The sequence below is a fragment of the Agrococcus beijingensis genome, assembly GCF_030758955.1.
In the GTDB taxonomy this organism is placed as follows: Bacteria; Actinomycetota; Actinomycetes; order Actinomycetales; family Microbacteriaceae; genus Agrococcus; species Agrococcus beijingensis.
Window position 1 is genome coordinate 610,587 of the sequence record NZ_CP132360.1, and the last position, 57,671, is coordinate 668,257.

General features: G+C 71.9%; 47 protein-coding genes and 3 tRNA genes (1 of these 50 only partly in view). 31 read left to right on the forward strand and 19 right to left on the reverse strand.

The features are described 5' to 3' along the window. On the forward strand, nt 1–565 hold a 565-nt coding region (locus tag Q9250_RS02850; RefSeq protein WP_306233063.1), incomplete at its 5' end, for a DUF4190 domain-containing protein. An 88-nt stretch (nt 566–653) separates the two neighbouring features. After that, on the forward strand, nt 654–1,646 hold the full coding sequence (locus Q9250_RS02855; protein ID WP_306233064.1) for an MARVEL domain-containing protein: 993 nt from the start codon (nt 654–656) through the stop codon (nt 1,644–1,646). A gap of 59 nt (nt 1,647–1,705) precedes the next feature. Here Q9250_RS02855 and Q9250_RS02860 read toward each other — a convergent pair whose 3' ends face one another. Next, nucleotides 1,706–2,866: a class I SAM-dependent methyltransferase gene (locus tag Q9250_RS02860; protein WP_306233065.1), complete on the reverse strand. Its 1,161-nt coding sequence runs from the start codon at nt 2,864–2,866 to the stop codon at nt 1,706–1,708. Between the two features lie 157 nt (nt 2,867–3,023). Between Q9250_RS02860 and groES the strand changes: the two genes are divergently transcribed. The 3 genes from groES to Q9250_RS02875 all read left to right on the forward strand — a co-directional run bounded on the left by groES (nt 3,024) and on the right by Q9250_RS02875 (nt 5,748). Continuing rightward, nucleotides 3,024–3,320, forward strand: a complete 297-nt coding sequence (gene groES / locus Q9250_RS02865) for a co-chaperone GroES (protein WP_306233066.1) — start codon at nt 3,024–3,026, stop codon at nt 3,318–3,320. 65 nt (nt 3,321–3,385) lie between these two features. After that, nucleotides 3,386–4,294 carry an EamA family transporter RarD gene (gene rarD / locus Q9250_RS02870; protein WP_306233067.1) on the forward strand — a complete coding sequence of 303 codons (909 nt, stop codon included), beginning with the start codon at nt 3,386–3,388 and terminating at the stop codon, nt 4,292–4,294. A gap of 185 nt (nt 4,295–4,479) precedes the next feature. Beyond that, nucleotides 4,480–5,748 (forward strand): ABC transporter substrate-binding protein, encoded by a 1,269-nt coding sequence (locus Q9250_RS02875; RefSeq protein ID WP_306233068.1) that lies wholly within the window; start codon nt 4,480–4,482, stop codon nt 5,746–5,748. 141 nt (nt 5,749–5,889) lie between these two features. Here Q9250_RS02875 and Q9250_RS02880 read toward each other — a convergent pair whose 3' ends face one another. From Q9250_RS02880 to Q9250_RS02895, 4 genes are read right to left on the reverse strand one after another with little or no spacing between them, the layout of a single operon-like run. After that, entirely contained in the window at nt 5,890–6,672 is a 783-nt protein-coding gene (locus Q9250_RS02880) for an ABC transporter ATP-binding protein (protein ID WP_306233069.1), read from the reverse strand. Beyond that, nucleotides 6,669–7,679: an ABC transporter ATP-binding protein gene (locus Q9250_RS02885; RefSeq protein WP_306233070.1), complete on the reverse strand. Its 1,011-nt coding sequence runs from the start codon at nt 7,677–7,679 to the stop codon at nt 6,669–6,671. Before Q9250_RS02885 ends, Q9250_RS02880 begins: the two co-directional genes overlap by 4 nt. Then, a complete protein-coding gene (locus tag Q9250_RS02890) occupies nt 7,672–8,688 on the reverse strand; it encodes a branched-chain amino acid ABC transporter permease (RefSeq protein WP_306233071.1) in 1,017 nt (338 codons plus the stop codon). Before Q9250_RS02890 ends, Q9250_RS02885 begins: the two co-directional genes overlap by 8 nt. A 1-nt stretch (nt 8,689) precedes the next feature. Then, on the reverse strand, nt 8,690–10,051 hold the full coding sequence (locus tag Q9250_RS02895; RefSeq protein WP_306233072.1) for a branched-chain amino acid ABC transporter permease: 1,362 nt from the start codon (nt 10,049–10,051) through the stop codon (nt 8,690–8,692). Nucleotides 10,052–10,271: 220 nt separating this feature from the next. On the opposite strand from Q9250_RS02895, the gene guaB reads away from it, so the two are divergent. The 17 genes from guaB to Q9250_RS02980 all read left to right on the forward strand — a co-directional run bounded on the left by guaB (nt 10,272) and on the right by Q9250_RS02980 (nt 27,212). Next, on the forward strand, nt 10,272–11,780 hold the full coding sequence (gene guaB, locus Q9250_RS02900; RefSeq protein WP_306233073.1) for an IMP dehydrogenase: 1,509 nt from the start codon (nt 10,272–10,274) through the stop codon (nt 11,778–11,780). A 232-nt stretch (nt 11,781–12,012) separates the two neighbouring features. Further along, nucleotides 12,013–12,879 carry a DUF4097 family beta strand repeat-containing protein gene (locus Q9250_RS02905; RefSeq protein WP_306233074.1) on the forward strand — a complete coding sequence of 289 codons (867 nt, stop codon included), beginning with the start codon at nt 12,013–12,015 and terminating at the stop codon, nt 12,877–12,879. Continuing rightward, on the forward strand, nt 12,876–13,604 hold the full coding sequence (locus Q9250_RS02910) for a PadR family transcriptional regulator (RefSeq protein WP_306233075.1): 729 nt from the start codon (nt 12,876–12,878) through the stop codon (nt 13,602–13,604). The genes Q9250_RS02905 and Q9250_RS02910 overlap by 4 nt, the downstream gene beginning before the upstream one ends. A gap of 41 nt (nt 13,605–13,645) precedes the next feature. Continuing rightward, the gene (locus Q9250_RS02915) at nt 13,646–14,770 is read left to right on the forward strand and encodes a GuaB3 family IMP dehydrogenase-related protein (RefSeq protein WP_306233076.1); all 1,125 of its coding nucleotides are present in this window, start codon (nt 13,646–13,648) and stop codon (nt 14,768–14,770) included. A gap of 38 nt (nt 14,771–14,808) precedes the next feature. Next, nucleotides 14,809–16,596: a glycerol-3-phosphate dehydrogenase/oxidase gene (locus tag Q9250_RS02920; protein WP_306233077.1), complete on the forward strand. Its 1,788-nt coding sequence runs from the start codon at nt 14,809–14,811 to the stop codon at nt 16,594–16,596. A gap of 25 nt (nt 16,597–16,621) precedes the next feature. Next, nucleotides 16,622–17,470 (forward strand): SURF1 family cytochrome oxidase biogenesis protein, encoded by an 849-nt coding sequence (locus tag Q9250_RS02925; protein WP_306233078.1) that lies wholly within the window; start codon nt 16,622–16,624, stop codon nt 17,468–17,470. A gap of 10 nt (nt 17,471–17,480) precedes the next feature. Then, nucleotides 17,481–18,005, forward strand: a complete 525-nt coding sequence (locus Q9250_RS02930; protein ID WP_306233079.1) for a DUF3817 domain-containing protein — start codon at nt 17,481–17,483, stop codon at nt 18,003–18,005. After that, nucleotides 18,006–19,577, forward strand: a complete 1,572-nt coding sequence (guaA, locus tag Q9250_RS02935) for a glutamine-hydrolyzing GMP synthase (RefSeq protein WP_306233080.1) — start codon at nt 18,006–18,008, stop codon at nt 19,575–19,577. 307 nt (nt 19,578–19,884) lie between these two features. After that, entirely contained in the window at nt 19,885–20,586 is a 702-nt protein-coding gene (locus tag Q9250_RS02940; RefSeq protein ID WP_306233081.1) for a hypothetical protein, read from the forward strand. A 126-nt stretch (nt 20,587–20,712) separates the two neighbouring features. Beyond that, complete coding sequence (locus Q9250_RS02945; protein ID WP_306233082.1) at nt 20,713–21,366, forward strand: hypothetical protein; 654 nt, start codon at nt 20,713–20,715, stop codon at nt 21,364–21,366. 92 nt (nt 21,367–21,458) lie between these two features. After that, nucleotides 21,459–21,908, forward strand: coding sequence for a YciI family protein (locus tag Q9250_RS02950; protein ID WP_306233083.1), 450 nt, complete (start codon nt 21,459–21,461; stop codon nt 21,906–21,908). Nucleotides 21,909–21,912: 4 nt separating this feature from the next. Further along, a complete protein-coding gene (locus Q9250_RS02955; RefSeq protein WP_306233084.1) occupies nt 21,913–23,211 on the forward strand; it encodes an RNA polymerase sigma factor in 1,299 nt (432 codons plus the stop codon). Between the two features lie 59 nt (nt 23,212–23,270). Further along, nucleotides 23,271–24,575, forward strand: coding sequence for a SufS family cysteine desulfurase (locus Q9250_RS02960; protein ID WP_306233085.1), 1,305 nt, complete (start codon nt 23,271–23,273; stop codon nt 24,573–24,575). Then, a complete protein-coding gene (sufU, locus tag Q9250_RS02965) occupies nt 24,575–25,030 on the forward strand; it encodes a Fe-S cluster assembly sulfur transfer protein SufU (protein ID WP_306233086.1) in 456 nt (151 codons plus the stop codon). The genes Q9250_RS02960 and sufU overlap by 1 nt, the downstream gene beginning before the upstream one ends. 105 nt (nt 25,031–25,135) lie before the next feature. Beyond that, nucleotides 25,136–26,122 (forward strand): bile acid:sodium symporter family protein, encoded by a 987-nt coding sequence (locus Q9250_RS02970; RefSeq protein ID WP_306233087.1) that lies wholly within the window; start codon nt 25,136–25,138, stop codon nt 26,120–26,122. A 98-nt stretch (nt 26,123–26,220) separates the two neighbouring features. Then, nucleotides 26,221–26,619 (forward strand): VOC family protein, encoded by a 399-nt coding sequence (locus Q9250_RS02975; RefSeq protein ID WP_306233088.1) that lies wholly within the window; start codon nt 26,221–26,223, stop codon nt 26,617–26,619. A gap of 5 nt (nt 26,620–26,624) precedes the next feature. After that, nucleotides 26,625–27,212 carry a class I SAM-dependent methyltransferase gene (locus Q9250_RS02980; RefSeq protein ID WP_306233089.1) on the forward strand — a complete coding sequence of 196 codons (588 nt, stop codon included), beginning with the start codon at nt 26,625–26,627 and terminating at the stop codon, nt 27,210–27,212. Between the two features lie 28 nt (nt 27,213–27,240). Here Q9250_RS02980 and Q9250_RS02985 read toward each other — a convergent pair whose 3' ends face one another. Continuing rightward, entirely contained in the window at nt 27,241–27,630 is a 390-nt protein-coding gene (locus Q9250_RS02985; RefSeq protein ID WP_306233090.1) for an iron chaperone, read from the reverse strand. A 73-nt stretch (nt 27,631–27,703) separates the two neighbouring features. Beyond that, nucleotides 27,704–28,753 (reverse strand): Bax inhibitor-1/YccA family protein, encoded by a 1,050-nt coding sequence (locus tag Q9250_RS02990; RefSeq protein WP_422665067.1) that lies wholly within the window; start codon nt 28,751–28,753, stop codon nt 27,704–27,706. Between the two features lie 72 nt (nt 28,754–28,825). Here Q9250_RS02990 and Q9250_RS02995 point away from each other — a divergent pair, with 72 nt between their 5' ends. The 3 genes from Q9250_RS02995 (at nt 28,826) to Q9250_RS03005 (ending at nt 34,927) form a co-directional block, all read left to right on the forward strand. Further along, entirely contained in the window at nt 28,826–29,842 is a 1,017-nt protein-coding gene (locus Q9250_RS02995) for a glycerophosphodiester phosphodiesterase family protein (RefSeq protein ID WP_306233092.1), read from the forward strand. 110 nt (nt 29,843–29,952) lie between these two features. After that, nucleotides 29,953–32,436, forward strand: a complete 2,484-nt coding sequence (locus tag Q9250_RS03000) for a lamin tail domain-containing protein (RefSeq protein WP_306233093.1) — start codon at nt 29,953–29,955, stop codon at nt 32,434–32,436. Between the two features lie 112 nt (nt 32,437–32,548). Continuing rightward, complete coding sequence (locus tag Q9250_RS03005; RefSeq protein ID WP_306233094.1) at nt 32,549–34,927, forward strand: ATP-dependent helicase; 2,379 nt, start codon at nt 32,549–32,551, stop codon at nt 34,925–34,927. A 405-nt stretch (nt 34,928–35,332) separates the two neighbouring features. Here the strand turns inward: Q9250_RS03005 and Q9250_RS03010 are convergent. Next, nucleotides 35,333–35,405, reverse strand: a tRNA-Arg gene (locus tag Q9250_RS03010). Nucleotides 35,406–35,487: 82 nt separating this feature from the next. Beyond that, nucleotides 35,488–35,691 (reverse strand): cold-shock protein, encoded by a 204-nt coding sequence (locus Q9250_RS03015; RefSeq protein WP_092666090.1) that lies wholly within the window; start codon nt 35,689–35,691, stop codon nt 35,488–35,490. A 300-nt stretch (nt 35,692–35,991) separates the two neighbouring features. Between Q9250_RS03015 and Q9250_RS03020 the strand changes: the two genes are divergently transcribed. After that, complete coding sequence (locus tag Q9250_RS03020; protein WP_306233096.1) at nt 35,992–37,137, forward strand: hypothetical protein; 1,146 nt, start codon at nt 35,992–35,994, stop codon at nt 37,135–37,137. Between the two features lie 67 nt (nt 37,138–37,204). Here Q9250_RS03020 and Q9250_RS03025 read toward each other — a convergent pair. The 5 genes from Q9250_RS03025 to serS all read right to left on the reverse strand — a co-directional run bounded on the left by Q9250_RS03025 (nt 37,205) and on the right by serS (nt 41,077). Continuing rightward, a tRNA-Ser gene (locus Q9250_RS03025) sits at nt 37,205–37,293 on the reverse strand. 104 nt (nt 37,294–37,397) lie between these two features. After that, on the reverse strand, nt 37,398–38,705 hold the full coding sequence (locus Q9250_RS03030) for an LCP family protein (protein ID WP_306233097.1): 1,308 nt from the start codon (nt 38,703–38,705) through the stop codon (nt 37,398–37,400). 73 nt (nt 38,706–38,778) lie between these two features. Then, nucleotides 38,779–38,863, reverse strand: a tRNA-Ser gene (locus tag Q9250_RS03035). Between the two features lie 151 nt (nt 38,864–39,014). Beyond that, nucleotides 39,015–39,815: an HAD family hydrolase gene (locus Q9250_RS03040; protein WP_306233098.1), complete on the reverse strand. Its 801-nt coding sequence runs from the start codon at nt 39,813–39,815 to the stop codon at nt 39,015–39,017. Next, nucleotides 39,815–41,077 carry a serine--tRNA ligase gene (gene serS, locus Q9250_RS03045; protein ID WP_306233099.1) on the reverse strand — a complete coding sequence of 421 codons (1,263 nt, stop codon included), beginning with the start codon at nt 41,075–41,077 and terminating at the stop codon, nt 39,815–39,817. The genes Q9250_RS03040 and serS overlap by 1 nt, the downstream gene beginning before the upstream one ends. 81 nt (nt 41,078–41,158) lie before the next feature. Here serS and Q9250_RS03050 point away from each other — a divergent pair, with 81 nt between their 5' ends. After that, entirely contained in the window at nt 41,159–42,139 is a 981-nt protein-coding gene (locus Q9250_RS03050) for a diacylglycerol/lipid kinase family protein (RefSeq protein WP_306233100.1), read from the forward strand. A 4-nt stretch (nt 42,140–42,143) separates the two neighbouring features. Here Q9250_RS03050 and pheA read toward each other — a convergent pair whose 3' ends face one another. Further along, nucleotides 42,144–43,085 (reverse strand): prephenate dehydratase, encoded by a 942-nt coding sequence (pheA, locus tag Q9250_RS03055; RefSeq protein WP_306233101.1) that lies wholly within the window; start codon nt 43,083–43,085, stop codon nt 42,144–42,146. Between the two features lie 10 nt (nt 43,086–43,095). Further along, nucleotides 43,096–44,505 (reverse strand): pyridoxal phosphate-dependent decarboxylase family protein, encoded by a 1,410-nt coding sequence (locus Q9250_RS03060; RefSeq protein ID WP_306233102.1) that lies wholly within the window; start codon nt 44,503–44,505, stop codon nt 43,096–43,098. Between the two features lie 222 nt (nt 44,506–44,727). On the opposite strand from Q9250_RS03060, the gene pgm reads away from it, so the two are divergent. Further along, nucleotides 44,728–46,371 carry a phosphoglucomutase (alpha-D-glucose-1,6-bisphosphate-dependent) gene (gene pgm, locus Q9250_RS03065; RefSeq protein WP_306233103.1) on the forward strand — a complete coding sequence of 548 codons (1,644 nt, stop codon included), beginning with the start codon at nt 44,728–44,730 and terminating at the stop codon, nt 46,369–46,371. Nucleotides 46,372–46,946: 575 nt separating this feature from the next. Here pgm and Q9250_RS03070 read toward each other — a convergent pair. Together Q9250_RS03070 and Q9250_RS03075 are read right to left on the reverse strand one after the other, a co-directional pair. Continuing rightward, the gene (locus tag Q9250_RS03070) at nt 46,947–48,197 is read right to left on the reverse strand and encodes a CapA family protein (RefSeq protein WP_306233104.1); all 1,251 of its coding nucleotides are present in this window, start codon (nt 48,195–48,197) and stop codon (nt 46,947–46,949) included. Between the two features lie 25 nt (nt 48,198–48,222). Further along, nucleotides 48,223–48,549, reverse strand: a complete 327-nt coding sequence (locus Q9250_RS03075) for a hypothetical protein (RefSeq protein WP_306233105.1) — start codon at nt 48,547–48,549, stop codon at nt 48,223–48,225. Between the two features lie 152 nt (nt 48,550–48,701). Between Q9250_RS03075 and Q9250_RS03080 the strand changes: the two genes are divergently transcribed. After that, the gene (locus Q9250_RS03080) at nt 48,702–54,800 is read left to right on the forward strand and encodes an Ig-like domain-containing protein (protein ID WP_306233106.1); all 6,099 of its coding nucleotides are present in this window, start codon (nt 48,702–48,704) and stop codon (nt 54,798–54,800) included. A 33-nt stretch (nt 54,801–54,833) separates the two neighbouring features. Here Q9250_RS03080 and Q9250_RS03085 read toward each other — a convergent pair whose 3' ends face one another. Next, the gene (locus Q9250_RS03085) at nt 54,834–55,676 is read right to left on the reverse strand and encodes a M15 family metallopeptidase (protein WP_306233107.1); all 843 of its coding nucleotides are present in this window, start codon (nt 55,674–55,676) and stop codon (nt 54,834–54,836) included. A 169-nt stretch (nt 55,677–55,845) separates the two neighbouring features. On the opposite strand from Q9250_RS03085, the gene Q9250_RS03090 reads away from it, so the two are divergent. Both Q9250_RS03090 and Q9250_RS03095 read left to right on the forward strand, forming a co-directional pair. Beyond that, nucleotides 55,846–57,588: an MDR family MFS transporter gene (locus tag Q9250_RS03090; RefSeq protein ID WP_306233108.1), complete on the forward strand. Its 1,743-nt coding sequence runs from the start codon at nt 55,846–55,848 to the stop codon at nt 57,586–57,588. A 69-nt stretch (nt 57,589–57,657) separates the two neighbouring features. Beyond that, on the forward strand, nt 57,658–57,671 hold the beginning of the coding sequence (locus Q9250_RS03095) for a CsbD family protein (RefSeq protein WP_306233109.1). It continues 178 nt past the right edge of the window; the window shows 14 of its 192 coding nt (coding positions 1–14); it begins with the start codon at nt 57,658–57,660; the stop codon falls past the right edge of the window.

The window sequence follows — 57,671 nt, forward strand, 5'->3', positions numbered from 1 at the left end:
GGACGCGCAGGGCCAATACGCGCAGGGCCAGTACGCACCTGCTGGCCAGGACGCGCTGGGCCAATACGCGCAGGGCCAGTACGCACCTGCTGGCCAGGACGCGCTGGGCCAATACGCGCAGGGCCAGTACGCACCTGCTGGCCAGGACGCGCAGGGCCAATACGCGCAGGGCCAGTACGCACCTGCTGGCCAGTACTCGCCTGGCCAGTACCTGCCGGGCCAGTACTCGCAGGGCCAGGCGCCCGCGACCGCGTTCCCGGCTGCACCGGCGCAGTGGAGCGCCCCCACGCATCCGGGCCCCAAGACCAACACCATGGCGCTGCTGGCGATCCTGGCGTCGGCCGCCGGCACGACGATCCTGCTCGGGCTCGGCTCGATCGCCGGCATCGTGCTGGGCTTCATCGCGCTCGGGCAGATCCGCCGCACGGGCGACGACGGCAGGCTGCTCGCGCTCTGGGGGATCATCCTCGGCGCGGTCACGCTGCTCGCGCTGATCGTCGGCGCCGTCATCGGCATCGCGGGGCTCGCGCAGCTGTTCGAGCAGCTGCAGCCGGGCGGCTTCTAGCCGCGACGGGGCGCCGATCGCTGCCAGACATCCGCATCCGCTGGCGGTAGGTTTGGCTCGCGCACTCGCGCATCGCAAGGAGGATCCCGTGAGCGACCAGAACCCGCCGGCCGACGACCGCTTCCGTCGCCCCGACCAGGAGGACGCCGCCCCTCCCGCCGCTGATGCCGCAGCGCCGCCCGCCGCGCACGACGCGCCGCCCGTCGCAGACTTCGGCCAGTCGGCGCCGCAGCCCGGCTCGGTCGGCCAGGCACCCGCGGCGTCGGACGAGCAGCCCGCCTTCGGCCAGGCGCCGGCGCAGGACGCGCCGACCTACGGCCAGCAGCAGGCTCCCGCCTACGGGCAGGTGCCCGGCTACGACCAGCAGCAGCCCTTCGGCCAGCCCGCGGAGCAGCCCTACGGCCAGGCTCCGCATCAGCCCGGCTACGACCAGCAGCAGGGCTTCGGCCAGGCTCCGCAGCAGCCGTCCTACGACCAGCAGCAGGCCTTCGGCGACCAGCAGCAGGCCTTCGGCGACCAGCAGCAGGCCTACGGCCAGCAGCCGCAGCAGCCGGGCTACGACGCGCAGCAGGGCTACGGCCAGCAGTCGCCCGCCTACGGCGCGAGCGCGCCCTACGGCGCGAGCGCGCCCGGATACGGCCAGCCCGAGCAGGCCTACGGCCAGCAGGCACCCGCCTACGGCCAGCAGGCGGGCTACGGCGCGGCTCCGGCGGCGCAGGCCTACGGCGAGCAGCCGGCCTACGGCCAGCAGCAGGGCTACGGCGACCCGGCCGCGGTCGGCTACGCGCCCTCGCCGTACGGCCCCGTCGCCGGTCAGAAGAGGATCAAGGGCATCACGATCGCCGCGATGATCTTCGGCGGCCTCGGCGTGCTGGGCCTGCTCGCCTCCGGCTTCGGCGGCGTGTTCGCGCTGGTGGGCGCGATCCTCGGCTTCGTCGCCATGAAGAAGAACCCCGAGGCGAGGCCCTGGCCGATGATCGTGGCGATCGTCAGCTCGATCGTCTTCATCGCCAGCGTGGTGATGGGCATCGTCATGGCCGTCGCGTGGAGCGAGTACTTCACCGCGATCGCCGGCCTCTGACCCGCACGACGACGCCCCCGGCACACCGTGCGCGGGGGCGTCGTCGCGTGCGCCTGGGGTTAGGGCCGGTCGGCCAGGATCGCCCGGTGCCGCCCGCCCACCCGGGTGGCGATGAGGGTCGCCCGCTCGTCGCCCTTGAGCTTCAGCCGCTTCCGCAGCGCCGCCGGGTCGAGGTCGGCGCCGCGCTTCTTGATCTCGAGCTCGCCGATGCCCAGCTCTCGCAGCCGCTGCGCGATCCGCCGCTCGTCGAGGGGCAGCGTCTCGCGCACGCGGAACGCCTGCGCGAGCGGCGTCTCGACGTGCGCGTCGGCCGTCAGGTAGGCGATGCCGTCCGACACGCTGCGGGCGCCCAGCCGCTCGGCGAGCGTGCCGATGAGCTCGGCCCTGATCACCGCGCCGGCCGGCTCGTACAGCCACTCGCCGAGCTCGCCCGGCTCCGGATGCGCAGGGTCGCCCACGAGCTCCGCCGCGCCGCCGTCGCCGAGCACGAGGGCGCTCCTGGCGATCCCGGACCGCGCGAGCCGGCCGGTCCACACGACGGCCTCGACGGTCTCGAGGCCGTCCGTCACCCACTGGTGCTCCGCATCCGTCGGCAGCAGGTCGCGGTCGATGCCCGGCGCGAGCTTCACGCCCGCCGGCTGCGCGGCGGCGCGGGCGAAGACGGCGTCGAGCGAAGGCGACCAGTCGGCCGGGTCGTTGAGGCGCCGGCTGCCGTCGCGGCGCGCGGGGTCGAACCAGAGCGCCTCGGCATCCACCGGCGTCTCGAGGGCGTCGCCGTGCAGCACGGTCGCATGCCAGGCGGCGAGGTTGAACGCGGCGATCGCCGCCGTCGCCTCGTCGCGCTCGACGGCGGTCACGGCGAGGCCCAGCGTCGCGAAGGCGAGCGAGTCGGCACCGATGCCGCATCCCAGGTCGGCGACCGAGACGATGCCGGCCGACCGCATCCGCCCCGCATGGTGCGCCGCGACCCGCAGCCGGGTCGCCTGCTCGAGGCCGGCCTCGGTGAACAGCATGCCCTCGGCGAACTCGCCGAACTTCGCCCGGGCCCGACGGCGCAGGCGCGCCTGCGTGAGCACCGCGGCGACCAGCCGCGGGTCGTGCCCCTCGGCGCGCAGCCGCGAGACCTCGCGCACCACGTCGTCGTCGAGCCCGGCCTCGGCGCGCTCGAGCAGCGCGAGGCCGTCCTTCGACAGCAGCAGTCGCAGCTCCTCGGCATCCATCGCACTCATCCAACACCACCGCGGAGCGCGTCCGCCGCGCCCCGCGACGGCGCTCGATTGGCACTCATGTTGACCGAGTGCCAACTCACGGCCTAGGCTGGATCCGGTGTCCGGTACGGCCGGACGCTCCCAAGAGTCTGAGAAGAAAGAGGCAACCGTGTCGGTTTCCATCAAGCCGCTCGAGGACCGCATCGTCATCCAGCAGGTCGAGGCAGAGACGACCACTGCGAGCGGTCTCGTCATCCCTGACACCGCCAAGGAGAAGCCCCAGGAGGGCGAGGTCGTGGCGGTCGGCCCCGGCCGCATCGACGACAACGGCAACCGCGTCCCGATCGACGTGTCGGTCGGCGACAAGGTGCTGTACTCCAAGTACGGCGGCACCGAGATCAAGTTCGGCGCCGACGAGTACCTCGTGCTCTCGGCGCGCGACGTGCTCGCCATCGTCGAGCGCTGACGCACCACTGACGCCAGGCGGCGCCCCCTCGCGGGGCGCCGCCTTCGCGGTCCCGGGAGGGGAGCATGACCGAGCACCGCAAGGGCCTGGGCTTCGCGTTCTTCGCCTATGCCTTCTGGGCCGCGCTGCCGGCCTATCTGCAGCTCACCAAGGGCATCGACGGCTTCGAGCTGATCGGCTGGCGCGTGCTCTCGTCGGTGGCGGTGGCCGTCGCGCTCGTCGCCCTGACGCGCGGCTGGAGCCGCCTGCGCACGGTGCTGCGCAGCCGCCGCGACACGCTCACGCTCGTGATCGCCGGCCACGCCGTGCTCATCAACTGGACCGCCTTCATCGTCGGCGTGCTCTCCGACCGGGTGCTCGAGACCAGCCTGGGCTACTTCCTCAACCCGCTCGTGAGCATCGTGCTGGCCGTGCTCTTCCTCGGCGAGCGGCTCCGGCCCACCCAGTGGGTGGCGGTCGGGCTCGGCGCCGCCGGGGTGGTCGTGATGATCATCGGCTACGGCGAGGTGCCGTGGATCGGCCTGCTGGTCGCCGCCTCGTTCGGGCTCTACGGCCTCATCAAGAAGCGCGTCGGGGCGTCGGTGGATGCGCTGTCCGGCTTCACGATCGAGACCACGGCCGCGCTCCCCGCGTCGCTCGTGATGATGGGCGTCGCGTTCAGCCTCGGCGGTGTCACGGTGGGCGCCGCCGGCACGACCGGCATCTGGGCGACCGTGGGCCTCGGCATCGTCACCGCCGTGCCGCTGCTGGCCTTCTCGGCGGCGGCCCGCCGCATCAAGCTCACCACGCTGGCGTTCGTGCAGTACCTGACGCCGGTGCTCACCTTCCTCTTCGGCGCCTTCGTCATGCTCGAGCCCATGCCGCTCGAGCGCTGGCTCGGCTTCGGGCTCGTGTGGCTCTCGCTCGTGCTCATCTCGGTCGACCTCGTCGCGACGCAGGCGCGCAGGCCGCGACCGGGCACTGCTGCGGCCTAGGCACACCCGACCCGCCCGCTGCCCTAAGACAGTCCAAGGAAACGCACGCATTGTGCGCAGGCACGGGCGCTGACGCCAAGACCGTTACCAGGACGTAACGCAGAACGGCGGTTTTCTGCGCGGGGCTCGCCTACTGTGAGTCCAACGCGCGCGCCAGCGCGCCGCTCAACACACTGAGGAGCACGATGAAGTCCTTCATTCGCACCACGGGGCAGCACCCTCGCCGTGCCGCAGCGCTCGGCGCCGCGACCGCCGGCGTCCTGCTGCTCGCGGCCTGCGCCGGTGGCGGCACGCCCACGCCGTCGGGCTCGACCGGACCGGAGACCGAGGTCGACACCTCGTTCGTGGTCGGCACGATCCTGCCCCAGACCGGCAACCTCGCCTTCCTCGGCCCGCCCGAGTTCGCGGGCGTCGACCTGGCCGCCGCAGACCTCGAGGCCGCAGGCTTCGAGTTCGAGGTCGACGTGCAGCACCGCGACTCCGGTGACACCACGACCGACATCGCCACCGCTTCTGCGGGCGAGCTCATCGGCGCAGGCGCCGACATCGTGATCGGCGCCGCTTCGTCGGGCGTCTCGTTCACCTTCATCGACCAGCTGATCGATGCGGGCGTCGTCCAGATCTCGCCGGCCAACACGTCGCCCGACTTCTCCGACTACGAGGACGACGGGTTCTACTGGCGCACGGCTCCCTCCGACGTCATGCAGGGTCGCGTGCTCGGCAACCTGATGACGGGTGACGGCGCTGCCAGCGTCGGCTTCATCACGATCAACGACCCGTACGGCACCGGTCTGCAGGAGAACGCGGCTGCCGCGGTCGAGGCGGCCGGCGGCACGGTCACGGGCAACGTGCTCTACAACCCGGGTGACACGAACTTCACCACCCAGGTGCAGGAGATCGTGGCCGGCCAGCCCGACGCGATCGCGATCATCGCCTTCGCCGAGACGGCGCAGATCGTGCCGGAGCTCGTCACGCAGGGCTTCCCGGCCTCGGGCATGTACTTCGTCGACGGCAACCTGTCGAACGACTACAACTTCCCCGAGGGCACGCTCGACGGCGCGAAGGGCACCCTGCCCGGCAACCCGGCCGACGGCTCGTTCCAGGACCGCCTGCTCGAGCAGGACGACTCGCTGCAGGACTTCTCCTACGGCCCGGAGTCCTACGACGCCGTGATCCTCGCCGCGCTCGCCGCTGCGCAGGGCGGCAGCGCCGACTCGGCGACGATCCGCGACAACCTGCAGGCCGTCTCGGCCGAGGGCACCGAGTGCACCGACGTCGCCGAATGCCTGCAGCTCATCGCTGACGGCGAGGACATCGACTACAACGGTCCCTCGGGCCCGATCACGTTCGATGAGAACGGCGACCCGACGGAGGCGTTCATCGGCATCTACCAGTACGGTGCCGACAACAAGTACACCTTCCTGAACGCGGAGTTCGGCACGCTCAACGGCTGATCTGATCCGCACCTGAGGGCCCGGCTTCGGCCGGGCCCTCTGCCGTTGCCCGGGACGTCCCGTCGCGACCCGCAGGCCGCTGCCGCAACGACCGACGCCCCGCTCGATGAGGAGCGGGGCGTCGGTCGTCTCGGGGGAGCGCTACGGGGTCGTCGGGCCCTCGACGACGTCCTGCGACTCGGTGCGCGCCTTCTCCTCCACGTCGGTGGCCAGCGTGCCGAGGTAGAGCTGGATCACCTTGGGGTCGTTCAGCATCTCGCGGCCGGTGCCCGTGTAGGCGTCCTTGCCCTGGTCGAGCACGTAGGCGCGGTGGGCGATCTGCAGGCAGCGGCGGGCGTTCTGCTCGACCATCACGATCGTCACGCCGTGGCTGTTGATCTCGGCGACGCGCAGGAACGTCTCGTCCTGGCGCACCGGGCTGAGACCGGCGCTCGGCTCGTCGAGCAGCAGCACGGCGGGGTCCATCATGAGCGCGCGGCCCATGGCGACCATCTGCCGCTCGCCGCCCGAGAGGCTGCCGGCGCGCTGCTTGCGCCGCGACACCAGCTCGGGGAAGAGCGCGCCCACGAACTCGAAGCGCTCCTTGAACATCTTCGGCTGCTGGAACAGCCCCATCTCGAGGTTCTCCTCGATGGTGAGCGAGGGGAAGACGTTGTTGTTCTGCGGCACCATGCCGACGCCCTTGCCGACCAGCCGGTCGGCCTTGAGGCCGGTGATGTCCTCGCCGTTCAGCAGCACCGCGCCCTCGCGGATGTTCACCTGGCCGAACACCGCCTTCAGCAGCGTCGACTTGCCGGCGCCGTTCGGGCCGATGATGCCGATCAGGTCGCCCTGGTTCGCCACGATCGAGCAGCCGTTGAGGATGTTGACGCCCGGGATGTAGCCGGCGATCAGGTCCTTCGTCTCGAGCACGGGGGTGGTCATCGCTCGCCCTCCTTCTCGTGGGTCTGCGGGTCGTGCGCCTGCGCGCCCGTCTCGGGCGACGCATCCGTCGTGTCCTGTGCGGGGGCGGATGCGTCGGGGTCGACGGGCACCTCCTCCTCGGCGGCCTCGTGGATCTGCGCGACCTGCTGGTTCGTCAGCGTGCCCAGGTCGGTGTCGTGGTGCGCGCCCAGGTAGGCGTCGACCACGGCCTGGTTGTGCATGATCGTCTCGGGCGGGCCCTCGGCGACGACCTTGCCCTCGGCCATGACGATGACCCAGTCGGAGATGTGGCGCACCATGTGCATGTCGTGCTCGACGAAGAGCACGGTCATGCCCTCGTCCTTGAGCCCGCGCACGTGGTCGAGCAGCGACTGCGTGAGCGCCGGGTTGACGCCGGCCATCGGCTCGTCGAGCATCACGAGGGTCGGCTCGCTCATCAGCGCGCGCGCCATCTCGAGCAGCTTGCGCTGGCCGCCCGAGAGCGACGCGGCGTAGTCCTCGCGCTTCGTGTCGAGCTTGAAGCGGGCGAGCAGGCTGTCGGCCCGCTCGATGTTCGCCTTCTCCTGCGCAGCCCAGAGCGGCCGCACGAGCGCCGCGAAGAGGCCCTCGCCGCGCTGGTCGCGCGCGCCCAGCAGCATGTTCTGCAGCACCGTGAGCCGCGCGAGCGACTTCGTCAGCTGGAACGTGCGCACCATGCCGCGCCGCGCCACCTTGTGGCTGGGCACGTGGGCGAGCGACTGGCCCTCGAACGACCAGGTGCCCTTGTTGGGCCGGTCGAAGCCCGTGAGCAGGTTGAAGAACGTCGTCTTGCCGGCGCCGTTGGGCCCGATCAGCGCCGTGATGGCGCCGCGCGGGATCTCGACGTGGGCGACGTCGACCGCGGTGAGGCCGCCGAACTGGCGGATGACGCCGTCGGCGACCACGATCGGGTCGACCTTCTTGCAGCCGGGCCCGACCTCGCCGTCGACGAGGGGATGGGTCGTGGGAGGCGTGATCGTGTCAGACATTGAACGACAGCTCCTTCTTGTTGCCCATGATGCCCTGTGGTCGGAAGACCACCAGGGCCATCAAGGCGAGGCCGATGATGACGAAGCGGATCTGGCCGGCCTGCGAGCCGGACATGTCGCCGAAGAGGCCCGCGCCGTGCAGCAGGTTGATGAGCCCGCCGGTGAACGACAGCAGCACCCAGAAGAGGATGGAGCCGAGCACGGGCCCGAGCACCGTGGCCGCGCCGCCCAGCAGCAGCGCCGTCCAGATGAAGAACGTCATCGTGGTGGCGAAGTTGTCGGGCTGCACGGCTCGGGGGAGCACGAACATGATGCCCGCGACCGCGCCCATCACGCCGCCCAGCACGAGCGCCTGCATCTTGTAGCTGTAGACGTTCTTGCCGAGCGAGCGCACCGCATCCTCGTCCTCGCGGATGCCCTTCACGACGCGGCCCCACGGGCTGCGCATGAGCAGCCAGACGAGGATCAGCGCGATGATGACGAGCGACCAGGCGACGATGCGCACCCAGGTGTCGTAGGCGGTGGCGGTGAACGGGCCGAAGCCGTACGTGGTGCCGGTCAGCGGGTTCATGGCGTCGAAGTCGCCCTTGTAGTCCTGACCGCGCAGGCCCTGCGAGCCGCCGGTGATGGCGGTGAGATCCTGCGTGCGCACGGTGAAGCGGATGATCTCCGCCGCGGCGATCGTGACGATCGCCAGGTAGTCGCCGCGCAGGCGCAGGGTCGGGATGCCGAGGATCAGCGCGAAGATCACCGAGGCGAGCACCGCGACCAGCACGCCGGCCAGGAACGACAGCCAGACGGGCCAGCCGAGCGTCGCCGTCGGGTCGGCCATCATCGTGAAGATGGCGAACGCGTAGGCGCCGACGGCCATGAAGGCCGCCTGGCCGAAGTTCAGCAGGCCGGAGTAGCCGAAGTGGATGTTCAGGCCGATGGTCGCGAGCGCGAACGCCGCGGTGGTGGGCGAGAGGATCTCGCCCGCTGCCGAGTTCAGGATGGTGAGGAAGTCCACGTCAGCCGATCCTTTCCTTGCGACCGAGGATGCCCTGCGGTCGGAACAGCAGCACCAGGATGAGCGCGAGCAGCGCGACCGCGTAGCGGAGGTCGGGTGCGATGAAGAGCGTCGAGATCTCGGTCACGAGCCCGATGAGCAGGGCGCCGACGAGGGCGCCGAACGCGCTGCCCAGGCCGCCGAGCGTGACGGCCGCGAACAGCAGCAGCAGCACGGTGAAGCCGACGTCCCACTTGATGTTGCCGCCGATGAAGTAGGTGTAGAGGATGCCGGCGCCACCGGTGAGGAGGCCCGCGAGCACCCAGACGATGCGGATCACCCGGTCGACGTCGATGCCGGAGGCGGCCGCGAGGCCCGCGTTGTCGCTGACGGCGCGGGTGGCCTTGCCGATGCGGGTGCGGGTGAGGAACAGGCCCACGCCCACGAGCACCACGATCGCTATCAGCATGCTGACCACGTTCGACGTCGTCATCAGCACCGGGCCCACCTGCACGACCGCGCCGCGGTCGATCGAGAGGCCCTCGGTGCCGCCGCCGATGAGGAACTGGAAGAAGTAGCGCAGCGCGATCGACAGGCCGATCGTCACGATCAGCACCTGCACCAGGCCCACCCGGCGCTTGCGCAGCGGCTTGAAGATCGCCCAGTCGTGGAACCAGCCGAACGCCGCTGACGCCACGAGGGTGATGATCACCGCCACCCAGGCGGGCCACTCGACCAGCGTCGTCGTCGCGTAGAAGACGATGCCGCCGAAGGTCAGCAGCTCGCCGTGCGCGAAGTTGTTGACGCCGGTGGTGCCGAAGATCAGCGTGATGCCGATCGCGCCGAGGGCGAGCAGCAGGCCGAAGTTGATGCCGGAGATGATGCGCGACAGCAGCTGCGAGCCGAAGTCGTTGGAGCGCGAGCCGGTGTCGCTGGTGCCGCCGGGCACCTCTTCGCCGCCGGGCGTCGGTGCGCCGCTGGCACCCGGATCCGGCGTGGTGCCGGGGGAGCCGCCGGTCGACGGGCCGAACGGGAACAGCACGCCCACCGCGGAGGAGGCGCCGATCTCGAACTCGCGGCTCTCGAAGCTCGCGTCGCGCAGCGTCACGCCGTCGGGGAGCGTCGAGGTGTCGATCGACACCGTGTAGGTGCCGGGCTCGACGACGCCGATCAGCCACCGCCCGTCGGCGTCGCTGGCGACGGTCTCGTCGACGCCGTTGCCGCTCACGGTGATCTCGACGCCCTCGAGCGGGGTCTGCCCGTCTCGGACGACGCCGTTGAAGTTGTAGGGCGTCGCCTGGGCGGTCTCCGGGAGCGGCGCAGCGGCGACGGCGCTCGCGCCACCTGCCACCATGCCTACGACGGCCAGGGCGACAGCGATCATGCGCCGCACCCCGCTCCGTTGCGGTCTGCTGGACGTCTTCACATGTCCTCCATGCTGTGGGGCTGGCGAGCGCACAGGGAATGCGGTTCGTGGGATGCCCGTTACATCGGTGGTGACAATGTAGCGGCCGATTCGGCCGCATCCGGCCACTTCGGGCGACCCCGCGGGCAACTTCAGCAAGATGCCATGCGACCGTAACCCAATCGATACGATGAGAGCGATGGAGATGCGCAACCCCTTCGGCCCGATCGGCCTGACCTACGACGACGTCATGCTGCTCCCGGGCCGCACCGATGTCATCCCCTCCGAGGCCGACACGGGCACGCGACTGTCGCGACGCATCCGTCTCGCCATCCCGCTCGTGTCGAGCGCGATGGACACCGTCACCGAAGACCGGATGGCGATCGCCATGGCGCGCCAGGGCGGCATCGGCATCGTGCACCGCAACCTCGCGATCGCCGATCAGGCGGCCATCGTCGACCGCGTGAAGCGCTCCGAGTCGGGCATGGTCACCGACCCGCTCACGACGCACGCCGACGCCACCATCGAAGAGGTCGATCGCGTCTGCGGCGAGTTCAAGGTGTCGGGGCTGCCCGTCGTCGACGAGGCCAACGTGCTCGTGGGCATCGTCACCAACCGCGACATGCGCTTCGTGCCGCGCGAGGAGTTCGCGACCACGCTGGTGCGCGACATCATGACGCCCGCGCCGCTGAAGACCGCGCCCGTCGGCATCTCGCGCGAGGACGCCTTCGCGATCTTCGAGCAGACGAAGCTCGAGAAGCTGCCGCTCGTCGACGAGCAGGGCAAGCTCGGCGGGCTCATCACCGTCAAGGACTTCGACAAGGTCGAGCAGTACCCGAACTCGACGAAGGACCCGCAGGGCCGCCTGCGCGTCGGCGCGGCGATCGGCTTCTTCGGCGACGCGTTCGACCGGGCCGTGGCGCTCGCGGAGGTCGGCGTCGACGTGATCGTCGTCGACACCGCCAACGGCGAGAGCCAGGGCGTGCTCGACATGGTCGCGAAGCTCAAGGGCGACGCGCGCTTCGCTGGCGTCGACATCATCGGCGGCAACGTCGCCACCTATGAGGGCGCCGCCGCCCTCATCGCCGCGGGCGTCGACGCCGTCAAGGTGGGCGTCGGGCCGGGCTCCATCTGCACCACCCGTGTCGTCTCCGGCGTGGGCGTGCCGCAGGTCTCGGCCATCTACGACGCCGCGCGCGCCGCGCACGACGCCGGCACCGACATCCCGATCATCGCCGACGGCGGCCTGCAGTACTCGGGCGACATCGCCAAGGCGCTCGTCGCCGGCGGCTCGTCGGTCATGCTCGGCTCGCTGCTCGCCGGCACGAACGAGAGCCCGGGCGATCTCGTGCTCGTCAACGGCAAGCAGTTCAAGTCGTACCGCGGCATGGGCTCGCTCGGCGCGATGCAGACGCGCGGCAAGAAGACCTCCTACTCGCGCGACCGCTACTTCCAGGCCGACGTGCCCAGCGACGAGCAGCTGATCGCCGAGGGCATCGAGGGCCAGGTGCCCTACCGCGGCGCGCTCGGCACCGTCGCCTACCAGCTGGTCGGGGGGCTGCGGCAGTCGATGTTCTACACCGGCGCGCGCACGATCGACGAGCTGAAGGAGAAGGGCCGCTTCGTGCAGATCACCGCGGCCGGCCTCAAGGAGTCGCACCCCCATGACATCCAGATGGTGGTGGAGGCCCCGAACTACCGCCGCTGAGCCCAGCGACCCGAAGGCCGGACGTGCACCTGCACGCCCGGCCTTCGTCGTCTGCCCGCTCGCCTCTTCCGCCCGGGGTGCGATCTCAACGTGCGAGGTGCGCCTTCGCCGCACACGGTGCGGCGAGGCAGCACCTCGCACGTTGAGAAGACTGTTGCGGTGCGCGCAGACGCGATATATCGTGTGTTGCAAGACGCGATATAGCGCGATGGCAGCACGAAGGGGTCAGACCATGGAGCAGCAGTTCGACAGCGGCGACACCAGGCCGCGCAGCGCATCCGGTGCGGCGGCATCGGGCGCCGACACCATCACCGAGCAGTGGACCATCCGCGACGGCGAGAGCCGCGTGATCGACATCGATGCCGTGCGGGCGCTCCGCGTCGGCATCGTCGGCGGCAGCGTCGACATCGTCGGGCACGACGAGCCGGCCGCCCGCGTCGAGGTGCACCGCGTCGAGGGCCGCGACCTCACGGTCACGCTCGAGCAGGGGCGCCTCTCGATCTCGCACCCGAAGGTGAGCTGGGACGACGTGTGGGAGTCGGTGAAGGCCCTGGTCGGCGTGCGCGCCAAGGTCGAGCTGAGCATCCTCGTGCCTCGCGAGACGGTGCTGTCGCTGGGCCAGGTCAACGCATCCGCCCTGGTCAGCGGCCTCGGCGGCAAGGCCACGCTGAGCACCGTGTCGGGCGGCATGCAGGTCGAGGCGCACCACGGCGACCTCGAGCTCAACACCGTCTCGGGCGACCTCGAGGTGAGCGGCGGCGCCGGCCGGCTCGCCGTGCACGGCGTCTCCTCCGACATCACCGCCTCCGGCCGCTTCGACGAGATCGGCATCGACACCGTCAGCGGCGAGGTGCTGCTCGACGTGCACGGCTCGCCGCGCAGCATCTCGGTCAACTCGGTCTCGGCCGATGTCACGACCCGGCTCGACGCCGGCCAGGCGGTGCGCGCCACCACCCGCACCGTCTCGGGCAAGGGCACGATCGTCGGCCGCTCGCTGCCGCGGCGCGGCGGCAGCGAGGCCGTCGACGGCACGAACGCCTTCAACCTGCAGGCCAACACCGTCTCGGGCGACGTGACCGTCGTGCGGAGGGACGCATGACCCCCGTCTTCGGCCACGGGGCGCTGCGCCTCTACCTGCTGAGCCTGCTCGCCGAGGCGCCGCGCCACGGCTACGAGCTGATGCAGTCGCTCGAGCAGCGCTTCGGCGGCACGTACTCGCCCAGCGCCGGCACCATCTACCCGCGGCTGGCGAAGCTCGAGGAGGAGGGGCTGCTGACCAAGTCGGTCGACGGCCGCAAGACCACCTACACGATCACCGACGCGGGTCGGGCCGAGCTGGCGGCGCGGGAGGGGGAGCTGCGCGACCTCGAGGGCGAGATCACCGATTCGGTGCGCCGCATGGCGTCCGACGTGCGCGCCGGCGTGAAGTCGGCGATGCAGGCGCTGCGCGCCGATCTGGCGGCGGCCGATCGCGGCGCCCGAAGCGCGCCGAGCGCACCGCGGGCTGACGACGGGTGGCGGGCCGAGGCATCCGACCCCCTGCTGTCGAACCCGTGGCCGGGGCCGCGGGAGCACCGCGAGGAGCCGATGCCGGAGCCGCACGCGGCGGCGCGGGCACAGGATGGGGCGGATGCGTCGCACCCGGCCGTGAAGATCGCGGCACGGCTCGCGGTCCACGACGTCGACCTGGCGCTGGGCGAGTTCCGCACGCAGCTGCGGTCGGCCGTGCGCGCGGGGCACGGCGACCGCATGACGAGCGAGAAGGCGAGCCTCGTGCGGCGCGAGCTGGAGGCGGCGCTGCTGCGCATCAAGAGCCAGCTCTGAGCCTGAGCCTCGTGCGGGGAGGCCCGGGATAGGCTGAGGGCGTGACGGAGATCGAGATCGGCCGCAGCAAGCGCGCCCGCATGGGGTACGGGTTCGACGACATCAGCATCGTCCCCTCCCGACGCACGCGCGACAGCGATCTGGTCTCGCTCGGCTGGCAGATCGACGCCTTCAAGTTCGAGATCCCGGTGATGGGCGCGCCGACCGACTCGGTGACGAGCCCGGCGACGGCGATCGCGCTCGGCAGGGCCGGCGGCGTCGGCGTGCTCAACCTCGAGGGCGTCTGGACGCGCTACGACGACCCCGAGCCGCTGCTCGCCGAGATCGCGGGCCTCCCCGCCGACCTGGCGACCAGCCGCATGCGCGAGATCTACGCGGCGCCCATCAAGCCCGAGCTGATCCGCGACCGGCTGGCGCAGATCCGCGACGCGGGCGTGGTCGTCTCGGGCAGCCTGAGCCCGCAGGCCGTGCAGGAGCACTACGAGACGGTGCTCGCCGCGGGCGTCGACCTGATGGTGATCCGCGGCGCGACCGTGAGCGCCGAGCACGTCTCGGCCGAGGCCGGCTCGCCCCTCAACCTGAAGCGGTTCATCTACGAGCTCGACGTGCCCGTCGTGGTCGGCGGCGTCGTGACCTACACGGCCGCGCTGCACCTCATGCGCACGGGCGCCGCAGGCGTGCTCGTCGGCTTCGGCGGCGGTGCCGCATCGACGAGCGAGAAGGTGCTCGGCGTCGCGGCCCCGATGGCGACCGCGGTGAGCGACGTCGCCGCCGCCCGGCGCGACTACCTCGACGAGTCGGGCGGCCGCTACGTGCACGTCATCGCCGACGGCTCGCTCGGCACGTCGGGCCAGGTCGTCAAGGCGCTCGCCTGCGGCGCCGACAGCGTGATGCTCGGCACCGCGCTCGCGCGCGCGACGGATGCTCCCGGTCGCGGCTGGCACTGGGGCCCGGAGGCGCACAACCAGAAGCTGCCGCGCGGCAACCGCGTGCAGGTCGCCCAGGTCGGGCCGCTCGACGTGGTGCTGAACGGCCCGTCGCCGACCGCCGACGGCACCGCCAACATCATGGGCGCGCTGCGCAAGGCGATGTCGACCACCGGATACAAGGATCTCAAGGAGTTCCAGCGCATCGACGTCGTCGTGGAGGCGACGCCGCCGCGCTGACCGGCCCGCGATCCGGGCCGCCTGATGAAGGAGGAGCCATGTCGGAGACCACCAACAGCGTGAGCCGCTCGAGGAAGCTCGGCCCGGAGGAGCGCGCGGCCGCGCTGCGCTCGATGCGCGAGCGCGAGGTCGATGTCCTCGTGATCGGCGGCGGCATCGTCGGCACCGGCGCGGCGCTCGACGCCGTCACCCGCGGCCTGCGCGTCGGCCTCATCGAGGCGCGCGACTTCGCGTCGGGCACGTCGAGCCGGTCGTCGAAGCTGATCCACGGCGGCATCCGCTACCTGGAGCAGATGAACTTCGGGCTCGTGCGCGAGGCGCTCATCGAGCGCGGCCTGCTGCTGCAGCGCATCGCCCCGCACCTCGCCAAGCCGGTGCGGTTCCTCTACCCGCTCGACAAGCCGCTGGTCGAGCGCGCCTACATCGGCGCCGGCATGGCGCTCTACGACCTCTTCAGCTACACGGGCTTCATGAAGCCGGGCGTGCCGATCCACCGGCACCTGACGAAGAAGCAGGTGCTGAAGCAGATCCCGTCGCTCGACCCCGACGCGTTCGTCGGCGGCCTCACCTACTACGACGCGCAGGTCGACGACGCCCGCTACGTGGCGGAGCTCGCCCGCACCGCGTCGTTCTACGGCGCCCACGTCGCCAGCCGTGTGCGCGCGGAGGGCTTCCTGAAGGTCGGCGAGCGGGTGGTGGGCGTGCAGGCGCACGACTACGAGACCGGCGAGCAGTTCGAGATCCGGGCGAAGCAGGTCGTGAACGCCACCGGTGTCTGGACGGGCGAGACGCAGGCGATGGTCGGCGAGCGCGGCGAGTTCAAGGTGCGCGCGTCGAAGGGCGTGCACCTGGTGGTGCCGCGCGACCGCTTCCACTCCGAGATGGGCATGATCCTGCGCACCGAGAAGAGCGTGCTCTTCGTCATCCCGTGGGGCCGCCACTGGATCCTCGGCACGACCGACACCGACTGGAACCTCGACAAGGCCCACCCGGCCGCGACCGCCGCCGACATCGACTACATCCTCGACCACGTCAACAAGGTGCTCGCGACGAAGCTCACGCGCGCCGACGTCGAGGGCGTCTACGCGGGCCTGCGGCCGCTGCTGGCCGCGGCCGGCGAGGGCAAGTCGACCGCCAACCTGTCGCGCGAGCACTACGTCTCGCACACCGTGCCGGGACTCGTGCTCGTCGCCGGCGGCAAGTGGACCACCTACCGGGTGATGGCGAAGGACGCGATCGACGAGGCCGTCAGCGCCATCGACGGCAAGGTGCCCGCCTCCTGCACCGAGCAGATCCCGCTGCTGGGCGCCACCGGCTACCGCGCCGCCTGGAACAAGCGGGCGAAGATCGCGCGCGCCTTCGGCCTGCACAAGGCCCGGGTCGAGCACCTGCTGAACCGCTACGGCGTGCTCACCGACGAGCTGCTCGACATGATCCGGCAGGATCCGTCGCTCGCCGAGCCGCTGCCGGGCGCCGACGACTACCTGGGCGCCGAGGTGCGCTACGCCTGCACCCACGAGGGCGCCCTGCACCTCGACGACGTGCTCGCCCGCCGCACCCGCATCTCGATCGAGTCGTGGGATCGCGGCGTGGCGGCGGCTCCCGTCGCCGCCCGGATCATGGCGGATGCGCTGGGCTGGGACGACGAGCGCGTCGAGAAGGAGATCAACACCTACAACAAGCGCGTCGCCGCCGAGCTCGCGAGCCAGGAGCTGCCCGACGACGAATCGGCCGACCGGGCACGCACGGAGGCACCGGAGATCGTGCCGCTGAGCGCCCTGCCGACGGCTGACACCGTGCGCACGCGACCGGAGCCGGCCGCATAGCGGGCCGGTAGACTGAGCGGTGCCCATGACGAGCACCGCCCCCACCTTCAAGGATGTCGCCACCCGACCCCGGTGGATCGGCGTGCTCGCGCTCTGCATCCTGGTCGCGGGCGTCTTCGCGCTGCTCGGCCAGTGGCAGATCGAGCGGGCCGTCGAGCAGGGGCAGAGCGACCAGCGCGACACCGAGACCGCAGTGCCGCTCGAGTCGGTCGCCGAGCCGGTGTCGACGCTCACCACCGAGGCGGGCGGCCGCATGGTCTCGTTCACCGGCACGTGGGTGGCCGACGACTTCGACACCCTCGCGGGCCGCAAGCAGCACGACGCGGTCGGCACCTGGGTGATCGGCCGCGCGCTCGTCGAGCAGCCGGCGGGCGAGCCCGCCTCGCTGCCGGTGGCGATCGCGTGGTTCGCCGACGCGGGCGAGGCCGAGGCGCTGGTCGACGAGCTCAGGACGGCGGATGCGACCCAAGACCTGGTCGCGCGCCTGATGCCCACCGAGGCGCCCACCATGGGCGACCTCCGCGGCGACACCCGCGAGGCGATGAGCGTCGCGGCGCTCATCAACGAGTGGCAGGAGTGGAACGGCCTGGTCTACGGGTCGTACGCGATCCTCGACGAGCCGTCGGCAGCCGCATCCGCTGCCCTCGACGGTGCCGGGGAGCCGATCGTGTCGGCCCCGCCCGAGGTCGACGCGCAGCTCAACGTGCTGAACATCTTCTACGCGATCGAATGGATCGCCTTCATGCTGTTCGCCTTCTACCTCTGGTACCGGCTCGTGAAGGACGCGCACGAGCGCGAGATCGAGGCCGTCGAGGACGCCCAGGCAGAGGCGGCAGCCGCTGCGGCCGGCAGCGGCGAATCGGTGCGCCGGTAGACTGGTCTGCGTGCCGCGCCCTATCGAACAGCTCCCGCAGATCCGCTCCGCCATCGGCTTCTACCGCGTGATGTCGTGGGTGACGGGCATCTTCCTGCTCCTGCTCGTGACCGAGATGGTGCTGAAGTACTCGCCCACCCACGTCGAGGTCTTCGCTGGCGGCTCCGGCGGCCCGCTGTCGCTGCAGGCCGTCGTGCCCGCGGCCGGCTGCCAGTGGTTCTCGATGTTCGTGCCCGGCGGCATGGGCTGCGAGATCGCCTCGCTCGGCGACGGCTTCAACATCTCGCTCGCGATCCTGATCGTGCACGGCTGGATCTACGTGGTCTACCTGGTCGCAGCCTTCCGGCTCTGGAGCCTGCTGCGCTGGCCGTTCCCGCGCCTGCTGGCGATGGCCGCCGGCGGCGTCGTGCCGTTCCTGTCGTTCTTCGTCGAGCGCCGGATGCACCGCACGGCCGTGGGCGACCTCGCGCGGCTCGAGGCCGAGAAGGCCAGCCGCGCCGAGGCATCCGCAGTTTCCGCCCCCCAGGAGGCCTGAATGTCCGACACCGCTCAGCGGCCCGTGCTCGTGGTCGACTTCGGCGCCCAGTACGCGCAGCTCATCGCGCGCCGCGTGCGCGAGGCCGACGTGTACAGCGAGATCGTGCCCTCGACGATCACCGCCGAGGAGGTGCGCGCCAAGGATCCCGCGGCGATCGTGCTCTCCGGCGGCCCGTCGAGCGTCTACGCCGAGGGCGCGCCACGGCTCGACGAGGACATCCTCGAGCTCGGAGTGCCGACGTTCGGCATCTGCTACGGCTTCCAGGTGATGGCGGCGCAGCTCGGCGGCACCGTCGCGAAGACCGGCAACCGCGAGTACGGCTCGACGGCGATGACGGTCGACGGCGGCGGTGCGCTGCTGAACGGCCAGCCCGACGCGCAGACGGTGTGGATGAGTCACGGCGACTCGGTCGCGCAGGCTCCGGAGGGGTTCACGGTGCTGGCGAGCACCGTCGACACCCCGGTCGCCGCGTTCGAGAATCGGGAGCGGCGGATGGCCGGAGTGCAGTGGCACCCGGAGGTCAAGCACTCCGAGCACGGGCAGCGCGTGCTCGAGTCGTTCCTGCACGACATCGCGGGCCTGCCGGGCGACTGGGACTCGGGCTCGATCATCGAGGAGCAGGTCGCGCGCATACGCGAGCAGGTCGGCACCGACCGCGTCATCTGCGGCCTCTCGGGCGGCGTCGACTCGGCCGTCGCGGCCGCGCTCGTGCACGAGGCGATCGGCGACCAGCTGGTCTGCATCTTCGTCGACCACGGCCTGCTGCGGCAGGACGAGCGCGAGCAGGTCGAGCAGGACTACGTCGCCTCCACCGGCGTGCGGCTCGTGACCGTGGATGCGCGCGAGCGCTTCATGGCGGCGCTCGCCGGGGTGACCGACCCCGAGGAGAAGCGCAAGATCATCGGGCGCGAGTTCATCCGCGCCTTCGAGCAGGCCGAGCGCGACCTGGCCGCCGAGGCCGCGGCCGACGGCGAGCCGATCCGCTGGCTCGTGCAGGGCACGCTCTACCCCGACGTGGTCGAGTCGGGCGGCGGCAGCGGCACCGCCAACATCAAGAGCCACCACAACGTCGGCGGCCTGCCCGACGACCTGCAGTTCCGGCTCATCGAGCCGCTGCGGGCGCTGTTCAAGGACGAGGTGCGCGCCATCGGCCGCGAGCTCGGCCTGCCCGAGGTGATCGTCGGCCGCCAGCCCTTCCCCGGCCCCGGCCTCGGCATCCGCATCATCGGCGAGGTCACCGAGGAGCGGCTCGACACGCTGCGGCGGGCGGATGCGATCGCTCGCGCCGAGCTGTCGGCCGCCGGTCTCGACGACGAGATCTGGCAGTGCCCGGTGGTGCTGCTCGCCGACGTGCGCTCGGTGGGCGTGCAGGGCGATGGCCGCACCTACGGGCACCCGATCGTGCTGCGGCCCGTCTCGTCGGAGGACGCGATGACCGCCGACTGGACGCGCCTGCCCTACGACGTGCTCGCGAAGATCTCGAACCGCATCACCAACGAGGTGCCCGAGGTGAACCGGGTCGTGCTCGACGTGACGTCGAAGCCGCCGGGGACCATCGAGTGGGAGTAGGGGGCGGTAGCGCGCTGGTCGCGCTCGCCGCTCCTCAGCTCAGACAATGACGATGGCCGGACGCCCCTGTGGGGCATCCGGCCATCGCCATAACTCGCACCCCGCGGCGAGCGCGACCAGCGCTCGCTGGGTGGGCGTGCAGGGAGGCCGGGCGGGCGCTCGCGGTGCCGACAGGCGGCGGGCAGCCGGGTGCCCGGCGGGGATTCGCGCGCCGCCGCCTGTCGGGCGGAGGGCTACCTGTGGACTTGGGCGCGCGCAGGCGCTGGAACGACCGGCTCCATCCGTTGCCGAGCCAGGGAGGTGCGGCATGATCGGTGGCATGGGATCGGCGGGCTCAGTGCGCGACGCGCGGGTGCTCGCCTGGTGGTTGTTGGGCGGCGCAGCGGTGCTGGCGCCGCTGCTCGCGTTCACGGCCGTCGGATGGCTGCGCGACGCGCTGCGCTTCGGCTGCTGGTTCGGAGCGATGGGCGATGAGCCGGGCGAGTGGATGTGCGGGGACGGGCTGATGCTGCTCATGCCCGGCGTCGGCATGCTGGTGCTGTGCGGGGTCGCTCTGCTGATCGCCGGCATCGGCGTGCGCGCCGCGACATCTGCTCGGTGGCTCCTCCCGGTCTCCGGTCTCGCAGCCGCGCTGCCGGCCGTCGTGACGTGCCTGCTGCTGCTGCCGCTCGCGCAGTCGACCGACGAGAGCATCGCGAGCTCGGGCGGAGTGCTTCCCCCGGAGTCGAGCGTCGGCCTCTGGACGACCTACGCCGCCGTGCCGATGGTGCTGGCGGCACTGGGTGCGCTCTCGACCGCGGTCGCCTGCGCGCTGCTCCTGCGTGGGCATTCGACCGCCGTCGTGACCGGCCTCGCCTACGCCGGTCCCGCTCTGCTGCTGGTCTCGAGCGTGCCCTCGCTCGGGGGTACGCTCGCGCTCGCCGTGGGCGGAGCAGCGATCGCCCTCGCCGTCGGGCGGGTCGCCTCGGCGACCGGGCAGGCAGTCGCGGTCGTGCCAGACGGCAGGTAGTGGGCGCCCGACAGGGAGTCGCACACGGCTACCTGCTGCGCGGTGGGCTCCCTGTCGAGATGCGCGCAGGCAGGCGTCGGCTTCGGCGAGCATGCGCGGCTCGTCCGCCGGGGGCATGATGGGGGCATGACGCTGCACGGGGCACGCCGCCGCGCGGCCCGAGCCGCCGCCCTCTGGACGCTGGTGATCGGGTTCGGCGCCAGCGTGCTCGTGGGGCTGTCGCCCGCGAGCTGGCTGCAGCAGCGGCTGCGCTTCGGCTGCGAGCTCGCCGGCCGCGACTGGTTCTGCGACGACCAGGCGGTGCTCGTCTGGCCCGCCGTCGGCATCATCGTGCTGGGCGGGCTCGCGCTCGGCTGGTCGTGGCTGATCGTGCGCGCCACCTGGGAGGCGCCGGAGGAGCGCGCCGGCCAGATCGCCACGTTCGCCGTGCTCGCCGTCGCGCCCACCCTGATCATCTGCGGGCTGCTGCTCGTCGACGCCGCGCGACACGACGCATCCGGAGTCACGATCGAGGCGTCGCGCATCGCGATGTGGGTGGAGCGGGCGATGCTGCCGGCGCTGCTGACGGCGGTCTCGGGCGGGCTCGCCTTCGGCGCCCTGCGGATGCGCGCCCTCGGCCAGGTGCGCAGGGTCGCGGCCGTGCAGCTCGTCTTCGCGCTCGTGCTGCTGTTCGTCGCCGCCGCGATCTCGTCGCTCGGGACGCTGCCGTCGAACATCATCGCCGCCGCCGCGATCGGCGCCGGCTGGTACATCGCGTCGGCCTCGGCGAAGGCGGCCTGAAGCAGTTCGACGGCGATGTCGATCGAGAGCGTTCCCGTTCGACGTCCTGAGTGAGAGGGTCGAGACCGACCCGCCGAACAAGGAGCCGAACCATGCAGTACATGCTCATCATGCGCGCGACCGACGAGGCCGTCGAGGCGTACAAGCAGATCCCCTTCGAGCAGGTCATCGAGGCGATGGGGAAGTACAACGAGTCGATGATCGACGCCGGCGTGCTGACCGCCGGCGAGGGCCTCAGCGACGCCAGCGAGGGCTTCGTCGTCGACTTCAGCGCCGACCCGCCGCTGGTCACCGACGGCCCGTACGGCGAGACGAAGGAGCTCTTCAACGGCTTCTGGATCCTCGAGGTCTCGTCGAAGGAGGAGGCCGCCGAGTGGGCGAAGCGCTGCCCGCTGGGGCCCGGCTCGAAGCTCGAGGTGCGCCGCGTGCAGGGCGTCGACGACTTCCCGGCCGACAACGAGTGGATCCAGAAGGAGGAGGGCTGGCGCGAGGAGGAGGCCGCACGCCGAGCCGCGAGCACCCCCGGCGGCAGCGCGGGCTGACCCGATGACGCCGGGCGACGCGGTGACGGCCGACGAGACGGCGCGCCGAGCGGAGGACTCCGCCCGGCGCGCCGTCGTCGCGGTCTGGCGCATCGAATCGGCCCGCATCGTCGCCACCCTCACCCGCTTCACCGGCGACTTCGCGCTCGCGGAGGACCTCGGGCAGGACGCGCTCGCGGATGCGTTGGCCCAGTGGCCGACGCAGGGCGTGCCCCGGAACGGGGCGGCATGGCTCACCGCGGTCGCCAAGCGCAAGGCGATCGACCACTGGCGGCGGCAGGAGCGCCTCGACCAGCGGGTCGCGGCGCTCGGTCGTGACCTGGAGCGCCAGGAGCAGGCGGGGGCGGATGCGGTGCCCTGGGATCCGGACGAGATCGACGACGACGTGCTGCGGCTCGTCTTCACCGCCTGCCACCCGGTGCTGAGCGCCCAGGCGCGGGTCGCGCTCACGCTGCGGGTCGTCGCCGGGCTCGAGACGACGGAGATCGCCCGCGCCTTCCTGGTGCCGGTCGCGACGATCCAGCAGCGCATCGTGCGCGCCAAGCAGGCGCTAGCCGAGGCCGAGGTGCCGTTCGAGACGCCGCCGCGGGCGGAGCGCACCGCGCGCCTCGGCGCCGTGCTGGGCGTGATCTACGCGATCTTCACCGAGGGCCACGCCGCGACCGCGGGCGACGACTGGATGCGGCCCGAGCTGTCGCTCGAGGCCATCAGGCTCGCGCGCCAGCTGGCCGCGCTGCAGCCCGACGAGTCCGAGGTGCACGGGCTGCTGGCGCTGCTCGAGCTGACCGTGGCGCGCTTCCCGGCGCGCATCGACGCGCACGGCGAGCCCGTGCTGCTCGCCGACCAGGATCGGCGCCGATGGGATCGGGGCGCCATCCGGCGGGGGAGCGCGGCGCTCGCCCGTGCCGAGGGGTTCGGCCGCGGCCTCGGCCCCTACGCGCTCCAGGCGGCGATCGCGCAGACGCACGCCGACGCATCCGACTTCGCCGCGACCGACTGGCCGCGCATCGTCGCCGCCTACGACGCGCTGCTGCGGATCGCCCCGTCACCGGTGGTGGCGCTGAACCGTGCGGTCGCCGTGTCGATGGCCGACGGGCCTGCGGCGGCGCTCGCGATCGTCGACGCGCTGGCGGGCGAGCGGGCGCTCGCGGTCGGCCACCTGCTGCCGTCGGTGCGGGGCGAGGTGCTCGCGAGGCTCGGCCGCGACGACGAGGCGCGCGAGGCGTTCGCGCTCGCCGCCGCGCGCACGCAGAACGAGCGCGAGCGCGCCGTGCTGCTGGCGAAGGCCGCCGCCGGCCGCTGAGGCGCATCCCGCGTCATCGCATATGGGGGTGATCGGTTGGGCTACTACCCTTGGATGCCGTGACGACGACCCGAACCGAGCCCGCGCTGACCGAGGAGCGCATCCAGCTGCTGCGCGCCGACTTCCCGATCCTCGCCGAGCAGCCGGCGGGCGTGCCGCTCGTCTACCTCGACTCCGGCGCCACCAGCCAGCAGCCGCGCCAGGTGCTCGAGGCCGAGTGGGCGTTCCGCACGCAGCGCAACGCCGCCGTGCACCGCGGCGCGCACACGCTCGCGGCGCTCGCGACCGTCGACTACGAGGAGGCGCGCGAGCGCATCGCCCGCTTCGTCGGCGCGCGCCCGACCCAGATCTCCTGGGCCATGAACGCCACGGATGCGCTCAACACCGTCGCGCTGTCGCTCGCCGAGGCCAACCGTGCGGCTGCAGACGGGGGCTCCGCGACCGACCCGACCCTCCGCATCCGCGAGGGCGACGAGATCGTCGTCACCGAGGCCGAGCACCACGCCAACCTGCTGCCCTGGCAGCGGCTCGCCGACGAGACCGGCGCTCGGCTGCGCTGGGTGGAGGTCGACGACGACGGCGTCTGGTCGGCGGATGCGCTGCTCGCGCTGATCACGGAGCGCACCCGGGTCGTCGCGGTCGCCCACGTGTCGAACGTCACCGGGCAGATCGCGCCGGTCGAGCGCATCGTCGCCGCCGCCCACGCGGTCGGCGCGCTGGTCGTGCTCGACGCCTGCCAGTCGGTGCCGCACCGCCCGGTCGACCTGGGTGCGCTCGGCGTCGACGCGGCCGCCTTCTCGAGCCACAAGATGCTCGGCCCCGGCGGCATCGGCGTGCTGTACCTCAGCGAGGCGCTCGGCGCCGCGCTGCCGCCGGCGCGCGTGGGCGGGTCGATGATCACCACCGTCACCATGACCGAGCGCGAGTACCTGCCGGCGCCCCAGAAGTTCGAGGCCGGCACGCAGCCGGTCGCGTCGATCGTCGGCCTCGCCGCCGCGGTCGACTACCTCGAGGCGGTCGGCATGGCCGCGATCGAGCGTCATGAGGTCGCCCTCGGCGAGCGGCTCGCCGCCGGCGCCGTCACGATCCCCGGCGTGCGGCTGGTCGGGCCCCGCCCCGGCAGCGAGCGCGCGGGCCTGGCGAGCGTCGTCGTCGACGGCGTGCACGCGCACGACGTCGGTCAGGTGCTCGACGCCGCCGGCATCGCGGCCCGGGTCGGCCACCACTGCGCCCAGCCGCTGCACCGTCGCCTCGGCGTCGCCGCGACGACCCGCGCATCCACCTACCTCTACACGACCGACGACGAGGTCGACCGCTTCCTCGACGCCCTCTCGGGCGTGCGCGCCTACTTCGGAGCCGTCTGATGGCCGATCCCCTCGCCGGCCTCTATCAGGAGCTGATCCTCGAGCACGCGAAGCGCCGCGCGGGCGACGCGGTGCTCGACCCGTTCGACGCCGAGCGCTACCTCAAGAACCCGACCTGCGGCGACGAGATCCGGCTGCGGGTGCGCCTCGACGGCACGGGCCCGCAGGCCCGGGTGGATGCGCTCGGCTGGCAGGGGCAGGGATGCTCGATCTCGCAGGCCTCGGCCTCGGTGCTCGCCGAGGAGGCGCCCGGGCTGACGGTCGCCGAGGCGCACGAGCGGATCGAGGCGCTCCGCGAGCTGCTGCGCTCGCGCGGCGCTGCGGAGCCCGACGAGGAGCTGCTGGGCGATGCGGTCGCGTTCGCCGGCGTCGCGAAGTTCCCGATGCGGGTGAAGTGCGCGATGCTCGCGTGGGTGGCGCTGGAAGAGGCGCTGCGGGAGATCGAGCTGCGCTGACCCCTGAGGGGGCATGGCACTGAGCGGGCATGCACCTGTGCGGGCATGGCACCTGTGCGGGCATGGCACCTGTGATGGGATGGGAGTTCCCTCAGGAGGTCAGATATGTCCAGCACCACTTCGGTCGGCGAGCGCGTGGGTCGCCTCGCCGGCACCTGGTTCCCCGCGATCGTCATCGTCGCCGGCGCCCTCGCGATCGCGTTCCCCCCGATCGGCCTGCCGATCCTGCCGTGGGTGAACACGCTGCTGGGCGTCATCATGCTCGGCATGGGCCTGACCCTGCAGCCGGTCGACTTCAAGGTCATCGCCAAGAAGCCCAAGGCCTTCGCCATCGGCGTCGTCGCGCAGTACGTGATCATGCCGCTCACCGCGATCGGTCTCGCGCTGGCCTTCCAGCTGCCGCCCGAGCTGCTCGTCGGTGTGGTGCTGGTCGGCTCCGCGCCCGGCGGCACGTCGTCGAACGTCATGGTCTACCTCGCGAAGGGCGACACCGCGCTCTCGGTGGCGATGACCACCGCCTCGACGATGCTCGCGCCGGTGCTGACCCCGCTGCTGGTGCTGTGGCTCGCGGGCTCCTACCTGCCGGTCGACGCCTGGCAGCTGTTCCAGTCGATCATCTTCATCGTGCTGCTCCCGGTGATCGCGGGCGTCGTGCTGCGCCTGCTGCTGCCGAAGGTCGTCAAGGCGGTGCTGCCCTGGCTGCCGCTCGTCTCGGTCGTCGGCATCACGCTCATCGTCGTCGCCGTCGTCGCCGGCTCCGCCGCGACGATCCTCACCGTGGGTCTGCTGGTCGCGGTCGTCGTCATCCTGCACAACACGATCGGCTACGGACTGGGCTTCGTGGCCGCGAAGGCCGTCGGGCTCGACACCTCAGCGCAGCGCGCGGTCGCGATCGAGGTGGGCATGCAGAACTCCGGCCTCGCCGCCGGTCTCGCCCGCACGCACTTCTCGCCCGAGGCGGCGCTGCCGGGCGCGATCTTCTCCGTCTGGCACAACATCTCGGGCTCGCTGCTCGCTTCGTACTGGTCGCGCCGCCCGCCGAAGGACACCGCTGCCGCCCAGCCGCTCGAGGAGCAGCCGGTCGCCAGCTGACGCCACCGCCTCGTCGCCGCGCCCCGCCGCCGATCCTGGGTCTCACCCGGATGGGCGGCGGGGCGTAGCCTTGCCCGCGACGGGCAGAGGAGGCGGCGATGGGGCTGCGCTGGTATTCGAACGTGATCGAGACGACGGATGTGTCGAGGCTGGCCCGCTGGTGGGCCGAGGCGCTCGACTGGGAGGTCATCTTCGACACCCCCGACGAGGCCGTCGCGGTGCCGAAGTGGGCACGTGAGCTGTCGTCGAAGCTCGAGTTCCACCAGGTGCCGCCGGGCCTCGTGTTCGTGCGGGTCGACCACGAGAAGCAGACCAAGAACCGCATCCACATGGACTTCGCGCCGCACACCACCGACGACCGCGACGCGGAGATCGCTCGGCTCGAGGCGCTGGGCGCGAAGCGCGTCGACATCGGCCAAGGGCCGGACGTCTCGTGGACGGTGCTCGCCGACATCGACGGCAACGAGTTCTGCGTGCTCTCCAGCCGCGACCAGTAGCCGCCATGGGCGTCTACCCGGCTCTCTACCGCCTGGGCATCCGGCCCTGGGAGCGCTACGGCTCCGGGGCCGGCCCCCAGATCGAGGCCGCGTTCGACCGCGAGCGCGCCGAGTGGCCGACGCCGCCGGGCCGCGCGCTCGACATCGGCTGCGGTCGGGGCATGCAGACGCCCAAGCTCGCCGAGCGCGGCTGGGAGGCGGTCGGCATCGACCTCGTGCCGTCGGCGGTCGAGCACGCGCGCGGCCATGACCGCTCCGGCGCGCGCTTCGAGGTGGCCGACGTGACGCGGCTGCCGGCCTCGCTCGGCCGCTTCGAGCACTTCGTCGACATCGGCTGCTTCCAGACGCTGGGCTCGGCCCAGCGCTCGGCGGCAGCGCGCAGCATCACGGCGCTCGCGAGCCCCGGAGCGACGCTCCTCATGCTCGCCTTCGGTCAGGTGTGGTTCAGCTATGAGGGGGTCTCGCGAGGCCAGGTGGAGGAGGCCTTCGCCGACTGGCAGCTCGTCTCGGCCGAGCCCGCTCCGACCACCGGGCTCGGCTGGCCGCTCGACCGCACCGAGCCGATGTGGTTCCGGATGCGGTTGCGGGCGTAGGAGCGCCCGTCGCCCTCGAACCGCGCAGCTACGAGGCCTGCGCGCGCAGCGCGACGATCGCTGCGGTGATGCGGCCGACCAGCTCGGTCGGCAGCGGCAGCGCGTGCTTGAGCACGACCGTGTCCTTCGCGGAGCGCAGCGGTGCGACCTCGGCCTCGAGGTCGGCCGGCAGCGTGGGCACGGGGTACAGGCCGATGTGCTTGCGCCAGCCGGCGAAGTGCAGGGCGTAGCGGCCGCCCAGCATGACCGCGGCGATGCCGTAGCGCATCCGCTCCTCAGGCTCGGGCACCTCGGCGACGATGGCCTCGCGCACCAGCTGCAGGCGCTCGGCGATCTCGGGGGAGTAGGCGGCGATGTAGGCGTCGACGGTGCTCGGCTGTTCGCCCTCGGGCTGCTCGCTTATGCGCTGCTCGCTCATGCGCACAGTGTGGCGCAACGAGGAAGGGCTCCGACAGATGCCGGAGCCCTTCCTTGCGCAGTGCTGAGACCGCTTAGTTGTTGCTGCGCAGGATCGCGATGATGCGGAGGATCTCGACGTAGAGCCAGATGATCGTCATCGTGAGGCCGAACGCAGCCGACCAGCCGTACTTCTTGTGCACGCCGCGCTTGACGCCCATCTCGATGCCCTCGAAGTCCATGACCAGCGAGTAGGCGCCGAGCACCACCGCGAGCACTCCGAGGATGACGCCGAGCGGGATGCCCATGATCTCGACCGAGCTGCGCCAGCCGAACATGCCCGACGGTGCGACGAGCATGCCGACGAAGTTGGCGATCGAGAACAGGCCGTAGCCGATGATCACGATGAAGAAGATCTTGTTCATCTTCGGCGAGGTGCGCACGATGCGGAACGCGTAGAGCGCGAGCGTCGCGGCGATCACGCAGGCAGTGGCGAGCAGCGCCTGGAAGATGATGCCGGTCATCGGCTGGCCGCCGATGCCGCCGAACTCGAGCAGCCCCGAGAAGCCACCCAGGAACAGGCCCTGCGCCGCCGCGTAGCCGAGCACGAGCGCCGGGCTCGGCTCCTTCTTGAAGATGTTGACGAGCGCGAGCACGAAGCCGACCAGCGCGCCGCCGTAGGTGAGCACGTAGAACGGAGCCGAGGTGCCCGTGAAGAGCAGCATGCCGAGCGTGATGACGAAGCCGATCGCCGTGACGCCGAGCGTCATGACCGTCTTCGTGATGACGCCGTCGTAGGTCAGGCGCTCGGTCTCGAGCGGTCCGGCCGAGGGGGCGTTGTACTGCTGCTGGAGCTGCTCGGGCGTCGGCATGCCCGGCTGCTGGCCGTAGGGCTGCTGGCCGTACTGCATCGGCTGGCCGTAGGGCTGCTGGCCGTACTGCTGCGGCTGGCCATAGGGCTGCTGACCGTAGGGCGCCTGGCCGTAGGGCTGCTGGCCACCGGCGGGGGTGGCCTGGGCTGCACGCTGCGCGTTCTCCGTGAACGCGGGCGAGTTGCGGAACGCGGGATTGCCTGCCAAGGGAAGTGCTCCTGTCGAGATCGTGCGGCCGCCGCGAGGGCGGACGCGCTCAGGGTATCGACTCATGCCATGAATCCGCTGGGCAGGCGGGCGCGTTCGCCGCAGGCGCACGACACCTGCCACGGCTAGCCTGCCGCCGTGCAGCAGCCCACCCGACTCATCGCCCATCGCGGAGCCTCCGGCTGGGCTCCCGAGCACACCGAGACCGCCGTGCGACTGGCCGCCGCGCTCGGCGCCGACGCGGTCGAGCCCGACCTGGTCGCGACCCGCGACGGCGTGCTCGTGGTGCGCCACGACAACGAGCTGGGCGAGACGACCGACGTGGCGAGCCGTCCCGAGTTCGCCGACCGTCGCCGGATGCAGACGATCGACGGCTGGCAGCTCGAAGGCTGGTTCGTCGAGGACTTCACCTGGGCCGAGGTCGCGACGCTGCGCGCCCGCGAACGGCTGCCGCAGCTGCGCCCGCTCGGCGCCCGCCTCGACGGCCGCGACCGCGTGCTGCGCTTCGACGAGCTGCTGGCGATCGCCGACGAGACCGGCCTCGACGTCGTCGCCGAGCTCAAGCACGCCACCCACCACGCCGCCCTCGGCCTCCCGCTCGACGCGATGCTGGCGGATGCGGTGACCGGCACCCACTGGATCTCCAGCGGGCGCCTCATCGTCGAGTCCTTCGAGGAGACCGTGCTCCACGAGGTGCGGGATCGCGGCGTCGAGGCCCGACTCGTCTACCTGATGGGGGACGGCGGCACCGCGGCGGATCTGGCGGCCGACGTCGTGGCCCGTGGGGAGGCATCCGCCGGTGCCCGTCAGACGCCACCCACCTATGCCGAGCAGCGCACCGACGCGGCACTCGCGGCCCTCGCGCAGCGGGTCGATGCGATCAGCGTCGACAAGGCCGTGCTGTTCGAGCGGGTGGACGGGCGGCTGCGCACGAGCGATCTCGCCGAGCGCGCCCGCGCCGCGGGGCTCGGCACGATCACCTGGACGCTGCGGCCCGAGAACCGCTTCCTCGAGCCGGAGCACCGCCTCGGCGACGCCGACGGCGCCTGGGGCGATTGGACCACCGAGTGGTCGATGCTCGCCGGGCTCGGGCTCGAGGCGGTGTTCGCCGACCACCCCGACCTGTGGCGGCGCATCGCGCTCGCGGCCCGATAGCGGCAGCGCCGCTCGCGTTCCCGCGCCGTTCACCTGCCGTTCGCCGGGCGGCACCTGCCGGATGCCTGCGCCGCGTTGAGTGAGGTCGACCCTCCATCTGAAGGAACCTCATGCGCCGACGCAGTTCCGCGATGCTCGCCGCCGCCATCCCGGCGGCTCTCCTGGCAACGCTCCTCACCGCCCCCGCCGCCCACGCGGCCGACGCCGACATCCGCATCAACGAGGTGCAGTCGAACTCCGCGCTCGGTGCGCCGGACTTCATCGAGCTCATCAACACGGGTGCCGAGCCGGTCGACATCTCGGACTGGCTCGTCAAGGACAGCGACGACGCCCGCACGCTGCGCGTGCCGGCCGGCACGGTCGTCGCGCCCGGCGGCTTCGCCCTCATCGAGCCCGACAGCTTCCCCGACGGCATCGGCTTCGGGCTCGGCAGCGACGACGCGGCACGCATCTACGCCGCCGACGACACCACGCTCGTCGACAGCTACGCGTGGATCGCGCACGCGTTCACCGAGGGCAGGCTGCCCGACGGCAGCGGCGCGTTCGTCGACACCGAGCCGACCCCCGGGGCCGTGAACATCGCGCGCGCCGTGGTCGCGGAGCCCGTGCCATTCCCGTCGCCCATCGTCGTCAACGAGGTGCGCTCGAACGACTCGGTCGGCGACGACCCCGACTGGGTCGAGCTGCTGAACACCAGCGCCACCGAGAGCGTCGACGTCAGCGGCTGGATCCTGCGCGACGACGACCCGCTCAGCTCGCTGCCGATCGCGGCCGGCTCGATCGTCGCGCCCGGCGGCTTCCTCGTCGTCGAGACGAGCGTCGACGCCATCTCGTCGAGCTTCGGGCTCGGCAAGGCCGACGAGATCACGCTGCTCACCGCCGACGGCACGGGCCTGGTCGACCACTACGCCTGGACGGAGCACGCCGAGACCGAGGGTCGTCTGCCCGACGGCACCGGCGCGTTCGTCGACACGGAGCCCACCCGCGGCGCCGCGAACGTCGAGCGCTTCGCCGACTCCGCGGTCGTGATCAACGAGGTCGAGTCGAACGGCGACACCCGTGGCGACTGGGTCGAGCTCTACAACGCCGACCTCGAGCGCTCGGTCGACATCTCGGGCTGGACCATCGTCGACACCGACCCCTCGCACACGCCGCTCGCCTTCCCGGCAGGCAGCGTCATCGAGTCGGGCGGCTACGTCACCTTCGTCACGGATGCCGCCGAGCACGCCCCGGACGGCTTCGGCCTGGGCGGCGGCGACGGCGTGACCATCCGCGACGCGGCAGGCGCCGTGGTCGACAGCGTCACCTGGACGTCGCATGCGGCGATGACCCTCGGCCTCTGCGCCGGCGGCGAGACGCTGGTCGAGACGGCATCCGCGACCTTCGGCCTCGTCAATGACTGCGGCGAGGTCGCCGGCTCGGTGGTGCCGAGCGAAGCATGGCCCTTCGGCGACGACGTCGCGAATGCGGTCGCCCCCGGCACCTGGACCGACGACATGTCGGGCCTCGACTACGCCGCCGACGGCACGCTGTTCGCGGTGAAAAACGACAACGCCGAGATCTTCGAGATGTCGGCGGGCACCGACGGCGCCTTCACCGTCGCGCAGTCGTGGATCCCCGGCTACGTCGACGGCTCCGGGCAGCCCGACGCCGAGGGCATCTCGGTCGCGGGCGACGGCGCGATCTTCCTCTCGACCGAGCGCGACAACGCCTTCAAGAGCGTCAGCCGCCCGTCGATCCTGCGCGTCGAGCTCGGCGCAGACGGCGCGACGACGACCACGCACGAGTGGAACCTCACCTCGGTGCTCGGCCCGCTGGGCGCGAACCTCGGCCCGGAGGCGATCGAGTGGATCTCCGACGCCGACGCTGTGCGCCTCGGGGTGCTCGACCAGTCGAGCATCGCCGGCCCCGGCGATGTCGGCGCCGCAGCAGTGGCCTACGACCCGGCCGCCTTCGGGGAGCACTTCGGCGGCATCTTCGCCGTCGCCGTCGAGCAGACCGGCCTCGTCCACCTGTTCGTGCTCGAGGCCGACGGCAGCGTCACGATGCTGCAGTCGGCTGAGCCCGGACCCGCCGTCGAGGTCGTCATGGCGCTCGACTGGCGCGCTGGCGGCAACGCCCTCTGGGCGCTCTGCGACGACGCCTGCAGCAGCGCGAGCTCCGAGCTGGCGTTCGTCGACGGGCTCCTGACGACGCTGCGCGACGTGGCCGCCCCGACCACGATGCCCGCCGGCTACACCAACGAGGGCCTCGCCTTCGCCTGGTGCGCCGTCGACCCGGCCGCGACGCCCACCGTCGCCTGGATCTCGGACACCGCGCACGACGGCGTCTCGCTCCGCGTCGCGCCCGGCGACGCGTGCGAGGCAGCGGTCACCCCGCCGCCCGCGACAGGCGGCGGCACCGGGGCGGTCGAGACGCCCGTCGTCGTCCAGGTCGGCGCCGGTGCTGGCGCCACCACCGGCGACACCGCGACGAAGGGTGCTGGCACGCTGCCGCGCACCGGCGGCGAGGCTCCCACCGGCGCGATCATCGCGGCGCTGCTGCTGATGCTCGCGGGGCTCGGCCTGACGCTGCGCCGCCGCAGCGCCCTCTGACCAGGCACGGCTGGGGCGTGACCGAACGGGAGGGCCGGATGCGACGCATCCGGCCTTTCGCCGTTCGTCGGCGGCCCTGCATGTCACCGGCCCCTCGTAGACTTGACCCTCGATGAGCGACTTGTGGGGGCTGGGCGACGCGGGGTTCGACGATGTGCAGCGGCCGACCCCGATCGGCCCCCGCGGCGACACCATTCCCGAGCAGCTGCTCGAGGGCCTGAACCCGCCGCAGCGCGAGGCGGTCACCTACCGCGGCCCCGCGCTGCTGATCGTCGCCGGCGCCGGCTCCGGCAAGACGAAGGTGCTCACGCACCGCATCGCCGGCCTGCTCGCCACCCGTGAGGCGTGGCCGAGCCAGATCCTCGCGATCACGTTCACGAACAAGGCCGCCGCCGAGATGCGCGAGCGCGTCGAGCGCCTCGTCGGCGAGGAGTCGCGCGGCATGTGGATCCGCACGTTCCACGCGGCCTGCGTGCGCATCCTGCGCCGCGAGGCCGAGGAGTTCGGCTTCAAGCAGACCTTCACGATCTACGACTCGGGCGACGTGCGCGCGCTCATCAAGCGGCTCATCAAGGAGCGCGGCGCCGACATCCAGGGGCTCACGCCCGGCGGCGTCTCTGCACGCATCTCGAAGGCCAAGAACGAGCTGCACGACGTCGACTCGTGGGCCCGGACCGCCAACCTCGAGAACCCGCTCGACGCGGCCTTCCTCGAGCTGTGGCGCGACTACGACCGCGAGCTGCGGCGCGCGAGCGCCTTCGACTTCGACGACCTCATCTCGCAGACCGTCTTCCTCTTCCGCGCCTTCCCGCACGTGGCGGCGCAGTACCGCAAGCGCTTCCGGCACATCCTGGTCGACGAGTACCAGGACACCAACGCTGCCCAGTACGCGCTCATCCGCGAGCTCACGCAGCCGGTGACGCGCAACGACCTGCCCGACCTCCGAGCCGACCTGCCCGGTGCCTCCCTGACGGTCGTGGGCGACTCCGACCAGTCGATCTACGCCTTCCGGGGCGCCGACATCCGCAACATCACCGACTTCGAGCGCGACTTCCACGGCGCGCGGGTGCTGATGCTCGAGCAGAACTACCGGTCGACGCAGAACATCCTCTCGGCCGCGAACGCCGTGATCGGCAACAACTTCGACCGGCGCGAGAAGCGGCTCTGGACCGATTCCGGCGACGGCGCGAAGATCGTCGGCTACACCGGCTACTCGGGCTACGACGAGGCGCAGTTCGTCGCCGACGAGATCGTCGAGCTCACCTCCGGGGGCATGGCCTACAGCGACGTGGCCGTGTTCTACCGCACGAACGCGCAGACGCGCGCGCTCGAGGAGGTGCTGATCCGCACCGCCATCCCATACAGGGTGATCGGCGGCACGAAGTTCTACGAGCGCGCCGAGATCAAGGACGCGATGGCCTACCTGATCACGGTGGCCAACCCCGACGACTCCCTGAGCCTGCGCCGCATCATGAACGTGCCCAAGCGCGGCATCGGGCCCGCCACCGAGGCGGCGCTGCAGGCCTACGCCGACGAGCACCAGATCACGTTGCGGGATGCGCTGCGGCACGTCGACGAGATCGCCCTCGGCCCGAAGGTGGCCGCGGCCATCAAGGACCTGGCGGCGCTCCTCGACGAGTGGACCGCGCGGCCCGCGGCCGACCCGGGCGAGGTGCTGCGCGAGCTGATGAGTCGCTCGGGGTACACCGACCAGCTGCGCCGCTCGACCGACCCGCAGGACGCGGCGCGGCTCGAGAACGTCGAGGAGCTCGTCGCGGTGACGCGCGAGTACCGGAGGCAGAACCCGGCGGGCAACCTCATCGACTTCCTCACCGAGACGGCGCTGGTCGCCGCAGCCGACGAGCTCGACGACTCCGGCGGCCAGGTGTCGCTCATGACGCTGCACACCGCGAAGGGCCTCGAGTTCGACGCGGTGTTCATCACCGGCATCGAGGAGGAGCTGCTGCCGCACCGCATCTCGGCGACCGAGCCGGGCGGCCCGGCCGAGGAGCGGCGCCTCTTCTACGTCGGCATCACGCGCGCCAGGCAGCGCCTGCACCTCTCGCTCGCGACCACCCGCGCGCAGTTCGGCAAGGTCGAGCCCGCAGCGCCCAGCCGGTTCCTCGAGGAGATCCCGGCAGAGCTCATCGAGTGGCGCACGCCGCCGTCGACGATGCGGCAGGGGAGCGGGCAGCGCGAGGTGGGCCGCTGGCGCGACGAGCCGCGCGAGTCGTACGTCACCGGCTACCGCGACCCGAAGCCGCTGCCGCGAGGGCCGAAGAAGGAGTTCTCGAACACCATCACCGAGGTGCGCGACAACTCGGGGCTCGAGCTCGAACCCGGCGACCGCATCCGCCACAAGGACTTCGGCGAGGGCCGCGTGCAGGGCATCACCGGGGCCGGGGCGAAGCGGGTTGCCGAGGTGCAGTTCGACAGCGCGGGCCGCAAGCGGCTGCTGATCAAGATCGCGCCGATCGAGAAGCTGGCGTAGCGCTCAAGGCCGCTCAGAGGCCGTGCGCGACCAGATCGCCGACCCGCACCCCGGCCGAGCGGTGCGCTGCGCGCGGGTGATCGCTGCTCGTGATCCCGTGGTCGCGCGCCGCGCGCCTCAGCGCGCGGGCTCCGCCGCCCATGGACCTCGCTGTGCCAGCCGCTCGTGATCAGAACGGGGTGGGCGGTTCGTCGCTCGCGGGCTCCTGCGCGGCCCAAGGCGAACCAGGCGCCGGAGGCGGCAATTCCACGCCCGCCGAGCGGTCGGCCTCGAACTGCGCGATGGCTTCGCGCTGGTCGCGGCGTCGTTCGCTCGCGGTGCGCTTGGGCGGTTTCGGTGGTGTGCGGGGCATGTCGGTGAAGCGTGGCCCGACCGGTGAGACCTATGTCGCGACTCATCACAGTGCGCGCCCGGAGGGATTCGAACCCCCAACCTTCTGATCCGTAGTCAGATGCTCTATCCGTTGAGCTACGGGCGCTTGGCCGAACGGCCAGGGATCAGCATAACTGATCCCTGGCCGTCAGCGCGAATCGAGCCGCGTCACGAAGACGCGACCAGGCTCACAGGGGGCGAATGTTCGCAGCCTGCGGGCCCTTGTTGCCCTCGACGATCTCGAACTCGACTGCCTGAGCCTCTTCGAGGGTCTTGAAGCCGTTGGACTGGATCTGGCTGTAGTGAGCGAACAGATCCTTGCCGCCGTCGTCCGGAGCGATGAAGCCGAAGCCCTTGCCGGAGTCGAACCACTTGACGGTGCCGGTTGCCATAATTCCTTCAATCAATGCAATGCAGCCGAAGCTGCGTTCAGAAGCGCAGAGCAAGATCCGCCCTGCGCTGCAGCAAGCGTAGCGCTCACGACCCCGTCTTCGCTGAGAAACTTTCTGGGGCCGTCTCCGAGCGATGCCGCCGCGACGGCCCGGCCGCGGTCGGCTCGACGCCCCTGACCTCGGCGAGCGCGCCGATAGCCTCGTCGGAAGCGCGCCGAGCGCGCGTCTCAGCCCCACGCATCCGCCGTCGTTGCGCCCCCAGCGCAGCCTGGCCGAATCCCTGCCCCCAGGAGCATCACGATGCCCGCACCACAGCCCCGCCTGTCGCGACGACCGCAGCGCAGCCGCACACTCGAGATCGTGGCCGCGGTCTGCCTCGCCGCCGCGCTCGTCGCCTGCGGCCCACAGCTCGACGTCGATCGCGCGCCGTCGACGGCGCCCTCCCCCACGCCGACGGCGGCGCCGCTGCCGCTGCCGGCCGACGACGTCATCGCTCTGGCAGACCAGATGCTGCTCACGAGCGAGGGCCGCACGGTCTTCTTCGAGAGCCAGCCGCGGCTGGCCGACGCCGACGAGATCGTTGTCGAGTGCGCGGGCGTCGGCGATGCTGGCGCCGACGACCGTTTCACGGGCGGATGCTTCCTCGGCTCCGGGGGCACGAACCGTGACGCTGACCGCATCTTCGTCTTCCGGCCCGCCGACGCCAGGCTCGCGGAGTCGATGGTCACCGTGGGCGCGCACGAGCTGCTGCACGCGGTCTACGCGCGCTTCGAGCCGGGTGAGCGCGCGCAGGTCGACGCGCTGGTCGTTCAGGCGGCGGCGCTCGTGCCCGCCGACGATCCGGTGCACGAGCAGATCGAGTGGTCGGTCGGCGACGCGGAGCCGAACCGTGCGAACGAGCAGTTCGCCTATCTCGGCTCGCAGATCGCCATCGAGGGAGGCTTCCCCGAGCTGCTCGAAGACGTCTACGCGCTGTTCTTCACCGATCGTGCTGCGCTCGTCGAGGCGCACCGCCGGGCCGGTGCGGTCATCGACGACGCCCGCGCCGCTGCAGAGGCAGCGTGGGCCGAGGTCGGCCCGCAGGAGTCGGCGAACGCCCAGGAGCGCGCGCAGCTCGAAGCCGATCGCGGCGGCTACGCGTCGGCCGCCAGCACCTACACGGCCGATCTCGACCGCTTCAACGCCACACCTGCCGAGGAGCAGGCGCGCTGGGAGGTGACGCTCACGCCCGTCGGCGAGGCGCCCATCACCATGAGCTGGCAGGCGTCGCTGACCTACCGCTGGGAGCAGCTCGAGGGCTTCCGCGCAGAGCTCGAGGCACGCGCCGCCGCACTCGCCTCCGCCGGCGCGACGGCGGCGAGCGCCCGAGCCGAGGCCGAGCGGCTGCAGGCCGACGCGCTCGCCCTCATCCAGGCGGCCAACCCGAACGCCGCGACCGACGACTGACCGCGCCGCGCGACGTCCGCACACGACGAAGGCCCCGCATCCGTGGATGTCGGGGCCTTCTGGCCGGTGGAGACGGAGGGATTTGAACCCTCGGTCCCCTAGTGGGGACTCCACCTTAGCAGGGTGGTGCACTCGGCCGGACTATGCGACGTCTCCGCTGGCCCACTGTTGAGCAGGCCGTGGGCAAGTCTAGCAAAGCAACTGGGTGGTCTCGATACGCGGCCGCGGCGCTGCTCGACCAGCGGCCGATCAGGGTGTGCCTACGCGCCGAACGGCACCACGCACGACTCCTGCGACGCATCCTGACCGATGACGCCGTCGAGCTCTTCGGTGGGCGTCGGCGTCGCGCCGGGCGCGGCCGTCTCAGCGGGGCCCGTCGTCTCGGCGGGCCCGGCCGTCGCGCTCGGCGTCGGCTCGGCCGTCGGCGTCGCGGTGGCGGATGCGTCGGGTGCGGTCGTGGGCGCGGGGGTCTCCTCGGTCGATCCCACACCGAGGGAGTCCTCGCCCAGCTCGATCGGCAGGTTCAGGCGGATGCGTCGCATCAGCTCTTCGGCGCGGGCCTCGTCGGGCACCACCCGCGCGCCCTGGTAGACGTTCGGGTAGAGCACGAACTGCATCGTCTCGAGAGGGATGTCGGCGAGCACGCGCGCCATCGACACCATCGTGCCGATGTCCCCGAGACCGGAGGAGAGCGTCATGTTCTCGATCGCGACCTGCGAGATCGCGTAGAGCCGCGTCACGTCGGTGAGCACCGCATCCGACTGCAGGGTGCGCACCAGCGACGACAGGAACACCTGCTGCGACGAGATGCGCGCGAGGTCGGAGCCGTCGCCGACGCCATGGCGCGAGCGCAGGAACGCGAGCGCCTGCTCGCCCTCGAGCTCGTGCACGCCGGCCTCTTCGATCTGCAGGCCGGTCCACGGGTCGTCGATGGGGCCGGCGAAGCAGACGGGCACGCCGCCGACCGCGCTCGACAGGTTGATCACGCCGTTGAAGGTGATCATCGCGGCGTACGGCACCTCGATGCCGGTGAGATCCTCGACGACGGTGGCGACGCATGCGAGGCCGCCGCGGCTGAGCGCCGAGTTGAACTGCACGTTGCGGGCCGCGGGCGCCGTCGTGCCGGTCGTCGGATCCTCGCAGGCGGGGAAGTCGACGAGCAGGTCGCGCGGGAAGGAGACGACGCGGGCCTGCTGGTGGTCGGGGCTCACGTGCAGCAGCATCGTGACGTCGTTGAGGCTGCCCTCGCCGTACGACGACTCGCCGAACGCCTCGCCCTGCCCGGCACGCTGGTCGGAGCCGACCAGCAGGATCGTGAAGCCGCCCTCGTAGGGGGCGAAGCCGGCCTGAGCAGGCGGCACCTCGGCGCCGAGCTCGACGGTGTTGAGGCCGGTGGTCAGGCGCAGCACCGAGACGCCGACGACGCCGGCGAGCGCGGTGAGCACGACCGCCATGCTGAGCGCGATCCAGCGGAAGACGTGCGCGACGCCGGAGTGGCGGCGCAGCCGCCCGTGGCGGGGTGCCATCGTCGAGGTGTCGACGACGGTGGTCGCGCGCTCCTGCACCATGACTCCCCCTCCCCTGCTGCGATCGTGGATGCTCGATGCGATCGTCGCTGTGCTGCTGCGATCGTGGATGCTGCGGAGGGCGTGGGATTCGAACCCACGAGACATCTCTGCCCACCGGTTTTCAAGACCGGCTCCATCGGCCGCTCGGACAGCCCTCCAGACGCTCGACGCGGCTGGGAAGACGCGGCGGGCCTCGGAAGATTCTACTGGCGTGCTGGAGCTTTGAGCGAAGGCCCTTTCGGCCTGCGGCGCGACGCCGATGCCGTGGCCCGTCTCGGGGCACGGGAGCTGCCGACTGAGCCTCCGGCTTCAGGCGCTGACCAGCAGCCCCTCGAGCACGTCAGCCAGCCCGTCGTCGTGCACGTGCCCGGTCACCTCGCTGGCGGCCGCCTGCACCTCGTCGGGCGCCTGGCCCATGGCGACGGCGCGGCCGCCGCCCTCGATGGCCCACTCGAACATCTCGATGTCGTTGCGGCCGTCGCCGACCACCATCACGCGCTCTCGCGGGATCTCGAGCAGCCCGGCGACCAGCTCGAGCCCGGTCGCCTTGTTGACGCCGTCGGGCGCGATGTCGAGCCACGACGAGTAGCCGATCGCGTACGAGACCTTGTGCAGGCCCATCGATTCGACGATCTCGAGGAACTCGTCGACGTCGTGGTCGGGGCTCATCACGACGACGCGCATCGCCGGTTGCGCGAAGAGGCCCTCGAACTCGACCTCCTCCGCCTCGTCGAGGTTCCAGTCGATCATGCCGTTCGTGTAGCGGCGGTGGCCGCTGGCGTCCTCCACCATGAACGACCCGGTCGGGAGCCCCTGCGCGATGGTGCGCAGGGCGGCGGATGGGTCGAAGGTCTCCACGTGGATCGGCTCGTACCGCTCCCCCCGGCGCTCGAGCACGAGGGCGCCGTTCGCTGCGATGAGGTGGCTCGGCTCGATGCCGAGCCGCACGGCGGTCGACTCGGTGGTGCGCTGGGAGCGGCCGGTGGCGAGCACCACGACGTGACCGGCGTCGGCGACCGCACGCACCGCATCCGCCACCCTCTGGCTCATCGAGTCGTCCTCGTGCACGATGGTGCCGTCGATGTCGAGGCCGATCAGCATGCGCTCCATCAGGCGACCGGCTCGAGCACGGTGAGGCCGCCCAGGTAGGGCTGCAGCGCGGCGGGCACGCGCACCGAGCCGTCGGCCTGCTGGTGCGTCTCGAGCAGCGCGACCAGCCAGCGGGTGGTGGCGGCGGTGCCGTTGAGGGTCGCGACGGGCGCGGTCTTGCCGGTCTCGGTGCGGTAGCGGGTGGCGAGGCGGCGCGACTGGAAGGTCGTGCAGTTCGAGGTGGAGGTGAGCTCGCGGTACTGCTGCTGCGAGGGGATCCACGCCTCGATGTCGAACTTGCGGGCGGCCGAGGAGCCGAGGTCGCCGGCGGCCACGTCGATGACGCGGTAGTCGAGCTCGCAGGCCTGCAGCATGCGCTCCTGTAGGGCGCGCAGCCGGTCGTGCTCGGCCTCGGCCTCGTCGGGCTTCACGTACGAGAACATCTCGAGCTTGTTGAACTGGTGCACGCGCAGGATGCCGCGGGTGTCGCGGCCGGCCGAGCCCGCCTCACGGCGGTAGCAGGTCGACCAGCCGGCGTAGCGCAGCGGCTGCTCGAGGTCGACGATCTCGTCGGCGTGGAAGCCCGCGAGCGCCACCTCGCTCGTGCCGGTGAGGTAGAGGTCGTCGGCGGGCAGGTAGTAGACCTCGTCGGCGTGCTCGCCGAGGAAGCCGGTGCCGCGCATGATCTCGGGGCGCACGAGCGTGGGGGTGGTGAGCGGCGTGAACCCGTCGGCGAGCACCTCGTCGAGGCCCATGAGCATGAGCGCGAGCTCGAGCCGCATGCCGACGCCGGTGAGGTAGTAGAAGCGGCTGCCGGCGATCTTCGTGCCGCGCGCGATGTCGAAGGCCTTGAGGCTCTCGCCGAGCGCCACGTGGTCCTGCGCCTCGAAGTCGAAGCTGCGCTCGGTGCCGTGCGTGGCGAGGGTGATGAAGTTCTCCTCCCCGCCGGCGGGGACGTCGGGGTGCACGAGGTTGCCGAGCTTCGAGACGGATGCGTCGAAGGCACTCTCGGCGTCGGTCACCCTCGCCTGCGCCTCCTTCACACCCGCGGCGAGCGCCTTGCCCTGCTCGATGAGCGCCGGGCGCTCCTCCTTGCTCGCCTGCCCGACGAGCTTGCCGTGCGCGTTCTGCTCGGCGCGGAGCCGCTCGAACTCGGTGATGGCGGCGCGGCGGGCGGCCTCGGCGGCGAGCGCGTCGTCGACGTGGCTCACCGGGTCGCCGCGGCGCTCCTGGCTGGCACGGACGAGGTCGGGCTGCTCGCGCAGCAGCTGGGGGTCGATCACGCCCGCCAGTCTACGAGCGGGCGGGTGGACGCCGCGTCTGCGCCGCATCCGCACCCAGTCGCCGCGGGGTACTGTCTGCTCATGCGAGCCGCCATCGTCTTCAACCCCTCCAAGATGCAGCGCGCCACGCTCGCGCCCCAGATCGAGTCGGCGCAGCCGCTCGAATGGTCGGAGCCGCTGTGGTTCGAGACCGATGCCGACGACGCGGGCGAGGCGGCCGTGCAGGAGGCGCTCGACGCCGGCGTCGACCTGCTGATCGTCGCCGGCGGCGACGGCACGGTGCGCGTGGCAGCCGATGCCGCGACGGGCGCGCACGTGCCGCTGGCGATCATCCCCGCGGGCACCGGCAACCTGCTGGCGCGCAACCTGGGCATCGACGTCACGAACCTCAGGAACGCTGTGCAGACGGCATTCGAGGGCGACGAGCGCGAGATCGACCTGGGCGAGCTCGAGATCGAGGCGCCCGATGGCACCCGCTCGAAGCACGCCTTCGCGGTCATGGTGGGCTTCGGCCTCGACGCCGAGATGATCGACAAGACCGACGAGGGCCTGAAGAAGAAGGTCGGATGGCTCGCCTACGTCGATGCCGCCGGTCGCGTGATCTCGGGGCTCGAGAAGGTGCGCGTGCAGGTGCGCATGGATGGCGGCCGCACGGCCCGCTCGACGGTCAACACCATGCTCATCGGCAACTGCGGCACGGTGACGAACGGCATCGTGGTGCTCCCAGACGCGGTCATCGACGACGGCATGCTCGACATCGCGCTCATCCGTCCGCAGGGCGTGCGAGGCTGGGCGCAGGTCGCCGGCTACGTCGCCCGCAACAACATGCTGGTGACGAAGCTGCTCCGCCGCCGCGGCCACCTGGGCCGGCAGCGCACGGGGGCCGCGCTCGGCTACGGCCAGGCGAAGGAGACGCACGCCCGGCTCGACGAGCCGCGCGCTGTGCAGGTCGACGGCGACGTGGTCGGCGAGGCGATCGCGCTGCGGGCGACGATCCGTGACGACGCACTCGCCGTGCGGGTGCCGAAGGGCCGTGCCCAGGAGGGCGGCGTCGCGGTCTGAGCCGTCAGGCCTCGTAGGGCTCCCCGGCGATGAGGCCGCGCAGCCAGTCGCGCGCCTCCTCGAACGAGCGGTTCGTGTAGCGGCGCTCGACCTCGATCTTGTGGCCGTCGGCGCGCGGGTACGAACCCAGGAACGTCACCGACGGTGAGAAGCGCTTGAGGCCGAGCAGCGCATCCGCCACCCGTTCGTCGCGGATGTGGCCGTCGGCGTCCATCACGAAGCGGTAGCGGCCGAGCCGGTCGCCGATGGGCCGCGACTGGATGAGCGAGAGGTTGACGCCGCGGGTCGCGAACTGCTCGAGCATGTCGAGCAGCACGCCCGGCTCGTCGCTCGGCAGCTCGACCACGAGGCTCGTCTTGTCGGCGCCGGTCGGCTCGCTGGGAGCGCCCGCGCGACCGACGTAGAGGAACCGCGTCACCGCATCCGGGTTGTCGCCGATGCGGTCGGCGAGCACGTCGAGCCCCTCGACCCAGTGGCCGATCGTCGGGGTCGAGAGCGCCGCCTGGGCGGTGCCGGTGCCCAGGTCGGCGGCGGCGGTGACGTTGGATGCGGCGGGCAGGTGCGCACGGCCCGGCAGCTCGCGCTGCAGCCAGTCCGAGCACTGCGCCCACGCGACCGGGTGGGCGGCGATCACCCGGATGTCGTCGAGGCGGGTGCCGGCGGGGGCGACGAGCGAGAAGTTCACGCTCACGACGTGCTCGGAGATGATGCGGAGGCCCGGCGTGGCCGCGAGGGCATCCTGCGCGGCCGTGACGCCGCCCTCGATGGAGTTCTCGATCGCGATCATCGCCGCGTCGGAGCGGCCGGTCGCGACCGCGGTGAGCGCCTCGGCGACGTTCGCGACCGGGATGCGCTCGGCATCCTCCAGCCCCTCGACCTGCTCGAGGGCCGCCTCGGTGAACGTGCCGCGGGGGCCGAGGAACGTGACGACGCGGGGCTGGGTCATGGGTGCAAGCCTACGGTCGCGAGTCTGCCTCTCTCGGCGCCCTCCGTGCCAGCGACCGGACCGCCGCGAGGGTGCGCTCGATGTCCGCGGACGTCGTCGCCCACGACGACATCGAGCAGCGCAGCGCCGCGCGGCCGCGCCACTCGGCACCGGTGACGACGGCCGTGCCCTCGGCGAGGATCGCGCCGCCCAGCGCCCGCGTCGCCTCGTCGGCGTCGAGCCGGAACATCACCTGCGTGTAGTCGACATCGTTGACGACCTCGACGCCCTCGATCGCGGCGAGGCCCTCGGCCATCGCCTTCGCGTTCGCGTGCAGCCGGTCGATGAGCGCGGCGACCCCGGAGCGGCCGAGGCTGCGCAGCGCCGCCCAGGCCGGCACGCCGCGCGCGCGGCGCGAGAGCTCGGGGGTGACGTCCCACGGGTCGAGCCCGGTGTAGACGAGGTAGTCGCCACCGGTGCGGAACGCGGCGATCGAGTCGGCCGGGTCGCGCACGATCGCCATGCCGCAGTCGTACGGCACGTTCAGCGTCTTGTGCGCATCCGTCGCCCACGAGTCGGCCTGCTCCATGCCGGCGGTGAGGTGCTGCAGCGCCGGGCTCGCCGCCGCCCACAGGCCGAAGGCGCCGTCGACGTGCACCCACGCGCCGTTGCGGTGCGCGATCGGGATGAGCGCGGCGAAGTCGTCGAAGGCGCCCGTGTGCACCTCGCCCGCCTGCAGGCAGACGATCAGCGGGCCCTCGCCGTGCTCGAGCGTCCTCTCGAGCGCGTCTGGACGCATCCGCCCCTGGTCGTCGGCATCGACGACCTCGATCTCGCTGCGGCCGATGCCGAGGAAGCGCGCCGCCCGGTCGATCGAGCCGTGGCGGTCGGCGCCCACGACGAAGCGCACGGCGGGTGCGTTGCGCAGTCCCAGGTCGGCGAGATCCCAGCCGGCGCGGGCGAGCACGGCGTTTCGGGCGGCTGCGAGGCACGTGAAGTTGGCGATCTGGCCGCCGGTGACGAAGCCGACGCTCGCGGTGTCGGGGAGGCCGAAGAGGTCGAGCATCCAGCGGCCGGCGATGCGCTCGAGCGCGACCGTGGTGGGCGTGAGCATGGCGGAGCCGGAGTTCTGATCCCACGCGGAGACGAGCCAGTCGGCCGCGAGGGCTGCCGGCAGGGTGCCGCCGATCACGAAGCCGAAGAAGCGGGGGCCGGGGATGCCGACGAGGCCGGGGTCGGCGCCGCTCGCGAGCTGCTCGACGACTGCGGCCGGGTCTTGCCCGTCGTCGGGCAGCGGGCCGCCGAACACCTCGAGCATCTCGTCGAGCGTCGCGCGCGGCCAGACCGGCCGCTCGTCGAGCGAGCCCAGCCAATCGAGCGCGGCGCTGTGCGCCGCCTCGAGCGCCTTCGCGCGGTCGTCCGCGCCGTCGGGTGCGTCCACGGGCGTCAGTGTGGCACCGGATGCGATGCCGGACAACGGGTCGGATCCGCGCCTGCACAACGCAAGCCCGCGCGACCCGAACAGCGGCGTGCACGAGTCAGCCTCGTCGTCGGCCGCGGCATCGCGCTGGGCGGCTTGCATTGTGCGCGGCGGCGGGCCGAGATCGGCGCCGTGCGCGGCCGCGACCTGCCGCTGCCCAGCGGCCGGTGCTTGGATGGAGCCATGACTCGCGCAGGCACCGTCGCCCAGCCCCAGGACCTCATCGATGTCGCCGCCCTCGAGCGCGACTACTACGAGCTCGTGCCCGACGTGACGAACCCCGACCAGGCGGTCGCGTTCGGCACCTCCGGCCACCGCGGCAGCGCGTTCGACACAGCCTTCAACGAGGCGCACATCCTGGCCATCACGCAGGCGATCTGCGAGTACCGCGCGGGCCAGGGCATCACCGGGCCGCTCTTCATCGGCCGCGACACCCACGCCCTCTCGCTGCCGGCCGAGCGCACCGCGCTCGAGGTGCTGGTCGCGAACGGCGTGCGGGTGATGGCGGATGCGCGCGGCTCCGTGACCCCGACCCCGGCGGTGTCGCGGGCGATCCTCGACTACAACCAGGACGCATCCGCCACTGAGGACGGGGACCAGGCCGACGGCATCGTCGTCACCCCCTCGCACAACCCGCCCCGCGACGGCGGCTTCAAGTACAACCCGCCGCACGGCGGGCCGGCCGACTCGGATGCCACCGGCTGGATCGCCAAGCGCGCCAACGAGCTGATCGCCGGCGGGCTCGAGGGCGTGCAGCGCGTCGAGGTGGCGGGCGGCAGCGACCCGCGCGTGGAGCTCTACGACTTCCGCGAGGAGTACGTGGCGGCGCTCGGCCGGGTCATCGACTTCGAGGCGATCAAGGCGTCGGGCATCCGCATCGGGGCCGACCCGCTCGGCGGCGCGGCGGTCGACTACTACGGCGCGATCGCCGAGCGGTACGGCATCGACCTGACGGTCACCAACCCGGCGGTCGACCCGACCTGGGCGTTCATGACGCTCGACTGGGACGAGAAGATCCGCATGGACTGCTCGAGCCCCAACGCGATGGCCTCGGTGCTCGAGCGCCGCGACGAGTTCGACATCCTCACCGGCAACGACGCCGACGCCGACCGCCACGGCATCGTCACGCCCGACGGGGGTCTGATGAACCCCAACCACTTCCTCGCGGTCGCCATCGAGTACCTCTACGCGCACCGGCCCCAGTGGCGCGCCGACGCGGCCATCGGCAAGACGCTCGTGTCGTCGTCGATGATCGACCGGGTGGCGGATGCGCTGGGTCGCCGGCTCTGGGAGGTTCCGGTGGGCTTCAAGTGGTTCGTGCCGGGCCTCGTCGACGGCTCGGTGGGCTTCGGCGGCGAGGAGTCGGCGGGGGCGTCGTTCCTGCAGGCCGACGGCACCGTGTGGACGACCGACAAGGACGGCATCCTGCTGTGCCTGCTGGCGTCGGAGATCCGCGCGGTCACCGGGCAGTCGCCGTCGCAGCTGTACGGGGCGCTCACGGCGCGGTTCGGCTCGCCCGTGTACGAGCGGGTGGATGCGCCGGCGACGCGGGAGCAGAAGGCGCGACTGGGCAAGCTGTCGGGCGATGCGGTCGTGGCGGAGTCGCTCGCGGGCGACCCGATCATCGCGCGGCTGACGGAGGCGCCCGGCAACGGCGCCGCGATCGGCGGGCTGAAGGTCGTCACCGAGCGCGCCTGGTTCGCGGCCCGGCCGTCGGGCACCGAGGACGTCTACAAGATCTACGCGGAGTCGTTCGTCGGCGTCGACCACCTGCGCCAGGTGCAGGCGGAGGCGAAGGCGATCGTCGACGCGGCCCTCGCTGGGTAGCGGAGGCCCAGTGGGGCCTTCGCGCGAGGGCCGCCGAGCGCGCCAGCGCGAGGATGGCCGGGTAGCCGCCCGGGAACGCGCCTCGCCCAGTCGACTGGCGCCTCCCGCAGGTGAGTGGCGGCTCGCGCAGGTGAGTGGCGCGGGCCGCGGCCGACTGGCGCCCCCCCGAGGTGATGGCCGGGTAGCCGAGGTGGATCGCGCCTCGCCCAGTCGACTGGCGCCTCCCGCAGGTGAGTGGCGCCGCCCGCGGGTGAGTGGCGGCTCCCGCAGGTGAGTGGCGGCTCCCGCAGGTGAGTGGCGCCTCCCGCAGGTGAGTGGCGGCTCCCGCAGGTGAGTGGCGGATTGCTCATATTGGAGGCGATTCCGCTCGTCCTCTGCCACCAGTGAGCGCCAACCGGCCAGTCAGGCACGGGAGGGCGCCAGTCAGACACCGCAGGCGCCACTCAGGCACCGCAGGCGCCACTCAGCCACCGCAGGCGCCACTCAGGCACCGCAGGCGCCACTCAGCCACCGCAGGCGCCACTCAGACACCGCAGGCGCCACTCAGGCACGGGAGGCGCCACTCGGGCGGCGGGCTACGGGGCGAACGAGTCCGTGACGATGCGCACGTCGGGACCCAGCGCATCCGTCACGAGGGCCAGGCCCGACTCGACCGTCAGGTCGTTGCGCCAGGCCGAGCGGGTGATCGGCTCGGCGGCGTCGACGAGCGGATGCAGCTGCAGGTTGCGGCGGTTGATCCACTGCTGCGAGACGAACTGCTGCGGCGTCAGGTCGAAGTGCATGTAGATCGGCACCGCCGCCGGGTCGATTACCTCGACCGGCCCGCCCGGCACGCCGACGAGCGAGAACTGCGCCACCGCGCTCACCACCCGCGGAATGGCCATCTGCGTCGTCACCGAGTTGCCCAGCGAGTAGTAGACGAACGCGCGCGAGCCGTCGGCGCGCGTCAGCCACTCTGCCTCCTGCAGCACGTGCGGATGCGTGCCGAGGATCACCTCGGCGCCCAGGTCGGCCAGACGCTGCGCCTGCTCCCGCTGCCGCGCGTTGACGACCGTCGAGTACTCGTCGCCCCAGTGCACCGCGATGATCGTCGCGTCGGCGATCTGCTCGGCCTCGGCCATCTGCTGCTCGACGAGCGGATCGTCGAGCCACGTCACGACGGTGTCGTTCGTGGGCGTGTTCGACAGGTCGACGAAGTTCAAGAAGGCGACCGTGAGCGGCCCGTCGACGCCCACGGGCACCTCGGCGGTCGGCACGAGCGCCTGCTCCTCGGCCGAGCGGAAGGCGCCGGAGATGAGCAGCGGGTCGAGGCCGTCCCACACCGCCCGCGTCAGGTCGACGCCCACCTGCCCGCGGTCGAACGTGTGGTTGTTGCCGAGGCCGATCGTGTTGCAGCCGGCCGCGGCGATGCCCTCGGCGAACTCGACCGGAGCGTTGAACGCCGGGAAGTACGACAACCCCAGCTCGACGCCGCCCGAGGGTGCCTCCTGGTTGCAGTAGACGAGGTCGCTGTCGGCCCAGATGGGCTTGGCGGCGTCGAAGAACTGGCCGTAGTCGTACCCGCCGTCCTCCGTGCGCGCATCCATCGTCACCGAGTCGTGCGGCAGGATGTCGCCCATCGCGCTCACCGAGACGGTGACCGGCTCGGCTGTCGGCGTGGGCGTCGGGGTCGCGGATGCCGTGGGCTCGGCCGCGACGTCGCTGGCCGAGGGTGCCGGGTCGAGCGAGCCCTGCTGGCAGCCGGTGAGCAGCAGTGCGGCGCCCGCCGTGAGCGCGGCGAGGCGCACGAGACGTGCGGAACGGGTGCGCGGAGCCTGCTGCAGCATGCGGCCAGGCTACGCGGCTGGCGCGTCAGTCCATCGCCGCGAACAGCACGTACAGGCCGATCACGACGACGATGCCGAGCAGTGCCATGCCCCAGTCGCCGTTCGTTCGCGGGCCGCCGCCGCTGGGCGAGCGCCTCGAGCTCGAGCCCGCGCTCGAGCTCGAGCCCCAGCTCCACGACGACCCTCTCGATCTCGAGCCCGAGCGCGAGCGCGATCCCGACGAGCCGCCGAAGAGGCCGCCGCCGCCCGACCGCGATCCGCCGCCCATGAAGCTGCGGCCGGACGACCGGCCGAAGCCGCCGCCACCGCCGCTGCGCTTGCCGCCGCCGCTGCGGCCACTCACCTTGCCCATGCGGGCAGGCTACGACGTGCGTCTGCGAGCGCGCCCGGGTCCGCGAGACCACCGCTCGTGCGCATGGAGCAGCAGACTCTCTGCACGCCCAGCATCAATCCGCCGATCCCTGGCACAATCGAACGAACACTGCGCCTGCCGAGAGGGCCCCGATGCTGCGATGGATCAAGCGCCATCGCCGATCGTCGACCGCGGCAGGCCTCGTGACCGCCGTGAGCATCGCGCTGGGCGTCGTGGCGTTCAGCCACGACGGGTTCACCACCACCGATGTCGAGATGCACGACGGCAGCGTCTGGGTGACGAAGAGCGACACCCTGCAGCTCGGCCACCTCAACGTGCAGGCGGGCGAGCTCGACGCCGCGCTCACCTCGCCCTCGAACAGCTTCGACGTGCTGCAGGATGCGGGCCGGGTGCTGCTGCTCGCGCACGACACCTCGACGGCGATGGTCGTCGACCCAGCGACCGTGCAGGCCGGCACCGCCATCACCCTGCCGCCCGGCGGCGCGATCGCGATGGGCGGCGGCATGGTCGCGGTCACCGATCCCGAGACCGGCATGCTGTGGCCGATGCGCTGGGCCGACCTGCCGGCCTTCGCGCCCGCGACCACGGAGCCGGCGATCGAGGTCGGCGGCGGGGTCGTCGCCGCGGTCGGTCGCGACGGCACGATCGTCGCGGTCTCGCCGGAGACGGGCGTCGAGATGACGGTGCGCGAGGGCGACGACGGGCTCGAGCCGCAGTCGCGCGAGCGCGGCGAGCTGCGCGGCATGGACGAGCCGACGATCACGATGGTCGGCGATCGCCCGGTGGTGCTCGATGCCGCATCGCAGACGCTGCTGCTGCCGGGCGGCGCGGTGCAGACCGAGGCGGATGCGGTGCTGCAGCAGGTGGGCGACGCGGCCGACCGGGTGCTGCTCGCGAGCCCGACGTCGCTGGTCAGGCAGCCGCTCGACGGCGGCGGTGCGAGCATCGACGAGGTCGCCGACACGGGGTCGGACGCGGTCGCGCCCGTGCAGCTCGGCGGCTGCGCCTTCGGCATCTGGCCGGCCACCGGTCGGTTCGTGCGCGACTGCGCCGACGACGGCCGCGACACCGAGGAGCTGGTCGAGCAGGCGGCAGGCACGCCGCTGGTGTTCCGGGTGAACCGCGACACGGTCGTGCTCAACCAGTTCGCGGCAGGTCGCTCGTGGCTGCTGTCGGACGAGTTGATCATGGTCGACAACTGGGACGACCTGGTGCCCCCGCAGTCCGAGGAGACGAGCGACGAGGAGTCCGAGTCGACCGAGGACGTCTTCGAGAACGTCACCCCACCCGTCACCGAGGAGAACTCACCGCCGACCGCGAACGACGACGACTTCGGCGCGCGCGCTGGCCGCTCGACCCTGCTGCCGGTGCTCTGGAACGACAGCGACCCCGACGGCGACGTGCTCACCGCATCCCTCTCCGGCGACGTGCCCGAGGGCGTTTCGGTCGCCGCCGTCGAGAACGACTCGCAGCTGCAGGTGCAGCTCTCCCCCTCCTACGCCGGCGGCGACTTCGCCTTCGAGTACGCGGTCGCCGACGGTCGCGGCGAGAGCGACACCGCGACGGTGCGCCTGGCAGTGCGCGGCGACGACGAGAACTCCGTGCCCGAGCCGCTGCGCGAGACCACGTTCGTCGTCGAGCAGGGCGCGACGGCCGAGTACCAGGTGCTGCAGGACTGGCACGACCCCGACGGCGACGACATGGTGCTCGTCGACGCGGTCAGCGACTCCGGTGACACGATCCAGACGGATGCGTCGGGTCGGCTCGTCTACACCGCCACCGGGGAGGCGGGCCTCCAGGCGGTGCTGCTGACGATCTCGGACGGCCGCGACAGCACGACCGGTGAGCTGCAGGTCGACGTGCGCGAGCCCGGCAGCGCGCCGCCGTTCGCCAACGCCGACTTCGTCTCGACGGTCGCCGGCCGCGAGGTGGCCGTGCGCCCGCTGCTGAACGACTACTCGCCCAGCGGCGCCCCGCTGCGGCTCGCGCAGGTCGGCGAGGTGCCCGGCGTGACGATGCAGTGGGATCCGACGACCGGCACCGTGCGCATCGTCGACGGCCCGGTCGGCACCCACTACTTCAGCTACATCGTCGCCGCCGACGGCCCCGAGACCGCCTCCGGCCGCATCCGCGTCGACATCCGCGAGCCCGACGACGAGGCCCGCCCGGTCGCGGTGCGCGACACGGCGCTGCTGCCGCAGCAGGGCGAGGCGCTCGTCGACCTGCTCGCCAACGACGTCGACCCGACCGGCGGCGTGCTGGTGGTGCAGCAGCTGACGATCGAGAACGGCGCCCCGATCTCGGTCGAGCTGATCGACCGACGGCTCGCGCGCATCCGCGATGCGCGCGGCATCGACGCGCCGTTCCAATTCAGCTACACCGTCTCGAACGGGCGCTTCAGCGAGACCGGCACCGTTGAGGTGATCCCGGTCGCGCCGCCCGCCCAGCCGCGGGCACCGGTCGCGGTCGACGATAGCGCGACGGTCCGCGCCGGCGACTTCCAGACCGTCGACGTGCTCGGCAACGACTTCTCGCCCGACGGGGGCGCGTTCGCGCTGTCCCCGCAGCTCGTCGACGGCGGCTTCGCCTCGCTCGACGAGGGCCTCGCCTTCGTGTCGGAGGGCCGGCTGCGCGTGCACGCGCTCGAGGCCGCGTCGGGCAGGGTGACCATCGCCTACGAGATCGTCGACGAGCTCGGCAACCGCGACAGCGCCACGCTGACGGTCGAGGTCGTGCCGCGCGCCGACGCGGGCAACGATCCCCCGATGCCTCGCACCGTCACCTCGCGCGTGCTCGCGGGCTCGTCGGTGCGCATCCCCATCCCCCTCGAGGGCATCGACCCCGACGGCGACGGCGTCGACCTGGTCGGCTACGACTCGGCCCCCGACCAGGGCGAGATCACCGAGACCGGTGCCGACCACTTCGTCTTCGAGGCCTACCCCGACGCGGCGGGCACTGTCGAGTTCGTCTACCGCGTGCGCGACCGCTGGGGCGAGGAGGCGACGGCATCGGCGATCATCGGCATCGCGCCCGCCGCGAGCGTCAACCAGACGCCATTCGCCGAGCTCGACACCGTCGTCGCGCGGCCCGACCGCAGCATCGCCATCCCGGTGCTCGACAACGACTCCGACCCCGATCAGGATCCCCTCTCGCTCCAGCCGGAGAAGCTCGAGCTGCCGCCCGAGCTCGAGGGCGCCGCCATCGACCGCGAGCGCGGCACGATCGACCTGCGCACGCCCGCCGTGCCCGGCATCCACCAGTTCACCTACGGCGTGGAGGACTCCGGCGGCGCCTCGACCACGGGCACGGTCATGCTGACGGTCGACGCCGACGCGCAGCTGCTGCCGCCGATCGCGAAGGACGACCCCGTCCCCGCCGCCGACGTGGTGCTCGGGCAGCCCATGCGGGTGCCGGTGCTCGCCAACGACGTCGACCCCGACGGCGACGCCGACGAGCTGCAGCTCTCGATCGTGACCGGTCGGGGAACGGTGGTCGGCGACGAGGTCGAGGTCGAGCCGACGGATGCGTTCCAGGTCATCACCTACCGGGTGACGGATGTCGACGGTCAGACCGCGGAGGCGTTCCTGAGCGTGCCCGCGGTGCGGAGCCCCGCGCCCATGCTCGCGAGCACCGAGCCGGTGCAGGTGCCGTCGGGGGTGCTGCGCGAGCTGCCGCTGCGCGAGTTCGTCGTGGTCTCCTCCGGCAACGCGCCGCGCATCACCTCGGGCGAGACGGTGACCGCCGTCAACGCCGACGGCTCGGCGCTGGTGATCGACCCGGAGACGCTCGCCTACACCTCCGTGGCGGGCTACACCGGGCCCGCGTCGATCACCTTCGAGGTGACCGACGGCACGAGTCCCGAGGATCCGGCGGGCAACACCGCGGTGCTGACGATCCCCATCGAGGTGATCGCCTCGAGCGTGATCCCGCCGATCTTCGCCGGCGCGAGCCTCGAGGTGGTGGCAGGCGAGCGGGCGACCGAGTTCGACCTGCGCGCGGCCACCACCGACCCCGACCCCGGCGACCTCGAGGCGATGCGCTACGACGGGCTCGCCGGCTCGGGCGAGGGCGTGCTCGCCTCGCTGAACGGCTCGGTCTTCACCGCGAGCGCTGAGCGCACGACCCGCCCTGGCACCACGACGTCGTACCAGGTGCGCATCACCGACCCGCACGGCAACGAGATCACCGGCACGGTGCTGCTCACGGTGGTGGCGACCGACCGGCCGCTGGCGGCCACAGAGATCGACGCGGTCGAGGGCGTGCAGGGCCAGCCGCTCGTGATCGACGTGCTGCGCAACGACTTCAACCCATACGCGAACGACGGCGTGCCGCTGCGCGTCGTCGACGCGCAGGTCGCCGCGGGCGACGGCGTCGCATCGTTCGGCGATCGCGAGGCCACCGTCACCCCCGGCCCCGACTTCTCCGGGCTGCTGACGGTGCAGTACACGGTGGAGGACGCGACCGAGCTGACCGAGCGCCGCGTGACCGGCACGGTCGCCGTCACCGTGAAGGGCAGGCCCGACGCGCCGCTGCGGCCCAACGTCAAGTCGGTCGGGGACCGTCAGGTCACGCTCGAATGGGCGGCGCCGCTGTCGAACGGCGCCCCCATCACCGGCTACCTGGTGCAGTCGGCCGACGGCTCCGCGTCGCAGCAGTGCCCCTCGACGACCTGCGCGATCGAGGGGCTCCAGAACAACGTCACCTACACGTTCCACGTCACCGCGCAGAACGAGGTGGGCGACTCCGACGCCTCCCCCGCTTCCGCCGACGCCCGCCCCGACGTGCGGCCCGAGGCGCCGCCGGCGCCCACAGCGACCCGCGGCGACACGCAGCTCGACATCGCGTGGGCACCGGCCGTCTCGAACGGCTCGCCCGTGACCAACTACATCCTCGAGATCTCGCCGGCACCGGCGAGCGGCACGATCATGGTCGAGACCGGCACCGCGACCTCCTACACCTGGACGGGACTCGCCAACGGCACCGCCTACTCGTTCCGCGTGCGGGCCGAGAACCTGGCGCCAGAGCCGGGCGACTGGTCGACCTCGTCGCGGGCCGAGACGCCCGCCGGCCGGCCGTTCCCGGTGACCGGCGTCACCAGCTCGGTCGACCGCTCCATCCCGCGCGAGGTGCAGATGTCGGTGTCGTGGGCTGCGGCGAACGGCAACGGCGCCGAGGTCACGACCTACACGGTGACGCCGTCGCGAGGTCAGGCGCAGACGGTCACCGGCACCAGCGCCAGCTTCGCGAGCATCCCCGCCGACGGGTCGGAGATCACCTTCACCGTGGTCGCGACCAACGCGGTCGGCGCGAGCGACGCATCCGCCCCCACCCCCGCGCTCCGCGCGGTGAACGGGCCGGAAGCGCCCGGCTCGGTGAGCGTGGTCGACGGCGACGGCCAGGTGCAGGTGAGCTTCGCGCCAGGCGCGACGAACGGGCTGCGCGCCGACGAGGTGCTGTTCGAGGTGTCGAGCGCCGCAGGCGTGCAGCAGATGGGCCCCGGCGGCACCTACACCGGACTCAGCAACCACGGCGGGCCCTACGCGGTGCAGGTGCGCGCCTTCGCGATCATCGACGGGCAGCGCTACGAGAGCGCCTGGGCGGCGTCGAGCAACCAGGCCAGCCCGTACGGGCCTCCGCCGGCACCCACAATCTGGATGACGTCGCAGACCGAGCAGGTGACCTACTTCTGGCAGCCGAACGGCACGAACGGGCGACCGCTCGCGCGCATCGAGTGGACGCAGGAGAACGCCGGCGCCGACATCAAGTCGGTGGACCCGACCGCAGGCTCGCAGTCGCAGAGCCTGCCCGGCGGTCATCAGGCGTTCATGACCGCGATCGTGGTGGATGTGGACGGCAACGTGAGCGAGCGGGTCACGGTCGGTCCCGTGGTCGCCGGCTACCAGCCCGGCGTCATCTCGCTGCAGCGAGGCCCCGTCGCCCACCGCGACACGTGCAACGTCGGCAAGCCGACGCCGTGCTACGCCTACGAGCTGCACTGGAGCAACATGGTGCCAGGCACGTACGACTACAACTGCTTCCACACGGTGGGCCTCGGGCAGCCCGCCACGCGCCGTGTCGTCATCCCGGCCGCGAGCGGCTCCACCCGGGTCGAGATCGACGACTCCTGGCTCTGCCACAGCGGCGAAGCGGGCGAGGCGTGGATGACCGTGACGGGCGGGCCGAGCAGTCAGGACATCATCACGCCACGCATCGCCTGGCCCGGGCCCTGAGCCCCGCCTGTCACCGGGGGTGGCAGCGAGCGATCAGTAGTCCGGAGCCGGTCCGGTGCCGAAGAGCTCCTCGAGCGTCGCGACGCGGCGCTCGTGCATGGCCGTCGACACCTCGACGCCCACATAGCGCACGTGCCACGGCTCCCACTCGTAGCCGGTGACCTCCTCCATGCCCTGCGGGTAGCGCACGACGAAGCCGTGCTGCCAGGCGTTCGCCGCGATCCAGCGGCCCGCGGCGGTGTCGCCGAAGCACGTGCTCAGGCGGCACTGCCCGCCCGTGCCCGACAGATCGACGGCGAGGCCGGTCTGGTGCTCGCTGTGCCCCGGCCGGGCGCTGGTCGTGTCGGCCTCGGCCTGCCCGTAGCGGGCGACGTAGCCGCTGTAGAGCTCGGCCTGGCGATCGTAGCCGCGATAGGAGGAGAAGACGAACGTGCCTTCGCCGATCTCGGCGCGCATCTGCGCCGACATCGCGGTGAGGGCCGCGTCGCCCTCGGGCCGCACGGTCTCTCCGCCCTCCTGCGCGCTCGAGATCGCGACGAGGGCCGGCTGGTACTCGGGCGGCTGCAGCGGGCGGCGCTTGTTGACGAGCACCTGCAGGCTGCTCGCCGCGTCGATGTCCCAGCTCGCCGCGGGCGGCGCTGCCGGCTCGGGAGCGCTCGGGGCAGCGGGCTGCGGCGGCGCGGCGGGGTCCGGAGCGCTCGGAGCGGTGGTCGTCGGGCCCGGGGCTGCTGCCGACGGCGCGACCGTGGGCGTCGCGAGCGACGGGCTGGCGGATGCGGTTGCGGGCTCTTGTGCGCGCGTCGCGTCCGGCATCGACGGCGCACCGCAGCCGGTCAGCACCAGGACCGCCGCCAGCAGCACCCCAGCTCGTCGCACGTCTCCATCGTGCCATCGACGGCTGCGACGACGGGCGCAGAGCGGCTCGGCAGGGTAGCGGGACCGCAAGAACATTCGGTAGACTAACGATCTCCCGAGAGCAAGGACCCCTATGTCGCAGCGCGAACCGCGCTCCGTCGACGCCACTGCGCCTGACGCCCAACCCCTGATGACCCGCCGCCAGATCACCATGGTGATCGTCGGTCTGATGATCGCGATGTTCCTGTCGTCGATCTCGCAGACCGTCGTCGGCACCTCGATGCGCACCATCGCCGACGACCTCAACGGCCTCGACCTGCAGGTGTGGGTCGTCACCGCCTTCCTGATCGTGTCGACGATCGTGACGCCCATCTACGGCAAGCTCAGCGACATCTTCGGTCGCCGACCGCTCTTCCTCATCGCGATCGTGCTGTTCCTGCTCGGCTCGATCCTCAGCTCGTTCGCGCAGGACATGATCCAGCTGTCGGCCTTCCGCGCCATCCAGGGCTTGGGTGCCGGCGGCCTCATGTCGCTGCCGATGACGATCATGGCCGACGTGCTGAACCCGCGGGAGCGGGCGAAGTACCAGGGCTACTTCCTCGCCGTCTTCGGCGTCTCGTCGATCCTCGGCCCCCTGATCGGCGGCGTCTTCGCCGGCGCCGACGAGATCCTCTTCGTCGACGGCTGGCGCTGGGTCTTCCTGTTCAACCTCCCCATCGGCGCCGTGGCGGTCTGGATGGTCTTCCACTACCTGCACCTGCCGGCGCATCACGAGCGCGTGAAGATCGACTGGTGGGGCGCCGCCCTGCTGGTCGTCGGTGTGGTGCCGCTGCTGCTGGTCGCCGAGCAGGGCCGCGAGTGGGGCTGGGCCTCGACCGCCGCGATCGCCTGCTACGTCGTGGGCGCGATCGGCATCGCGCTGTTCGTGATCGTCGAGTCGCGGATGGGCGACGCGGCGCTCATCCCGCTGCACCTGTTCAAGAACAGCACCTTCTCGATGGCGACCCTGCTGGGCGTCTTCACCGGCTTCGGCATGTTCGCGGCGATGATGATGATCCCGTTCGTGCTCCAGATCGTGCACGGCATGAACCCCACCGAGGCCGGCCTCGCGACACTGCCGATGATCCTCGGCCTGATGATCGCCTCGATCACCTCGGGCCAGATCACCGCGCGCACCGGCCGCTACCGCCTGTTCCCCGTGATCGGCCTGGCCATCATGGCGATCGGCTACGGCGTGCTCGTCACGCTGCAGTACGACAGCGCGCTGTGGGCGCTGCTGCTCGGCCAGCTGTTCATCGGCCTCGGCCTCGGCCAGCTGATGCAGACGCTCACCATCGCCTCGCAGAACGCGGTGCAGCCGAAGGACATGGGCGTCGCCACGAGCTCGTCGACGTTCTTCCGCCAGCTCGGCGGCACGACCGGCGTGGCCGTCGCGTTCTCACTGCTCTTCGCTCGGCTGCCCGAGACCCTGCAGACCTCGTTCTCGCGCCCCGACCTGCGCGAGAGCCTCGCGGCCGCGACACAGGATCCCGCGGTGCTCGCCGACCCCGGCAACGCGCGCATCCTCGAGGTGCTGCAGAACCCGGAGCAGATCGGTGAGGCGCTCAACTCCGACTCCTCGTTCCTCAACACGGCCGATCCCCGCCTGGCCGCGCCGTTCCTCGACGGCTTCAGCACGGCCACGACGGCGCCCTTCTGGGTCGGGCTCGCGGTGGTCACCGTCGCGTTCGTGCTGGCGATCTTCTTCAAGGCGCCGCCGCTGCGGCAGAAGTCGGCGATGGAGGAGGTGCTCGACGAGCGCGCCCGCGTCGCACAGCTCGAGGCGGATGCGTCGGCACCCGGTTCGTACGCCCCTCCCGTCACGACGTCGTCGATCCCGACGGTGCCGGCCGGCGGCGGCGGCCGCGACGACGGTCGAGCCGACGCGCCCTGAGCGTTCTCCCAGCCGGGGCACCTAGTTTGTACCCCGGAGCGAACGCTCCCAACGATCAAGGAGGTTGAGATGGGTCTCGACGA

Excerpts from the sequence above, each read along its gene's own strand:
- Q9250_RS02860 (WP_306233065.1), bottom strand. The coding sequence starts at position 2,866 with ATGGATGCCGAGGAGCTGCGACTGCTGCTGTCGAAGGACGGCCTCGCG.
- rarD (WP_306233067.1), top strand. The coding sequence starts at position 3,386 with ATGACCGAGCACCGCAAGGGCCTGGGCTTCGCGTTCTTCGCCTATGCC.
- Q9250_RS02875 (WP_306233068.1), top strand. The coding sequence starts at position 4,480 with ATGAAGTCCTTCATTCGCACCACGGGGCAGCACCCTCGCCGTGCCGCA.
- Q9250_RS02880 (WP_306233069.1), bottom strand. The coding sequence starts at position 6,672 with ATGACCACCCCCGTGCTCGAGACGAAGGACCTGATCGCCGGCTACATC.
- Q9250_RS02885 (WP_306233070.1), bottom strand. The coding sequence starts at position 7,679 with ATGTCTGACACGATCACGCCTCCCACGACCCATCCCCTCGTCGACGGC.
- Q9250_RS02895 (WP_306233072.1), bottom strand. The coding sequence starts at position 10,051 with ATGATCGCTGTCGCCCTGGCCGTCGTAGGCATGGTGGCAGGTGGCGCG.
- guaB (WP_306233073.1), top strand. The coding sequence starts at position 10,272 with ATGGAGATGCGCAACCCCTTCGGCCCGATCGGCCTGACCTACGACGAC.
- Q9250_RS02905 (WP_306233074.1), top strand. The coding sequence starts at position 12,013 with ATGGAGCAGCAGTTCGACAGCGGCGACACCAGGCCGCGCAGCGCATCC.
- Q9250_RS02910 (WP_306233075.1), top strand. The coding sequence starts at position 12,876 with ATGACCCCCGTCTTCGGCCACGGGGCGCTGCGCCTCTACCTGCTGAGC.
- Q9250_RS02920 (WP_306233077.1), top strand. The coding sequence starts at position 14,809 with ATGTCGGAGACCACCAACAGCGTGAGCCGCTCGAGGAAGCTCGGCCCG.
- Q9250_RS02925 (WP_306233078.1), top strand. The coding sequence starts at position 16,622 with ATGACGAGCACCGCCCCCACCTTCAAGGATGTCGCCACCCGACCCCGG.
- guaA (WP_306233080.1), top strand. The coding sequence starts at position 18,006 with ATGTCCGACACCGCTCAGCGGCCCGTGCTCGTGGTCGACTTCGGCGCC.
- Q9250_RS02940 (WP_306233081.1), top strand. The coding sequence starts at position 19,885 with ATGATCGGTGGCATGGGATCGGCGGGCTCAGTGCGCGACGCGCGGGTG.
- Q9250_RS02945 (WP_306233082.1), top strand. The coding sequence starts at position 20,713 with ATGACGCTGCACGGGGCACGCCGCCGCGCGGCCCGAGCCGCCGCCCTC.
- Q9250_RS02950 (WP_306233083.1), top strand. The coding sequence starts at position 21,459 with ATGCAGTACATGCTCATCATGCGCGCGACCGACGAGGCCGTCGAGGCG.
- Q9250_RS02955 (WP_306233084.1), top strand. The coding sequence starts at position 21,913 with ATGACGCCGGGCGACGCGGTGACGGCCGACGAGACGGCGCGCCGAGCG.
- sufU (WP_306233086.1), top strand. The coding sequence starts at position 24,575 with ATGGCCGATCCCCTCGCCGGCCTCTATCAGGAGCTGATCCTCGAGCAC.
- Q9250_RS02970 (WP_306233087.1), top strand. The coding sequence starts at position 25,136 with ATGTCCAGCACCACTTCGGTCGGCGAGCGCGTGGGTCGCCTCGCCGGC.
- Q9250_RS02975 (WP_306233088.1), top strand. The coding sequence starts at position 26,221 with ATGGGGCTGCGCTGGTATTCGAACGTGATCGAGACGACGGATGTGTCG.
- Q9250_RS02980 (WP_306233089.1), top strand. The coding sequence starts at position 26,625 with ATGGGCGTCTACCCGGCTCTCTACCGCCTGGGCATCCGGCCCTGGGAG.
- Q9250_RS02985 (WP_306233090.1), bottom strand. The coding sequence starts at position 27,630 with ATGAGCGAGCAGCGCATAAGCGAGCAGCCCGAGGGCGAACAGCCGAGC.
- Q9250_RS02990 (WP_422665067.1), bottom strand. The coding sequence starts at position 28,753 with ATGAGTCGATACCCTGAGCGCGTCCGCCCTCGCGGCGGCCGCACGATC.
- Q9250_RS03000 (WP_306233093.1), top strand. The coding sequence starts at position 29,953 with ATGCGCCGACGCAGTTCCGCGATGCTCGCCGCCGCCATCCCGGCGGCT.
- Q9250_RS03005 (WP_306233094.1), top strand. The coding sequence starts at position 32,549 with ATGAGCGACTTGTGGGGGCTGGGCGACGCGGGGTTCGACGATGTGCAG.
- Q9250_RS03015 (WP_092666090.1), bottom strand. The coding sequence starts at position 35,691 with ATGGCAACCGGCACCGTCAAGTGGTTCGACTCCGGCAAGGGCTTCGGC.
- Q9250_RS03020 (WP_306233096.1), top strand. The coding sequence starts at position 35,992 with ATGCCCGCACCACAGCCCCGCCTGTCGCGACGACCGCAGCGCAGCCGC.
- Q9250_RS03030 (WP_306233097.1), bottom strand. The coding sequence starts at position 38,705 with ATGGTGCAGGAGCGCGCGACCACCGTCGTCGACACCTCGACGATGGCA.
- Q9250_RS03040 (WP_306233098.1), bottom strand. The coding sequence starts at position 39,815 with ATGGAGCGCATGCTGATCGGCCTCGACATCGACGGCACCATCGTGCAC.
- Q9250_RS03050 (WP_306233100.1), top strand. The coding sequence starts at position 41,159 with ATGCGAGCCGCCATCGTCTTCAACCCCTCCAAGATGCAGCGCGCCACG.
- pheA (WP_306233101.1), bottom strand. The coding sequence starts at position 43,085 with ATGACCCAGCCCCGCGTCGTCACGTTCCTCGGCCCCCGCGGCACGTTC.
- pgm (WP_306233103.1), top strand. The coding sequence starts at position 44,728 with ATGACTCGCGCAGGCACCGTCGCCCAGCCCCAGGACCTCATCGATGTC.
- Q9250_RS03070 (WP_306233104.1), bottom strand. The coding sequence starts at position 48,197 with ATGCTGCAGCAGGCTCCGCGCACCCGTTCCGCACGTCTCGTGCGCCTC.
- Q9250_RS03075 (WP_306233105.1), bottom strand. The coding sequence starts at position 48,549 with ATGGGCAAGGTGAGTGGCCGCAGCGGCGGCGGCAAGCGCAGCGGCGGT.
- Q9250_RS03080 (WP_306233106.1), top strand. The coding sequence starts at position 48,702 with ATGCTGCGATGGATCAAGCGCCATCGCCGATCGTCGACCGCGGCAGGC.
- Q9250_RS03090 (WP_306233108.1), top strand. The coding sequence starts at position 55,846 with ATGACCCGCCGCCAGATCACCATGGTGATCGTCGGTCTGATGATCGCG.